Below are 57671 nucleotides of genomic sequence, written 5' to 3'. Positions count from 1 at the left end.
CTCGTTAACCCGCAATCACATATGACACTCGCAAGAGCGGCATATCGATTCGTGAAAATAGAAAAAGTGATGATCAAAAAGATGGCGAAGCTGTTCTTCGATCAAGATGGTGAACAATTCATTGCAGAAAATGCCACCGAATACGGCGTTGCCGAGTTAGGCAATTACAAAGAAATGCATTTTATGAATAAACTACTGTTAGATGATTTAAAAGCCCTGCTTAGAGCCATTGACGACACCAACTTAACCGCACTTGTTTCTTATTGGTTAGCTGCTTTACAAGTTGAAAACGATGAAATTGAAAAGCACTTACCTCAGGGTGAGTAATTGTACTCGCCCTTCTTTCTTTCACTTTGTTTAAACCACATCCCCAATCAACCTAGTAAAAGGTGCAGATAGAAAAAAGCCGCTGCATCTACGCAGCGACCTTAATAGCCTTTTTACGACGCACACCAAATCATCAAACAACACAGAAAAAGCGCCATGTAGAATACGAAGCAAATGGCGCGTTATCCGCGGATTATCTGTGTTAAAGCGAAGCTGATTTACGTCTCTGGCTTGGAACAAATACGTTCAATGACTTTGGACGCAGCTTGATTGCCAGTTGCTCATCAGAATACAGTTCACCATCAATCACATACTCAATCGGTTTATTCGCAGAAATAGTGACGCTCTGAGCCGTCGCGTATTGAAAATGTGTCGATTCTTCCTGTGCGCCTACGCTCGTTAATGTCAGATCCGACAATGCGATAAGACGTCCGCCTAAAGACTCGGTGTTATCTAAATATGTGATATGCAGCTTGCCATCATCAGGCTGCGGCGCATCACCACCTTGGGCAAGCAACGTACTAAATGGAGCGATATTCGCAACGACAAAACTATGGACTTCAAGCGTTTGTGTATTATTGTCGTGGTTTCCATCTCCAGTTGGAGCATCTAACGAAACGGTTAAAGCTTGCGTTTCTTCCGCCACTACAGCATTAAAAAAGCCGGTGAGGTAAGCGAGTTGTCCAAAAACATTTTTCTCTTCTCGCTGAGCGTGCTCGATCATTTTCTGTTCTAGCCCAATGCCTAAGACCAATAAAATAAGCCGCTGATTACATTCCGCAGTATCAATACGTTGGCAGTGTCCGCCAAGCAACGCTTCACACGCTTTTTCGACCGGTGAGAATTTTGCGCCAACGCCATAGAGCACATGACATAACGCATTGGCAGTTCCGAGCGGAACAATACCGAGTTTGAGGTCGGTATCCACCAATTGGCTCGCCACCTCTGTTACTGTGCCATCGCCACCAGCTACGATGATTTGCTTAGCTCCACTTTCTTTTGCCTGTTGTGTTAGCTGCTCGGCGCTGAGGTTTGTGGTGGTTTGATGAATACTCAAGCGATATTTTTTGGTTAGTTCACGAATCAAGTGCTGTTCGTTTTCCTCCCATTTGCCGCCACCTGCAACAGGGTTAACCACCATCCAAGTGGATTGATCCAGCCCCAGTACGCCTTTTTCACTGATCGCTCGTAACGTCCTAATCTGTAATTTATTCAATCTCGCGGTACTGCGTACGTCATTGATTTTTTTCATCACGGATTCAACCGTCAGTGACGGGTCTTTGCTCAGTAAATACGCCGCCACAACAAACACTGAACGACCACGCCCTAACGCACAATGCACAACCACTGCCCGCGAGCACGAGATTTGAGTATCAATCCAGTTAATCGCATGGCGAAGGCGCTCTAGCGTCGGGGCTTTGTGGTCGAGTACCGGAATCGAAAGGTAATGAAACTGCTTGTCGGTCATCGCACTTTCAAGGCCTGCAAATTCTGCGGTGACATCGACAATACAAGAGATTTCATTGGATTCGAGAAAATCTAAGTCACTCTGAAACAAACGGCGAGATAGGTATAAATTGTCGCTGACTTTTTGGATTGGAGGCACTGTATCACGCCGTCTTTCCCAGGCGTTATACGCTCTAGCCCCCAATAGAAATGGGATGAATGCCCAGCGAATCCACCTGACAATCTTGCCATCTTGGTTTTTTCTAAAAATAGAGGGAATGTCGAATACGTAGGCTACGCTGACCAACGCTAAAGAAAGAGATATCCACAAGAACAGCAAACTAACGATAATTTGAGGCGTATATATAGCGGCCAATAAACTGATCAGAGCGCCAAGAATATAATATTTGATGATAAACATTCGCTCTCCTTGCCTTCAGCGAGTGCACTTTTTAGTGGAAGTTAGAATACGCGGGGGATTGAGCTTGGATACATGAACTTGAGTAAACGCCTTGATTGAGTGCCTTCCCGTGCCGAAATGGCACGAAAAGGTCCAACACTCTACCTAGCTTGCCATCTCTTCAACATAACCATCCGCTAGTTTCATTTTCTGCTTATCGGTCATTACCTTGCCGGCTAACTGGAAGAAACGCTGCTCTTCTTCCTCAAGATGGTGCAACACTTTGTGACGCAAGGTTTTCATTAGGTTGAGCCACGCTGGCGAGCTCATATCGGTTGCATCAAGCTGTGCAATCACTTTATCAATTTCATGATGCTCTGCGATGCCATGGCGAGTGAGATCAATGGTCTTATCGCTATCTATTAAAGGCGCGTAGAAAAATCGCTCTTCTGCCGCTGCGTGCTGTTCGAGTTCCTCTTTAAGGTTGTGGTAAAACTCTTCACGAGCGGGGGAATCTCCAGACGTTTCCATCAGAGCATCGAGTAAAAGGCGCTGCTTTTCATGACTCTCTTTCAGTACATCAAATATGTTTTTCATCTTTGACTCCTTATCTGATTGTAAACAATTGGGACAAAAGGAAGGGCGGTGATTGACCGCCCCTCTCTTACATAGCTATGCGTAAAAAACCTAACCTGATTCGGCTAACAGTCTTGGTCTTCAGCGTTTAGATTTTCTTTAATGTTTTCACATTCATCTTCAATCGCATTTTGGGTTTCTTCGGCGGCTTCATCTATCTTTTTGCCGGCCTGTTCCATTGGCCCTTCTTCACTACAAGCTGCCAACGCAAACACCAAACCGAATACTGCGGCGATACGGTAAATAAATGACGTAAGTTGCATGGAATCTCCTATCTATTTACGTTTTTTCTTCCTAGCAGAACAATCACTATTGATACAATTAATGACAATAGGAATAGGTAAAATATCACTTGCGCGATAGAGGCAGCAGCTCCTGCAATACCGGTAAAGCCTAATAGTGCAGAAATTAGTGCCAGTGCCAGAAAAATAAACATCCAACGAACCATAGTGTTACCTCCTAATAAAAGTGGGTTAAATCACTCGGCTCGCTATTATTGAACCACTTCTAGCTTATCAATCACCTTATTTACGTCATTGGTGTTATTTGCAATTGAAATTGCAAGATCATGCTCCGCATCTGAATTAACTTTACCTGCCAACGTTACCGTTTTGCGTTCTGTCGTTACATCAATATCCGTACCACTCACATTGGTATCCATTAGTAGGCGCGTTTTAACTATAGTCGTGATTTTAGAATCGGTCAGTGTAGCTAAAGCTTCTGAATCAGTTTCTTTCTTGCCTTCATTCACTACTGACAATTCGTTGTTTACTTTTTTCACACCATCAAGACCAGTAACAAGCTCTTCGGCAAGTGATTTTTCAAGATCATTGTTTACCGAACCAGAAAGGGTAACGACCTGATTCTCTACATCGGTATTGATATCAAAAGAGTTGAGATTGCTGTTTAGCAGTAGTGTGGTTTCAGCTTTACCATCTAGCCAAGCGTCCATGGATTCTTTTTCCCATTTATCACTCGCTAAGACTGCTGTAGATGAAGTAGCAAGAACTGACGTAAGTACAATTTTAGCTGCGATGTTATTCATGGTAATTCTCCTTTATTGACGTTGCACTTCCCTAGGAGCAAACCATGTGCCAACTTTATAACTCATTGTTTTTAAGTGACTAATAAAGGAAAGAGGTAAAAATGAGATGAGCAATAAAGTATAAGCATGAATTATTTACACGTAAAAAATGTAATTTTTAATCGGTGATAAAGCCTCCGTCACTTGTGCCTAAATAACCTGATAAAACAGAAAGGCTATTTCCCCAGAATCAATTAATAGCAAACTTATTATTTTAAAAATAAAAATCTGAACAAAAGGAAATATCTACTGATGGCTCTCACCGATATATATCAAAAAGGGGCTAACAACATAAAAATACCGAACAAATCCTTAAATCTATGCTGACAATATTTTGTCTTGTGAAGTGAGAATAATCCACGTACATTGTTTCTGTCATAGTAAAGAGGACATTTCTATGTCGATGCCAAGCCTGTTTCTAAGAATACAAGATCCATCACTTAAAAATGCCATCGCTTCTTGCCAGGAACTGAACAAATTTCGTCTGCATGACATCGATGCCGCAGACCAATGGATTGAAGATTTCCTACAACTCAAACCGGAAGTTGCGATTGTTGAAGTCGCCCACTTTACTAGTGCAGATTATCAACGTCTTTCTAATATCGAAGACATCTACGATATGGACTTGATCATCATTAGCTCAGGCGCTCCAAACGAGAACTTGGATAAGCTGATGAACTTGGGTGCTATTTTTCACTACAGAAAGCCCGTTGATATTGCCATTCTGACGGACACCCTGAGCGAAGTCAGCCAGTACTATCAACACAAACAAGATCAAGGGCGTAAAGTGTCCACCAGCGATCTTGACCAATTTGGTCTTTTGGTCGGCTCTTCCTCTCCGATGCATCAGCTCTATCGTATGATCAGGCGCGTTGCTAAAACAGAAGCCAACGTCCTTATTGTCGGTGAAAGTGGATCAGGCAAAGAACTGGTGGCGCAGACCATCCACTTAGCGAGTGAGCGTAAACAACAGCCCTTTATAGCGATTAACTGTGGTGCCATTAGCCCTGAATTGGTTGATAGTGAACTGTTTGGCCATGAGAAAGGCGCTTTTACCGGAGCAAATAAAACTCACCAAGGTGTATTTAAGCAGGCAGAGGGCGGCACCCTATTTTTAGATGAAATCACCGAGATGCCTATCGAGCATCAAGTGAAGCTATTGCGGGTGCTAGAAACCGGAGAGTATCGCCCAGTTGGCAGTAATACGGTTCATATCGCTAATACTCGCATCATTGCTGCTACAAACCGTGATCCTAAAATCGCCATTGAGGAGCAGTTCCTGCGTGAAGATCTGTTTTTCCGCTTATCGCATTTCCCATTAACGATACCGCCACTGCGAGAACGAGGCGGTGATATCGTAGGTCTGGCCAAGCACTTTATTGCGCACCGCAACGCCAATGAGGCAAAAACCAAAACGATTCTTGACTCTGCGATCCAAAAAATCGCTGCACACGACTGGCCAGGTAATGTCCGTGAGCTCAAACACACGATCGAGCGTGCATTCATTTTGGCTGATGACACCATCCGAGATGAACACCTTATCTTCGACACACCACCATTGGAAACAGGCACCAGCATCGAAGACCTTGTTCCGGCGGGCGTTTCGCTAGAAGAGCTAGAAAAAGCCGCCATTCTCAATACCCTTGAAGAGAATCAAGGAAATAAAACGGAATCAGCGCAGGAGTTAGGCATTAGCGTGAAAACGCTCTATAACAAACTCGAAAAGTATCAAGACGAGTAACTCGCTATGGGAATACAAAAAGAGCACTGACTTTTATTCAGTGCTCTTTTTGTATCTTATCTTTTATGCAGTTAGGCTGCGTTTGGTGTTTGATTAAACCCACTGCCCCGCAACAAAGCCGCTCGACCAGCACCACTGAAAATTGTAGCCCCCTAGCCAACCAGTCACATCCATCACTTCACCAATAAAATAAAGCCCTTTAATGTCTTTGCATTCCATGGTTTTCGAGGATAAGTGATCAGTATCGACACCGCCGAGTGTCACTTCCGCAGTTCGGTAGCCTTCGGTGCCATTCGGGGCGATATCCCAATGCTCTAGACGCTCCACAATCGCCGCAAGCTCCTTTTGATTGAACTGTTTTAGCGGTTTATCGACTAGCTCTTTACGTTCAATTAAGACTTCAACCAGACGCTTAGGCAGCACTTTGGCAAGCGTATTCTTGAGTGACTGATTTGGATGCTTCTCACGACTACGTTCTAATAACTCAGCAACATCATCGTTTGGCACAAGATTGATCAACACCTTTTGTCCGGCCCGCCAGAATGAAGAAATCTGTAACACTGCTGGACCAGATAACCCACGATGTGTGAACAACAGGGCTTCTTTGAACATGGTGCCATCTTCAGCCGTAATTTCCACAGGTACCGCGATACCAGATAACTCAGCAAAGTCTTCTTTGTCTTCTTTATGCAGAGTAAATGGTACAAGCCCTGCCGTGGTTGGGATAACTCGAAGACCAAATTGTTCCGCGACTTTATAACCAAATGGTGTCGCTCCCAGTTTTGGCATCGACAAGCCACCTGTTGCGATAACTAAAGACTCACATTCGACAATCTCAGTGCCAGCATGCAAACGAAAGCCTTCATCAATTTTTTCAATCGAATGAACATCGCATTGGTAACGCTGCTCGATGTTCGGCATGTCACACTCAGCTAACAACATCTTCACGATATCTTTGGCCGTAAATGCATCGACACAAAACAACTGGCCGTGATCACGCTCTTCGAACTCAATGCCATGTTTACACACCATCGAGATGAAATCCCAGTTAGTGTATTGGGAGAGCGCCGACTTAACAAAGTGCGGGTTTTGACACAAATAGTGATTAGCTGAAACGTCGTAGTTAGTGAAGTTACAACGACCACCGCCCGAGATAAGGATTTTACGTCCTGGCTTTTTAGCATGGTCGAGCACCAAAACACGGCGGCCTCGCTTGCCTGCTTCTGCAGCACACATTAAACCTGCTGCGCCTGCGCCAATTACAACAACATCAAATTTCTTACTCATCGGTAGCTCTTAGACTGATTGGTATCGAATCAAAATAAAAAAGGATGTGCACATTGCACATCCTTGCTTTCTAGGCGCGACATTCTACCGACAAATACCGAAAGGGAAAAGCGCTTAAACTCTAAGCGCTCTGTATGTCCGTAAAATCTCAGACAGAACAACTATCTAGATTATTGACTCTTAGAGAATGAAGGCTGCAAGTAGCGTCACGCCGAGCAACGCGGTCGATAGAACAAACAGTTCACGCACTCTTTCACACTTACCAGTAAAAATTTCATCGTGGTGATGATGATATTCTTTACTTTTAATGTAGTGATACAACCGCACCTGCTTGGTGACATTTCCATGAGTGGTAAAAAAACCATTACCATCAACTTGCTGATATAACAGCGGGTGCGCTTCACGCATGATATAAATTAGAGAACGAAGAGCGGTGAGATACCGGACCATATTAACTCCAGTTACCACCATTAGCGCAAATAAGATTGTGTCTCCACTGATCATCTTTTCCTCCCTACATCTTCAACAATGCTCAAGAGAAAAAGACGACCAAGACTTCGTCTTTACCCGCTACTTACAACGTCCCAAAACGCGTTTACGCAGCTGGAGCATCCATGATTGAAGATGAACCTTCTTTCGCCATTTGTGCTAGATCTTTGTCGATGAAGAACAACGCTTTACCGTCTTCACCTACCAGTTCGATCTTATCTAAAATCCCTTTAAACAACTTCTCTTCTTCGTGCTGTTCTGACACGTACCACTGTAGGAAGTTAAACGTTGAGTAGTCTTGGCTAGTAAATGCAACGTGCGCCAGTTTGTTGATTTTTTCCGTGATCATTTGCTCATGTTCAAATGTCTCGCGGAAAACGTCACCTAGGCTCGCAAAGTCATGCTTAGGCGCATCAATAGCGCCTAAGATTGGCATTGAGCCAGTTTCACTCACGTAAGTGAATAGGCGTTGCATGTGCTCCATTTCTTCTACGGCGTGAGCGCGTAAAAATTCAGCCGCACCTTCAAAACCTTTGTCTTCACACCAAGCACTCATTTGTAAGTATAGATTGGATGAGAAAAATTCTAGGTTAATTTGCTCATTCAATTGTTCGACCATAGTTTGAGACAGCATGTTAACTCCTATTATTGTGCATGCAATATACCCAAGTAACCTCGAAATAAGTGACGCTGCGAGAATAGCTTGGTCTGGCAGACACGGCGAAGTTTCACTTCAACTCTAGTCAGTAACACTACGCTTATTTCAGCATATCAAAGTCACTTGGGTATAACGCCACTATAACATGATTACTGAGACAAGACTTTGTACCTACGGCACCGATATGAGATCACTTCAGCAAATTTTTTTTGGGGTTGGTGCTAATCTAAAACTATGACCTTACAAGGAGATAGCAATATGAGTTACAAACACATACTTGTGGCAGTCGACCTTTCAGACGACAGTAAAGTGTTGATTAAGAAAGCCGTATCACTGGCTAAACCTCTGGATGCGAAAGTCTCTTTTATTCACATCGACGTGAACTACGCAGAACTCTACACCGGGCTTATCGATATCAATATGGCAGAAGCGCAACATCAAGCAATGGAAGCATCGCGCGCACAATTGGCAAACTTCGCAGAATATGCGCAATACCCAATTGCCCATACTTTAGTCGGTAGTGGCGATTTGAGTAATGAGCTGTGCGATACCATTCAAGACTACAGCATTGATTTGGTGGTTTGTGGTCATCACCAAGATTTCTGGAGCAAGATTCTATCTTCGACTCGACAGCTGATTAACTGCTCACCAGTCGATATGCTGGTCGTACCGCTAAAAGACTGATTGGCGCAACGATAAAACTTGGTTAGACTGCGGGCACATTTGTTGTTGATAAAGATTCTCATCCATGGCTTATCTATCCGCAGTTACCCTACTTTGGGCATTCTCATTTAGCCTGATCGGCGTTTACCTCGCCGGTCAGGTTGATTCTTGGTTCTCGGTGTTCATGCGCGTGGCACTGGCGAGTTTGGTTTTCATTCCCTTTTTGAAATTCCGTGGCGTTAGCAAACCCCTGATCGCGAAACTGATGACTGTCGGTGGCTTCCAGCTCGGTTTGATGTATTGCTTCTACTACCAATCTTTTTTGCTCCTTTCCGTGCCAGAAGTATTGCTGTTCACCGTATTCACACCCATTTACGTCACGCTAATCTATGACTTCTTGAAAGGTCGCTTTTCACCTTGGTACTTAGTTACCGCAGCAATAGCCGTATTTGGTGCCGCCTGGATTAAATTTGCAGGCATTAATGAAGATTTCCTACTGGGCTTTTTGGTCGTACAAGGAGCAAACCTCTGCTTTGCCATCGGTCAGGTGGGCTACAAATATATCATGGAGAGTGAACCCGTCGATTTGCCACAACACACCGTGTTTGGCTACTTCTACTTAGGTGCACTTTGTGTAGCAACCGTGGCTTTCGCGCTCATGGGTAACCTCGACAAACTACCAACCACTACAACGCAATGGGGCATTCTGACATACCTTGGGTTGATTGCTTCTGGTTTTGGTTACTTTGCTTGGAACAAAGGCGCGACTATGGTGAACGCAGGTGCACTGGCAGTAATGAACAATGCATTGGTTCCGGCGGGCTTGATTGTAAACATTGTGATTTGGAACCGCGATGTTGATGTCATGCGACTCGCCATTGGCGGTGCGATCATCATGCTATCCCTATGGATTAACGAAACCTGGGTGAAAAAGCGCGTAGAGATGAGTTACGCCAATAAGTAACGCAGCTAATCCTATAAACATTTCGACAATAAAAAACTCTCTCCGACTGGAGAGCGTTTTTTGTTTGATTAATGCACTTTGGCTTGTGAGATTGCGTTCATCAAAGCATTAGGTGGCGTTGGCAGCAGCACTTCTAGTTTCGCATTGCGCGCTTCAAGCTTGCGCTGACGCTTAAGTAACTTTTGTTGTTTTTTCGCCACTTTTAGCAACTTCTTTTGCTGCTTATAGTGCTTTTTCAGTGCTTTTTTCGCTTTCTTGAGCGATTTTTTATCCGCTAAATCAAACCATACTGGTGCGTCGGCTCTTACTGGCTCCGGAGATTTTTCGGCTTGTTTTTTCTCTTTCACACGCTCAACAACACGCTTCACAATCGCGGCTTTTTCGTTGCTTTGTTTCGTGGTCACTGGAATCGCTTGTGATGGCAGAGCTTCAACCAATAAGCCACATGCTTGTTGCTCACTCAATGGCTTGTCTTGGCATTTTTGTGGAGGAATTGCGGCTGGCTTACAAAGGGTATCTTTGGCCGATGAAGAGCGTGCGCAAGAACGACAAACGAATTTTGGTGCGACAACTAAACGATGGATATCACCAAGTTCTGCCGCGATCTGTTTGCGACTCATTTTACATAAACGTTTAGCCATTCTACTACTCCAGCTTCCCAGTTATCGACCGCATCACAACAAGTGAAATAATAATAATTCTTAGTTAGATATACAGTCAGGGAAGGGAATTAGCAAGAGAAAACTATCAATAGAGACGAGGAAAGAGAGGCTGAGTCACAGCACGACACACCGTACTGTGACAAGAAAAGTTGAGCCGTCAGGAAGTTATGCCATCGATGCTTTAACGTAGACATCGAAGCGATTTTTTTTCGTTTCAATCGCCATGGTCGGTTTTTTCTCGTTCAGCCAGTTAGCATAGTCTGGGCGTTTAACTACTACACGCTTTGTGGCTAACGCCATGGCTGGTTCTAGTAGGCCATCGGCGTCCAAATCGGCGCCAACCAACGATTGGAAAACGCGCATTTCTTTTTTCACGAGCGCCGACTTCTTTTTATTTTCTGGGTGCGGATACATCGGGTCAAGATACACCACATCTGGCTGGACAAAGTCTTTATCTTGCGCCAATTGTTCCAGCGCATCATGGCTAGAAGCATGGATTAGCGACATGCGCTCAGATACCCAGGTGCCGATTTCTGGGTCTTGTTTCGCTCGATCCAAGCCATCATCTAACAAAGCCGCTACGACTGGATGACGCTCGACCATCTGCACTTTACAACCTAGCGAGGCGAGCACAAACGCATCACGACCAAGACCTGCCGTGCCGTCTAACACGGTTGGCGTTGCCCCTTTGTTCAACCCCGCCGCTTTCGCAATTGCTTGGCCTTTACCACCACCGAACTTGCGACGATGACCTACCGCACCACCAATCAAATCCACAAAGATTGCACCCAGCTTTGGCTCATCCACTTTACGTAGCTCCAAACGCTCGGTGGTTAGCACCAAAGCAAAATCGCTATCGTCAGTGTGAGAAAGCTGCCAACGCGCAGCGAGTTCATCAAGATGAGATTGTTGAGACGGGTTTTCACAGATCAATTGCAGTTGCAAAAGGAGGCTCCAATAAAAATCGAGGTAACTGGCGCTGAGTGTATACCTAAGTTACCTATTAATGCTAGGTTGAGCTTGCTACGCAGAGGTTATACAACCGTCAGTTGCTCCACTAGCTCAGAAAGCGGCTTAGGATGACCAATACCGTAGCCTTGACCGTAGTCCACACCGAGGTCTATCAAATGCTGCATAACCTGGTCATTTTCGACAAACTCCGCCACCGTCACTTTACCTAGTTGCTTCGCCAAGTCATTGATTGAACGAACCATCACGCGGTCCATTTCATTTACGTTGATATCTTGCACGAAAAGACCATCAATTTTCACGATATCGACAGGAAGTTTCTTTAAGTAGCCAAATGAAGACAATCCAGATCCGAAATCATCCAATGCAATCATACAACCCAAAGCCTTTAGCTTGGTAAACAGCTCAATGGCTTGATCCAGATTGCTCATCGCCGCTGTCTCGGTGATTTCTAAGCAGATTTTTTCACACGGCAGAGTCGAACTTTCCAATCGCTCCAATAAGAAGTCAATAAACTCTTGATTCCCCATAGATTGACCTGAAAGGTTTATCGAACAGCGACCAAGCTGTTCAACCACCTCAGGACGCTGTTCAAACCACTCTAGTGTTTGAGTAATAACCTGCTTATCAATCCAATGGGCAATGTTGTAACGCTCGGAAGCAGGGATAAACAGCGCAGGAGAAACATAATCACCGTACCCATTGCGAATACGCACCAAAATCTCAAAATACATTTGAGTCTCGTGCTTTTGTAAGCTTTTTATCGGTTGAGCAAACAGTTCTAAACGTTGATTCGACAATGCCTCATGCACCAAATTGACGCTCTGCATTTCCATCTGACGACGCTGCAACTCTTCGTTATCTAAGCTGAATAGATTATAGCGGTTACGGCCTTGCTCTTTAGCGGCGTGACAAGCAGAGTCTGCTTGAGCGTGCACCATTTGTGGCGTATCAGCGGTATGATCGATGATACGGATACCAATTGAGCAACTGATGAACAGGCGTGTGTCTTCCCAAATAAAGAGATGTTCGCTTAGTGTCGAGATGATCAGTTTGGCAATATTGATGGCGCCATATTCGTCACAGTCTTTGAGTAACACCGCAAACTCATCGCCTCCCATTCGAGCCAAGATGGAATTGTACGGCAGAACGCCTTCCAGCATACTGGCGCAGAATTGAATCGCCGCATCACCTGCATCATGCCCAACCGTATCATTGAGGACTTTTAGTTGATCTAAGTCGAGGTACAACATGGCGTGGACTCGACGATGGCTGTCCACTTCGCACAGTGCGGTCTTAAGCTCTAGTTCAAAATGGTTTCTGTTGTAAGTCCCCGTCAGTAAGTCATAGCGAGCTTGGTATTCCAATTTCTCGGAAAGCAGTTTGGTTTCGGTAATATCTTCGCCCACAATCAGTAGTTGCTCAGATTCACTCAGCGGACGAATATTCTCGCGCACCCAAACACGATGACCATTTGCATGACGATACTCGACTTCACGTCGCCAAACACCATGCACTTGCTGGTTGGGTTGCAATAACACTTGGCGAGGGAACAGCACTTTGTCATCAAAATAGAACTCCCTCAGGCGATGTCCGAGCATGTCCATCGGTTTGTAGCCAAGAAGTAGTTGAGCAAATCGATTCACTTCTTGAATTCGGTTATTACTATCAAGCGTCACCATCATCACGGGCTGCTGCTCATAATAGTTGCGTAGGGTTGACTCACGTTGGTAGAGCTTGTCCTCCATCAATTTACGACTGGTAATATCGCGCGCTTCAAACAAGTATTGCTTATGATTCCCTACTTGCTGAGAAAAAGGCTTGAGCGAAACTTCTAATACCAAGGCGCCGTGTTCTTTACTCCAAATTTCAGCTTCAAACGTCGACACTTGATGGTGAGGCGCATGGAAATACTCCTCTAGCAGCGCTTGGGCTTTCTCACTCCAGTTGGGGTGAAACCAAAGTGGTCGGTCTAAACGCAGTCCTTGGTGATAAAGTAAGGATTGAAGGTGATCGTTGCCCGATTTAAGCACACCGTTGGCATCCAAAATGCCCATATACTGCATGCTCTGATCGAAAATCGACTCTAGAATAGCCTGGCTTTCTCGCGCAGCGCTCTCACTGCGACGCATCCGCTGTAAATAATAACCCATCAGCAAAATGACCACCGACATCACCACAAACAGACTACCAAACAGGCGAATTTCCTTGGCAAAACGTTCAGAAAGCTTCATTGGCTTATTAAAAAATACCGCAGAAACCTCTTGTTCAGCCCCCAATCCCCAACGCGCTACCGCTTGGTAATCGAGCTTTATTTCAGAATCACTTTTTTTCACGGCAGGCAGAGGCTGATCAGGGTTATCCAAAACGAACTCAAGCATCTCTGCGCTCTCAATACCATGCCGATAACCACTTTGAATAACCCCTCCAACTGCGCCATGACCCAAACCAATGTCATGCACCATAAACAGCGGCGCGTTTGAGACTTTGTTGACACCAACCCAGTCACGCTCGCTGCCAACCATACCTTGTTTATCTCGGTAATAGGTCCAGAACAAGACGACTTTATCGGAACTCAGTTTTGCGACTTGTTGTTTTAGATCGATGATGCTGTCTGGGACAAGTTGTACGATTTTGTCTCGATATTGCGGGAACTTGAGGACAAAATTGTCGATTTGATAACGCAACACCTCACCGGTCACCGAGTGGTCACTGACGATGAGAACTTGTGTGTAGTTCGGATGTAAGCGCTCAATAAGAGCGAGATTCGCTTCCAAATCGACATCTTCCATGACTCCGGTTGCATTCAGAGAACGATGTAAAGAAGGATGGTAGTTATTAATGCCGTTAAATATAACTGGGGTGTCTTTGAGGATTGGGGCTAAACGCTGCATGAGTTCAAGCGCATTGTTATCGCTCACTAAAATGGCATCGAATCGCTCTTTGCGTAATTTCGTAAGATATAAGGATTTTAGTTGTGCAAAAAACTGCTCACTCTGGTTACGTTTCGAGTCTAGATAGAGCACACGCATGTCCAGCGCTCGATCGCCCAGCTGTTGCTCGATGCCTCGCTGTATGGAGTCCGTCCAGAAAAAACCCTGATGATAGGAGTGCACGACCAACACCTTCGGATCTGAGGCCGTAGCAAACGCGCTCCAACATAGCGCGGCAATAACCAGAAAACGCTGCACATTCTCTCCATAGCATCGGAGTTAACCCGCAGTTACCCCTGCCAAACCTTGTGAATCGTGTCCGCTGTGAGTATAAAAGAGACGTAACTCTCATACCCAACGGAAATAATAGTATGAATGCGAGCCTGCCGAAACTCGACGACCTTGACCGCGCAATCTTAAAAACACTTATGGCAGACGCCAGAACGCCTTACGCCGAAATGGCTAAGCAGTTCGATGTCAGCCCTGCCACCATTCATGTGCGTATCGAGAAAATGAAATCGGCTGACATAATCGAGGGTACGGAGGTGATCGTAAATACCAAGAAGCTCGGCTACGATGTGTGTTGCTTTATTGGTATTAACCTTAACGCGGCGCGTGACTACCATTCCGCGTTAGAAAAACTCAATGCTCTCGATGAGGTAGTGGAAGCTTACTACACCACAGGCGCGTATAACATATTCGTCAAATTGATGTGCAAATCGATTGAAGAACTGCAATTTGTGCTGATTGATAAGCTGCAAGCCATTGATGAGGTTCAGTCCACGGAGACATTGATATCGTTGCAAAACCCGATCAACCGCAACGTGAATCCGTAAAATTTTTATAAAAAATGTACAAAAAAGGCCAACCGAACGGTTGGCCTTTGTGTTTTTTGCTCAATTTACGCCGCAATACCCGAATGGCGCAGCAGTGCATCGATTTGTGGTTCACGACCACGGAAGCGCTTAAACAGCTCCATTGGCTCTTCACTGCCACCCATTTCTAGAATGTTGTTCAGGAAGCTTTGACCCGTCTCTTTGTTGAAGATACCTTCTTCTTCAAAACGAGAGAATGCGTCTGACGACAACACTTCTGCCCATAGGTAGCTGTAGTAACCCGCGCTGTAACCACCAGCGAAGATGTGACCGAAGCTGTGTGAGAAACGCGCCCACTCAACCGCTGGAACAACCGCCACTTTCTCTTTCACTTCTGCCAAGGTTTCCAGCACACGTGCACCCACTTCTGGGTCATATTCAGTATGAAGCGTGAAGTCGAACAAGCCGAATTCTAGCTGACGCAAAATACCCATCGCAGATTGGAAGTTTTTCGCCGCGAGCATTTTGTCTAGCATCACTTTTGGTAGCGGCTCGCCCGTTTCGTAGTGACCAGAAATGAACGCCAGCGCGTCTTCTTCCCAACACCAGTTTTCTAGGAACTGACTTGGTAGCTCAACCGCATCCCAAGGTACGCCATTAATGCCTGATACCGCGCCAGTTTCTACCTGCGTCAGCATGTGGTGGATGCCGTGACCAAATTCATGGAAAAGTGTCACAACTTCATCGTGCGTAAACAGTGCTGGCTTGTCGCCTACTGGACGGTTGAAGTTACAGGTTAGGTACGCAACCGGCGTTTGCAGTTCGCCAGATAGCGTAATACGACGACCACGACAGTCATCCATCCACGCGCCGCCGCGTTTGTGTTCACGAGCGTAGAGATCTAGGTAGAAGCTGCCACGTAGTGTGCCTTCAGTGTCAAAGATGTCGAAGAAACGCACAGATTCGTGCCAAGTGTCTACGCCTTCACGCTCAGTAACGGTCATGCCAAACACGCGGTTTAGCACTTCAAACAGACCGCTCACGACTTTTGACTCTGGGAAGTATGGGCGCAGCTCTTCGTCCGAGATTTGGAACAAGTGCTGTTTTTGCTTCTCGCTGTAGTAAGCGATATCCCACACGTTCAGCTCTTCAACGCCAAATTCGCTCTTAGTAAACTGACGCAACTCTTCAATTTCGCGCTCACCCTGCGGTTTCGCGCGTGTCGCTAAGTCATTTAGGAAACCAAGCACTTGAGCCGGAGTTTCTGCCATTTTGGTCGCCAACGACTTCTCACTGAAGGTGTTGAAGCCCAGCATACGTGCGATTTCATGACGCAGTTTTAGCTGCTCAGTAATGATTTCTGAGTTGTCCCATTTGCCTGCGTTTGGACCACGATCAGAAGCGCGCGTCACGTACGCTTCGTACACTTCTTTACGCAACTCTTGGTTGTCGCAGTACGTCATGACTGGTAGGTAAGATGGGATATCTAGCGTGATCAGGTAGCCATTGAGCTCTTTTGCTTCTGCAGCGGCTTTCGCTGCTGCCAACGCCGATTCTGGCATACCCGCGAGGTCTTTCTCATCCGTGATGTGCTTGGTCCAACCCATGGTGGCATCCAGCACATTGTTGGAGAATTTAGAGCTCAGCTCAGACATGCGTTTGCTGATCTCGCCGTAACGGTGCTGCTCGTCTGATGGCAAGCCAATGCCCGACAATTCGAAGTCACGTAGCGCATCGGTGATGGTTTTCTGCTGGGCACGCGTTAGCGTTGCAAATTCTTCGCTCGCTTTGATGGTTTTGTACGCTTCGTACAGGCCTTTGTGCTGACCAACCCAAGTGCCGTATTCCGACAAAATTGGTAGGCAGCTTTCGTACGCTTCACGCAGAGCTTCGCTGTTCACCACAGAGTTCATGTGACCAACTGGCGACCAAATGCGGCTTAAGCGATCATCCGCTTCTTCAATTGGCGCAATCACACTGTCCCAAGTTGGGTGAGCGTTGTCTTGTAGAACTTCATCGATTTTTGCTCGGCAGTCAGCAATCGCTTCCTCAACGGCAGGCTTGATGTGTTCTGGTTTAATTTGAGAAAACGGAGGTAGGTCCGTAAACGTCAGTAGAGGATTAGACATGAATAATTCCTTTTGTGTTTTGACTCTGTGATTGCCTGTCTATTTTGTGTAGATAGGCCAACTCAATGTACAGACGAGCCAGCAACATGGATTGGGGGAGCTCCGTTCCCTTTCTCTATGCCGCGATGACCATCATATAGTCAACCAGCGCTACTCTGTCCTTGAGTCTTGTTATACCTAAATGAAATTTCACACCCTTTTGAGTGCGAGAAACTCACCTAGTTCAATTCGATTACCAATAGTAAGTGTGGGTGACTTAAAGAAATTTCAATAGCGTCCCCTTATCAGAGGAACAGATTTGATTGGAAGTTCTACATCTTTAAGTTACTTGAGTATAATACCGCCATAGAGTGAAAATCACAGACCACACTCAACCAAAGAGTGTTTCGAGAGTTTAATTTGTTAAGTTACCGCCACAGCTTCCACGCTGGCAACCATGCCGACGTGGTCAAACACATCGTTCAAAGCCTCATTCTTGATGCGCTGAAACAAAAAGATAAGCCATTCGTTTATCACGATACCCACTCGGGTGTGGGCCGTTACGATCTGACTCACGAATGGTCTGAAAAAACGGGCGAATACAAACAAGGCATCGCACGTATTTGGGATAACCCAAGCATTCCCGAAGACATCAAAAGCTACATCGATGCCATTAAAGTGCTCAACAATGGCGAGAAGCTGCGTTACTACCCAGGCTCACCACGTGTGGCGCGCGCGCAAATCCGCCCACAAGATCGCATGGTGCTGACCGAGTTGCACCCGGCCGATCACCCATTGTTAGAGCAAGAATTCCATCGTGATCGCCAAGTGAGCATCTTCAAAGAAGACGGATTCCAACGCCTCAAAGCAAGCTTACCGCCACAAGAACGTCGTGGTTTGGTGCTGATTGACCCACCATACGAACTCGCGAAAGAGTACCGCGATGTGGTGCGAGCGATTCATCAGAGCCATAAACGTTGGGCAACCGGTATCTACGCGATTTGGTACCCAGTGGTAAACCGTCACGACATCGAAGATATGATCGAAGGCTTGGAAGCACTGGGCATTCGTAAAATTCTGCAAATCGAGTTAGGTGTTGCACCAGATACCAACGAGCGCGGCATGACGGCATCCGGCATGATTGTGATTAACCCGCCATGGAAACTGGAAAGCCAGATGAAAGAGATTCTGCCATTCCTGCAAGACGCGATCGCACCAGCAACTGGCCACTGGAAAGTGGACTGGATTGTGCCAGAGTAAGCACTTCAGTACTGATATCTTCAAGCGCAACGATATTCTCGTTGCGCTTTTTTATGCTCTCACCTTCTCCCTCCAATCGTGCTTATTCTTCTTTTTGTGCCTCTCATCGCTATTTGTCATAAGTATTGTCGCTTTTTCCCATTTAGGAATTAGTCGAATTCGATTTATGATAGTGGGATAACGGTGGCATTGAGTTCGGGCAAGGTCATCCCAATCTATCTATGTACCAGATAAAATTTATAAGCTCTTGGAGAAAGTAATGGCGACTCATTTTGACTATATCTGTATCGGTGGCGGCAGTGGCGGCATCGCATCTGCAAACCGTGCGGCGATGTACGGCGCGAAAGTTGCGCTAATCGAAGCTCAAGACCTTGGCGGTACCTGTGTCAACGTAGGTTGTGTACCGAAAAAAGTGATGTGGCATGGCGCGCAAATCGCAGAAGCAATGAACCTGTACGCAGAAGATTACGGTTTTGATGTCGACGTGAAAGGTTTCGACTGGAGCAAACTGGTTGAGAGCCGTCAGGCGTACATTGGTCGTATTCACCAATCTTACGATCGCGTTCTTGGCAACAATAAAGTAAACGTGATTAAAGGCTTTGCTAAGTTTGTTGACGAAAAAACTGTCGAAGTAAACGGTGAACACTACACAGCAGATCACATCCTGATCGCGGTTGGTGGTCGTCCTACTATTCCAAACATTCCAGGCGCTGAATACGGCATCGATTCAAACGGCTTCTTCGACCTAGCAGAGCAACCAAAACGCGTTGCGGTTGTGGGCGCAGGCTACATCGCAGTTGAAATTGCTGGCGTACTGCACGCGCTAGGTACAGAAACGCACCTGTTCGTACGTAAAGAGTCACCACTGCGTAGCTTCGATCCAATGATCATCGATACGTTGGTTGAAGTGATGGACGCAGAAGGTCCAAAACTGCACACCCACTCTGTACCAAAAGAAGTGGTAAAAGAAGCCGATGGCAGCCTAACTCTGCACCTAGAAAACGGTGAAAGCCAAAACGTTGATCAACTGATTTGGGCAATCGGTCGTCACCCTGCGACAGACGCAATCAACCTAGCGTCAACCGGTGTGGCAACGAACGAAAAAGGCTACATCAAGGTAGACGAATACCAAGAAACCAACGTGAAAGGCATCTACTGTGTGGGTGACATCATGGAAGGCGGTATCGAGCTAACGCCAGTAGCAGTGAAAGCGGGTCGTCAACTTTCTGAGCGTTTGTTCAACAACAAACCAAACGCGAAGATGGACTACGATTTGGTACCAACTGTGGTATTTAGCCACCCACCAATCGGCACTATCGGTCTAACGACGCAAGAAGCGGAAGAGAAGTACGGCAAAGACAATATCAAAGTCTACACGTCTGGCTTTACGGCGATGTACACCGCCGTTACTAAGCACCGTCAACCATGTAAGATGAAGCTTGTATGTGCGGGCGAAGAAGAAACGGTTGTTGGTCTGCACGGCATCGGTTTCACGGTAGATGAAATGATCCAAGGCTTCGGCGTAGCAATGAAGATGGGCGCAACCAAAGCAGACTTCGACTCTGTTGTGGCTATCCACCCAACGGGCTCTGAAGAGTTCGTAACGATGCGTTAATTACGCGCTAATCGCATTGCTGATTTCAGCGAATCATTTGAAAAGGTCATCTTAGGATGACCTTTTTTTGTTATCCCATGCTTAACTCGCATTCTCTAATAATGTGCGAATAAACTCGGCTTTAATAGCACTCTCCTGCTTACCATCATGAATCAGACACAAGTCTGCACACAGTGACTCTTTCAGCTTGATAAAACGAATCCCATGCCAATGATGCTGAGAAAACGTCGACGGAACCAACGTCACGGTATTGCTGTTTGCTACATATGCCATCAAGGTGCTTGGCTCCACCACTTGTTTGCCAATATGGGGTGAAAAGCCTTCTTGCAGACAGGCATTGATGATGAAGTTTGCCGAGGCAGAATTCGCCAAACTCATAAACGCAAACTCACACGCCTTTAAATCTTGGAGCCGCAGCAAAGATTTGCTGGCTAACTCATGTTGCTCCGACACCGCCACCACAAACACATCTTTGCCCAAAGATACCGACTGATACGGATAAATGTTGAGTGCATCAGCAAAACGCACAATGCCCACATCGATTTTCTTCTCGCTCAGATGCTTCTTTTGCGTCTCTGGGTTAAGGTCAAAAATGTCGGCGTGATAAGTGTCATGCTCAGCATGGAAGCGCTGTAACAGACGATCAAATCCGCCCCAAAATGCGCTACTTACCACACCAACTCGCAAGATGTTTCTCTGGTTCAAACCCACTTGCTGCACTTGATTGAGTGAGACATCCAAGGTCTGAAAAATCAGTTGGCATTTGGACTCCAACAATCGCCCGGCCTCCGTCAGCATGACGTTTCTTGAATCACGCTCAAACAGTTTGACGTTAAGCACCTCTTCCAACTCTTTGATGCGATTGCTCAACGGCGAATTGGTGATATTGAGGTTCTCGGCCGCCTTAGTGAAATGCTTGGTTTGTGCGACCTCGTAAAAGTAACGCAGCATCTTCAGCGTCACGCGCTCAAATGGTTCTGACTTCATGCATTGAGTCCTAGCGAATTTCATCATCCTCTTTTTGAGGATGATAGTAGCGAATAAAGCAAAGATAACCAGCGCAGAAAGTCACACAATGGAATCAACACACAACCAGAAGGTGACTAACATGAATCACGATCCAGTAATCGGCGCGCTACAAACCATTCGCGAACGCAAACCAAACTTCCAACCTAAAGCGGCGTTTATTTTAGGCTCTGGCTTAGGCGTATTGGCAGACGAGCTACAAGACAAAGTGGTCATTCCATACGAAGAGCTCGAAGGCTTTCCGATTAGCACCGTGCAAGGCCACTCTGGTGAGTTGGTGCTTGGTACCATGGGCGGCGTAGACGTAGTGTGCATGAAAGGTCGCGGTCACTACTACGAACACGGTTCAATGAAGGTCATGACAACGCCCGTGCGCACCTTTAAAAAGCTGGGCTGTGAGTTTCTGCTCGTCACCAACGCGGCAGGCTCACTTCGCCCTGAACGCATCGACGTCGGTTCTCTGGTGGTATTTCATGACCACATCAATACCATGCCTGAATCGCCAATGATCGGTCCGAATGATGAAGAGTACGGCCCGAGGTTCTTCAGCCTCGCCAATGCGTACGACAAAGACCTGCGCGCAGAAGCGTTTGAAGTCGGCAAAGCCAATGGCATTCACCTGAATGAAGGTGTGTTTGTCTCTTACACAGGCCCCAACTTTGAGACCGCAGCCGAAATCCGCATGATGCAGATCATCGGTGGTGATGTAGTGGGCATGTCGGTCGTGCCAGAAGTGATTTCTGCGGCGCATTGCGGCTTACCCGTATTGGCAGTGTGTGCGATCACCAACATGGCAGAAGGTTTGGGTGATGTAGAACTGTCTCACGCCCAAACATTGAAGTGCGCGAAGCTAGCCGAAGCCGATTTCATTCGCTTTATTAAGCGCTTTATGAAGCATCACTTCTAAAGCTGTTTCATTCCCAAAAGCAAAAGGGTCATCAAGTAACTTGATGACCCTTTTTTGTGTCACGTTTTCTAACGTTCGGGGGTATTTCGGAGCCGTTTGTGCGTTTTACTTAACTGCACGAACCAATTCAGCAATGCCTTCCCAATCGCCGTTGTCCATCATTGCGGTTGGCACCATCCAAGTACCGCCACAAGCTACAACCGATTTCAGCGCTAGGTAATCTTCCACGTTGGATGGGCTTACGCCACCTGTTGGCATGAATTCCACTGGGTAAACCGCCGTCAGTGCTTTCAGCATGTTTACGCCGCCTGATGGCTCAGCAGGGAAGAACTTCAACGTACGCAAACCCATTTCCATCGCTTGCTCAACCAAGCTTGGGTTGTTTACACCCGGTACGATAGTCACGCCACGTTGCTGACAGTATTTCACTGTGGTTGGGTTGAAGCCTGGGCTAACGATAAAGTCCACGCCCGCTTCGATTGCGATATCCACTTGTTCTGTGGTCAGAACGGTGCCCGCGCCAATCAACAGCTCTGGGTACGATTCACGCATGATGCGAATCGACTCCGCCGCAGCTTCGGTGCGGAATGTCACTTCCGCACATGGTAAACCGTTCTCTACCAACACTTTTGCCAGTGGCAGAGCGTGTGCTACGTCGTTGATTGCGATAACTGGGACGATTTTGATTTCTCTTAATCGTTGTTCAAGTGTTGTCATGGGGAACCTCTAAAGAATAAAGCTTAATGTTGCGACGATAATAAACGCGATACCGCCAAGTAACGTTTCCATTACCGTCCAAGTTTTTAATGTGGTTTTCTCATCCATCTCAAGCAAACGAGATACCAACCAGAAACCAGAGTCATTGAAGTGAGACAGTACCGTTGCACCACCCGCAATCGCGATTACGATAAAGCAAAGGTCGAGTTCACTCAAACCTGTTGATGCAGCCACAACTGGCGCGATAAGAGCTGCCGTAGTGGTTAGCGCTACCGTTGCCGAGCCTTGAGCAACACGCAGACAGGTTGAAATAACAAACGCCGCCACAATCACAGGCATACCTGTATCTGTAAGAACGTCAGCCAGTGCATCACCGATACCACTTGAACGCAGTACGCCGCCAAACATGCCACCTGCACCCGTTACTAGGATAACACCACAGATAGGAGCCAATGACTCACCACATAATTTTTCTAGTTTTGCCATGCCGTAGTCTTTGGCAAACACAGCCAGACAGACAATCAAAGTGATCAGCAACGCAACTGGGGTTTTACCTAGCATGCGTAGGAACTCAACCAGTGCCGTTTTGCCATCAATCAAACCTGCAACCGCCAGTGTGTTCAATACCGTATCCAAACAGATTAGCAGGACTGGCAGCACAAGGATGGTCATAACCGTGCCAAATTTTGGTGCGTTGCGCTCATCCACCATCGCTTCGCCATTAAAGAAGGCTTTAGATAGTGGGATATCGAATTTTTTGCCCGCGTACAAACCAAATAGGTAAGCGCCAAGGTACCAAGTTGGAATAGCAACCAAAATACCCACCACCAATAGCAGACCGATGTTTGCGCCAAGGAATTCTGCCGCTGCAACCGGACCTGGGTGTGGTGGAACAAACGCGTGCATAACCGCAAAAGCACCGGCTGCTGGCAACGCGTATTTAATTGGTGAGCCACCAAAACGAGCCGCCACACTTAGGATGATTGGCATCATCACTACAAGGCCAGCATCGAAGAAGATTGGGAAGCCAAACAGTAATGAAGCGACGCCCAAAGCAAATGGTGCGCGCTCTTTACCAAAGCGACCAATCAAAGTGTCTGCCAGCACTTTCGCACCGCCAGTCACTTCAAGAATTTTACCGATCATCGCACCAAGACCAACCAGCAATGCCACGGAAGCCAGTGTGCCGCCGAAGCCGCCCATCATGGTCGATACGACTTTCTCAGAAGGAACGCCAGTGGCGATTGCTGTGCCTAAACTCACCATAGTAAGGGAAGCAAAAGCATGGACTTTCAGTTTAATGATCAGAACGAGTAACGCTGCAATGGCAAGGCCTGCAATCGTCAGTAGGAACGTAGGATCTGGGGCTTGGGTTAATTGCTCCATAGGTTCACCTTTAAGAATTATTGTTTGTGTTATGGTTCACATTTATTTCAGTTACCGGTAACATGTTACCGATAACATGAATAAGATAAACCCATATTTTAAAGTGAATTCAAAAATTGAGATCACGCGCAAATTTGGTTATGAGGATAAGTTATGGCTGGTAGTAGTGTCATCGTTATGGGCGTTTGTGCTAGTGGTAAAAGCACAATTGGTGAGCATCTAGCGAAAAAGCTAGGGCGTAAATTCATTGATGGTGATGATCTTCATCCACGAGCGAACATTCAGAAAATGGCATCGGGCCAGCCTCTGAACGATGATGATCGCAAGCCATGGCTAGAACGCATTCGTGATGCGGCGTACAGCCTAGAAAGCAAAAACGAACACGGCATTATTGTCTGTTCAGCACTGAAAAAGATTTACCGCGATCAGATCCGCGAAGGCAACGACAACGTGACCTTCCTGTTCCTTGATGGCGATATGGAGTTGATCCTTAATCGCATGCGTATGCGCAAAGGCCACTTCATGAAAGAAAACATGGTGAAGAGCCAATTCGAGACGCTAGAGCGCCCAGACAACGAGCCTCAAACTCTGATCATCAGTATCGACGGAGACATCAGCGACGTGGTGGAACGCTCTGCCGCTGAGCTAATCAAAATGCAAGCGATCGAGGTGGCGTAATGACTCACTCTGTTGTTCTTGAGGTCACACAACGTTTGACCGAGCGCAGCCGTGAAGCGCGCGCTGCCTTTCTTACTCGCACCGAAGTGCAAGCCGAAGCGGGCAAAGGCCGCGTTGGTTTATCTTGTGGTAACTTAGCCCATGCAGTCGCCGCTTCTTGCTCTTCTGAAAAGAAAAATATTCTCGATTTTACTCATGCCAATGTCGCGCTGATCAGCGCCTACAACGACATGTTGAGCGCCCACCAGCCGTACCAAGATTACCCAGTGCAAATCAAACAAGTGCTGGCGGACTACGGCCATACGGCGCAAGTCGCAGGTTGTGTGCCAGCGATGTGCGATGGGGTGACTCAAGGTCAAGCAGGCATGGATATGTCGCTGTTTTCACGTGACTTAATTGCGCAATCAACGGCGTTGTCTTTGAGTCACAATGTCTTTGATGCCACATTACTGCTTGGTATCTGTGACAAAATCGCCCCGGGGCAACTGATGGGCGCGCTGTCTTACGCGCATCTACCGACTGCGTTTGTACCAGCGGGTCTGATGGCAACAGGCATCAGCAATGAAGAGAAAGTCGACGTGCGCCAAAAATACGCAGCGGGTGAAGTCGGCAAAGACGCTCTGCTGGATATGGAGTGTCGCGCTTACCACTCTGCGGGGACGTGTACGTTTTACGGCACAGCCAACACCAACCAGTTGGTGTTCGAAGCCATGGGCTTGATGCTGCCAGGTTCGGCATTCATCCATCCCCATACCCAACTGCGTAAAGCGTTAACCGATCACGCGGCTCTGAAAATCGCCTCAATGACGGCGGGTTCTGCACACTTCCGTCCGTTGGCAGAAGTGGTCACAGAAAAGAGCTTGGTCAACGGCATCATCGCTCTACTCGCATCTGGCGGCAGTACCAATCACACCATTCATATGATCGCCGTGGCGCGTGCTGCTGGCATCTTGCTCACGTGGCAAGACATCAGCGATCTGTCGGATGTGGTTCCTTTGTTAGCTCGCGTTTACCCGAACGGCCCAGCCGATATGAACGCGTTCCAAGACGCGGGGGGCGTGCCCGCGTTATTGCACCGCTTGAACCAATCCGAGCTTTTGCATCGCGATGTGAAACCCGTGTTTGGTGAATTTGAAGACCAAATGACGCTGCCGAGCCTTGTCGATGGCCAACTGACTTGGAGGCCGTGCCAAGGCAGCCAAGACGGTGACGTGATCGCCAAACCAGACGCCACTTTCCAAAATACTGGCGGCACTCGCGTATTGACTGGCAACTTGGGCAAAGCCGTGGTGAAAGTGTCTGCGGTGAAAGAAGAGCAACGCGTGATTGTGGCACCAGCGATCGTATTCCAATGCCAACACGAAGTGGAGGCCGCGTACAAACGTGGCGAGCTGAACAAAGACTGCATCGTTGTGGTCACACACAACGGCCCAGCGGCAAACGGCATGCCTGAACTGCACAAACTGATGCCAATTTTAGGGAACGTGCAAAAAGCGGGCTTTAAAGTGGCGCTGGTGACGGACGGTCGTTTATCTGGTGCATCCGGTAAAATTCCGTCTGCGATTCACGTTTCTCCAGAAGCCATTCGTGGTGGCGCGATTGGTTTAGTGCGCAACGGTGATTTGATTCGCCTTGATTGTCAAACGGGCGAACTGAACAACTTAAGCGATACCACTGGTCGCGAGTTGATTCATTTCGACACCGAATCTACCCAACAAACCTGGGGACGAGGTCTGTTTAGCGTGATCCGCCAAAACGTCTCTAGCGCAGAAGAAGGCGCAAGCTTCATTGTGTAAGCCAGACAAACAAAAAGAGCGGAGTTTGATACTCCGCTCTTTGTATTTGTCTTCGTTGTTTTTGTTTGGCTTGATTAAGCGGTCTTCATCACCACGACGGCAGCAATCACCACAAAGATACCAAACCAGCCGATTGGCTTGAGTTTCTGCTTAAACAGCAAGGCTCCACCCACTGCGGTACCCAAGATACCGATCGCACCCCAAGAGGCATAAGCAATGGCTAAGTCGATCTCTTTCACCGCTTGTGCCAACAGCGTGAATGCTGTCAGTACCAACACAATCGCCGCAATGCCCCAGCCTTTATATTTAAAACCTTTTGAGCGTGTCAGCGCCATATTGGCCATGATATCGACCAAGGCAGCCATCACGACAAATCCAAATGACATCGTAAAAAATTGACTCATGATTCGCACCTTGTACTAGTAGAAAATGAACGTTCTTTTGCCGGTTTATCGGCATTTTTCTTGGCGTTAGGTTGACCATGTGATTCCCCTAAGGTCACACACACAATGCCAACAACGGCTAACATCAAACCAAACAACTCTTGATGGTTTAAGTTGGCATCAAAGGCGATGATCGACACCACGGTGATCAACGAGATACCTAACCCTTCCCAGACAGCGTATGCCACACCGATAGATATTTTCTTCGCGGCAAACGCGAGAAAGTAGTAAGAGATTGCGATCAGCACATACATTACGATGTAGCCCCACCACCCGTGCCCTTGTCCGATAAGAGACATAGTGCTGGTGCCAGCCACTTCGGCAACGATGGCGAGCAATAAAAATAGACGTGCAACTAGCATGATTAATCCTCCATCAGAAATTAAAAAAATGCATAACGGAGAATGGTGAATGCCACGTACCTGTATCGACATTCAAAAAGTTAAAAAGATAAAAATGAGCCACTTCTCCTGACTATTTGAGATAAGGTTAGCGCTGGGTAGGAAAAAGAGACAGGTAATTGAGATATTCATTTTTGAATATCTTAAGAAATAAGTTGTCTATGTAATCACACAACATTGATAAGGTTAAAGCATCTGCTCTCTCATTCAGCTGATGCCATCAGGTGACGTCACTGCGTAAAAATCAGCGGCGTATTGAGGGTTTGTCGCACCACTTTATGTAGGTGTCTGTGCAAAGGATGGTTGCGGTTGGTTTGAAGGAAACCGCCAGAGACCACAAACTGACTGAACTCACGATTAACGGGTGGCATTGCGTAAGAGGCGAGTTCTGGCATCAACAATGCCGAGCTTTGACTGGCATACATAATCGCGTCGGTTTCTTGCAACATTTGGCAAGCCAAACGCAAATTATAGGACTTCAGTAACACTACTGGCTCATAACCCATACGTCGATACTCGGACTCCACGGTACAAAGCGGTTTATATGATGCAGGCGCAGGCAAAGAGACGAGTGGTAGTTTGGACACCGTGTCCCAATCATTGCTGACTTTCGACAACGTTGGGTGGTTTTTGCGCGCCAAAATCACTCGTTTTTCAACGAATAACGGGCGCATGTAAATGTCTTTCGACAGCTCGGTCTCTTGGTCAAGAATGCAGTAATCGTGCTCGCCTTCTAACATTTCATCGTGCGAGTAAGTATTCCAGCTGGAAAAGGCAAAGTGCGCTTTGGGAAAGGCTCGATGACAGCCAGTGAGCAGTCGCTGCCCTTGTTCATCCATCAAATAAGGGTCAGTTACAATCGCAATCTGCCCTTGGTATTGCAGTGGGTCGAACACTTCAAATTCTTGCACCACTTTTTCCAGTGGTGCAACCATATTGTCGAACTCGGCGGCGAGACGAATCGCCATGGGTGATGGCTCTACCCCATGTGCTTTACGCACAAAAAGCGGGTCATCAAACACTTGCTTCAACTTCATCACGCCGCGGCTGGCGCTCGGTTGAGAAATGCCAAGCTGCATTGCGGCCAGCTTGATGCTGCGGTTTTCCACCACGGCTTTTAATAAACGCATTAAGTTGAGATCCAATGCATCCAGCTGATGTGCCATACCCTAACCTACCAATACCATTGATGAGCGAATACAAAGAGCAGTTAACAATTAGTTAAACACTCTCTCCCGACGTGATCTGATACCCCATATCGAAGACTTTTTCTTCTTGCGTTTCGCCTTTCAGGCGCGCAATTAATAGCTCTGCGCTCTTTACACCAATTTGGAAACGCGGCGTATCAACGCTGATCAGTTTCGGGCTGATGGTTTGACCGATATCCAGCGCGTTATAGCCCGCCACTGCCAATTGCTGTGGAACTTGAATGCCACGTTGCTGCGCACTCAGCATGGTGCCAATTGCGATGTCATCGTTGGTACAGAACACCCCATCGAGCGTTGGGTGCGTTTCCAGTGCGCGTTCGAGCAAATCATGCGCTAAAGAAAAACTAGAATGATCACCAGTTAATACATGTTTGGGTTCTAGCCCTGCTTCTGTCATCGCGCGATCGTAACCTTGCATCCGCAATTTGGTTCGCGTATCCAGACGCGCGCCAAAATAGACGATTGTACGCTTCCCCGTATCTAGCATCTGCTTAACCACGGTGTACGACGCATCTTCATGATCGAGTCCAACCGCCATATCAATCGGCTCCGATGGCAGTTCCATGGTTTCGACCACCGGAATGCCCGCATTTTTGATCATCTGTAATGTACGCGGCGTGTGATGGCTTTCAGTTAGAATAAGCCCATCGACTTGATAAGAGAGTAATGACGCGATCTTGCGCTCTTCTTCAAGCTCATCGTAGCTAAAATGCGCTAAAAGCGTCTCATAGCCATTGGCTTTGGTCACCATCTCTATGCCCTGAACAAAGGAAGCAAAAATTTGGTTGGACAAAGACGGCAGTAAAATACCAATGGCTTTACTGGAGGACTTTGACAACATCGCCGGTGCACGGTTTTCGATGTAACCCATCTCTTCAATCGCAGTCGCAATCTTGGCCCGAGTCTTTTCCGCCACCGATTCAGGGTTACGCATGTAGCGTGAAACGGTCATCTTCGTGACGCCAACCTGGTCTGCGACATCCTGCAATGTCGTACGAGTTTTCTTATTCTGTTGAGCCATAAATATGTGATTTATCAGTAATGTTACAAGTAACATTATGACGAATAGACTCTCTGCCGACAAGCTCAGTAAAAATAATTCGCAAAATCATGACGTTATTACTCCACTAGCCATCAAATTGCGTTTCATGGATTGTGAATCAAAACCGAATAAATAAATGACATTTATATCAAAGTTCTTATAAAATGCCGTACCTAAAAGAATAAGACATTAGTCACAGTGCAGTTAGGCTCTAGCGAAACCCAGATTTACTACCACCTGCTTGATCTGGACGACTCCCAAAAGCAGCAATACCTCCAAGCATTGCAACGAAGTCAACCTGAGCTGTATCGACAACTCGTTCCTCTTTTAGCCGACGAGACACCGGAAGAACAACTAACGCAGTTACTTTATTTTGGTGCTCATCAGGCTACGAACCAAGACGTCGATCTAAGCGGAGAAATCATCAGTAAGTACCGCCTAACTCATGAGTTGGGGCGTGGTGGCATGGGTGTCGTATACGCAGCTCTACGTGCAGATGAAACGTTCGAGCAAGATCTGGCTATCAAGTTTATTCAAAGCAATTTGAGCAATGTGTTAGGGCAACGCGCACTCTTCGATGAAGCTCAACTTCTCGCGCGTCTAAACCATCCTTACATCGCGAAAGTGTTTGACGGCGGTCTCCATCAAGATTCGGTTTACATCGTGATGGAGCGGGTGTTTGGTCAAACTTTGGATGAGTATCTATCTGAAAATAAGCTAGAAAAAACGGAGAAGCTGCTGTTGTTTAAGCAGATCTGCCAGGCGATGGAGCACGCCCACCAGCACCAGGTTTTGCATGCCGATCTAAAACCAGAAAATATACTGATTGATCGTAGCAAGCGTCCCAAGCTGCTTGACTTCAACTTGACTCAAAAAGCGCACTCCAACCGAGAAGATTCACCCTCAGCGCTGATTGCGTTTAGCCAAAATTTTGCCAGCCCAGAGCAGCAAGCAGGACTGGTTCTAACAGAGCAAAGCGACGTGTACTCCTTGGGCAAAATTCTCGCTTTGATGTTTCCATCACCAACAATTTGGTCTGATGCTTACTGGGTGATAAGACGCGCAACGCGTCCTGCCACTCAAATGCGATATACCAATGTTAGAGCATTGCGCATTGATATCGAACGAATTATCGAACGCCGTCCAATCGAGCAGAAAAAAAACTGGCCATTGTATAGCGCCTTTCGCTTGGTACAGCGACGTCCCCTTGCTTCGGTATTGTCAGGCATCATTGTGCTCTCTGGTGTGTTATTTGGCAGCGCCATGATGCAAAAGAATATCCAGCTGCAACAAGAGAAGAAGATTGCAGAAGATATGATGTACGAAATGACTCGCCTCATCTTCCACGCGAAGGGGCAAAATGTCGAACATCTCTCAGTGAACTCCATGATGGAGTTAACACGAAGGCGGATACTCTCTAACCCAGATATCCCCAAACATATAAAACAAAAAATGTTGTTGGCGATGATGACACCGGTGCCAGAGAAGCACCTAACTACACCAATGAGTTGTCAGCCAAATTGTGCGTCTAAGAACAGCACCAACCAATAAGGCTTAAAACAAGATGTATACACGTTCAGTGGTATTTTGGCTGTCTGCATTGACGGCTACGTCCACGTTGGCAGCAGACGTTTCAGTTGCCACTTCACACCCACCAGCTTCAACCTTGAAGCAAGGCTACTTTATCGACGCCCCAGTGACTGGCCTGTATTACAAAACCAGTTCCAATATCACTGGCGTCACTCAGCAAGGAGCATTTCATTACCAACCCGGTGATGTAATTAGCTTCTTCCTTGGTAACGATGATAAAGGTTATCTGCTGACGACCTTATCAAGCCAAGAAGTGCTGACGCCGACGATGGCGACAACCAAACCTAGCCGCAGCATCAATATGACGCGTCTGCTGCTTTCTCTCGACAGCACGCCTGAGAATCGTGAGGAAATTGTCCTAGCAAACCGTGTGCTGTCTGATCCTCACTTTCAAAGCCAGCTCAAAGGCCTTGATCTCAATTACCTGGATGACGCTAAACGCTACCTCAATCTCGATTGGGTATCTGTCAATGAGGCGATTGAGCACCTAAACGAAAGCCAGCAGTACATTGAAAAAAACTTTTCCTCTGATGAGATCATTTTTGAACCTCGCGACGTGACGTTCAAAAACATCGTCATCAAAAAGAAGGATTGGCAAGGCCGCGCTTGTTCTTACGATCTACGCTATCAGCATCATCCCAAATATCGTCCTCCTATTGGTGAAACTCGATTCACCATCACCAAAGACTCATTGATTGAACACCCAAGCATTGGCGACCATTTTCAAGGCTGCTTCCTCTCGATGAAGCGCCCTATCACGGAAGATGTCGTCGAACCGATAAGCAAGTTTGCGGATTGGTTTAATATTGTTGGTTGTTCAATCACAGGGTGCACCCGCAACGACTTGAATGGCTTCTCTCTCGAAGACTTCGATGATGAAGGCGACTGGAAGTACCGCTCCGTTGCCCTCAATTTTGATCCGAGCACCGAGTTATTGATGGAAAAAGTACAAGGTCTCGGGCGTAAAAAAAACATCCAACACAATAACCGCACAGAAATGCTCTGGTTTACGTATCCCAATACTAGCGAACACGACATTGACTACCTCGGCGTGTGGCAGCAAACCGAATACCACCAACAGTCCATGACACAATCGTGCCTATTGATGCGCCATCAACAAGTCATGCGACTGCCGCAAAATACGGACACCTGCCCAACCGATACAAGCCTGTACACCCAAGATGTTACCCGCGAATTTGCCGACATGTGGTGGGTCAACAATAGCGCCCCCAAAGCCGAACTCGCGCAAATGAACGTCATGGTACGTTGGTCAACAACCCCATCTGAAATCAATTACACCACCTGGGAATACTTGCCAGCTGGTGCAACTTGGGAGCAAGGCATTTTATATCGCTATCAACAAAATGTTCTGCGCAACCAAGACGGTTCCGATCGCATTGAAACCCACACCATTTCTGAATTTGTCAAAGTGAGCGAGGATGTATAACCATGACAACAGCAGTAGCACTGACACAAATCATTCAACAATGGCAATCTGGTGATAAACGAGCTGAGAGCGAGCTCTATCAGTTTGCTTATTTACAGTTGCGTAAGATCGCCCAACATGAGCGTGAACGAAATGCAGAAAAGTACGGCACCGACAACAAAGTACTGGCAGACAGCGTCAACAGCACCACGGCATTAATTCATGATGCTTACCTGAAAATGTCCAACTGCGACATGAGTGAAATTGAAACAAAGCGCGATTTCTTTTTGATGGCCGCCAAAGTGATGCGTCAAATTTTGATCGACAACGCACGCTCGCACCAAGCACAAAAGCGTCAACACATTACATTGATGAGAGATGAAGAAGATCGTTTCGAGCAATTGATTATCATGGATAAAGCTCTGGATAGTTTCAGTAGCCGCTATCCACGCCAATCGAGCGCACTCAAACTCAAGTATTTAATGGGCATGAAAAACCAAGAAATCAGTGAGCTACTCGAATGCAGCGCAAGCCTGATAGAGAAAGACCTCAAATTCTCTCGCAGTTGGCTACAATCACGAATGGCGCACACGTAATCATGAACAAAAAGCTTTGGATAATCGGCGCAGTATGTGTCGGTTTGTTCGGTATTTACTTCATTTCAAACAAACACAATTTGGCATCTGTGGAAGGCTCGTCAGACAACGCCGACAAGTCAACCCAGCAAGCACATCGTCAATATGAGCGCACATCTTTAGTTGAAGTAAAGCAAGCGTTGACAGGTTCTGCGTTGGATCGCACTCATAAAAAAGCGGGAGATGACGCATTTAACTCCGCCCTTTTAGGACAACCAGGCCCTGTTACGAATCCATTTCATACCACAGAAGACAACACGTTTTACGAGTCAGCATTGGGTGATAAGAACAGCCGACCACAAGAGGACCCATCAGAGAATAATAAACCCATCATCAACCTCACTGTGGAACAGCAGCTACAAACCATTATTTATGCTTGGGAGCTGAAACAAAACTCTCCGGTGAGTTATTCGCTCAACCTTAACCAGCTTTTTGAAGACCCAGATGGCGATCTCCTCACCACTCAGATTTGGCTTGAAAACGCCAATGGGTTAAGAGTCCTCAACCAAGGACAAATGATGGTGCAAGGAGCGCCTGAGGAAATAAAAACCACCACATATTTGGCGGTAGCAGCGCGCGATGATTATCACGGTAATAACGATCATGCATGGGTCACAACGCGCTTTGAGTTACCCGTTATCACACCCGATCAAAATGACACAGAACACTCGTTAGTTGGCGATGTAGTTTATCGCCTAGAGACGACACAAAATCTTGCAGGTATCGCGTACGCGTATGAAGTGGTGTATTGCGAGGCCTTTCAGTTTGAGGGGAGCGAAGTAAGTTATGCCGCCTCACACAACAAACGCCAGTGTCCTGAAAAGGGAGACTTGAAAAAAGTGGGCAAGTACAAAATCAGTGATGACTCGTTGATCGTTTATGTCCAAGGTGTACGCCAAATTTGGACCATCAAAAAAGAATACCCATCTCAGGTTCATGAAGATACTCGGAACTACTTCACCACCGTGTTTGATGGTAAACAATTCGAAAGCTATACCATGCAAAAGAACAAGCAGTCCATGGAAAAGCGCATCAATGTCCACACTGGCGAGTACGAATATCAAGGAACGTCGTTTGACTACCTCTTCCCAATTTCAGGAGGAGGTTACATAAACGGGACTGCTAGCAACTACATATTTGATAGAAGTGTTCAGGGTAACGAACCAGTGCACAAACTGGACTCTGATCTCAATATGAAATCAAATCAACATGACCTCTTTTGTCATGATTATTTATTTTACTGGTACAGCTCTATCGTAGCTGGGCGAGGCGAGTTTGCCGATATTATCTCTAGTTCAATGGATTTTGACGGCGTAACTCCAATACATTGTGCTGAATGGCCAGATGATTACTGGCAACGAACATTTATGTTTTACAACCTTGAATACACAGATTACGACATATTCATTCCAGGCGAAGTCTACAGTTATGTGCTTAAACCTCACCCTCAATTTGCTGATCGCGTTGAGGAGTTTAAGATCAACATGATTTATCACGCCCCAGCCCTTACCAAAACCCAATAAACCTTTATTTACAGATGGTTATTTTGACAAAACAATCATCCCAAAAACAAAACTGGAACCGTGATCAAATTATCAATTTTCCACCATAGACAAAAAATAGAAATAAATTTTACGGGTTTTGTGCGGATTTTCGTGTCTTGAACCTAAGCTCAATAGTCATTAAAAAGACACCACTCTCTTATATCTCACTAGTGAGATATAAAGAAAAAAATAATAAAAAAAGCGACTTTCTCATTCGGAAACGAAACAAGGACAAATAAATAATGAATAAGGTGAGTTTACTAGCAGCGTCAGTGGCTATCGCTCTTACAGGCTGTGGCGGTTCAGATGGTGGTTCAAACAGTGCTAACGACGGCGTTGTGATCACAGGTTTTGACGGCTACTTCAAGCATGCCGTTGTTTTTGAAGATACGAACAACAACGGCCAATGGGACACTCAAGAAACATTCCTTGGTCTGACCGATGAGAAAGGTCAACTGAAATTGGATGCAAAACCAGAAAGCACTCTAGCGCTACAGACCATCACACCAAACGGTTCAAAGCAGAAACAGCTCATCGCCTTGGATGCGAAAGAGTACGCTGGCAAATACACGGTTGATATGGATCATCCAGGCCAAGCTATGGCGCACGAAATCGTATTCCGTGCACCAACATCGTCAAACGTGATTTCACCTATCACGGATCTTGTGGCGATTGAAATGGCAAAAGATCCAGCCATTAGTGAAGAAGATGCGAAAGCGAAAGTAAACCAAGCGCTAGGAGGCTCAGAAGAAGCACCAATTGATCTGTACAGTGATTTTGTTGAAGGTGCGACAAAAAACGCCGAACTACATAAAACCGCTCAGATTCTGACCGACTCGAAAGCACAAAACCCAACGAACTACGAGAAAAAAGCCACGGAGTTTGCTCAAGCGGCAAACCAAGAAGTGGAACGTCTTGTTGCATCTGGCGAAAACATCAATGACCCAAATCTACGTCCAATCATCACTGACGCGACCCCAGACAGCGACACCTTAGCACCTGAAACGGTAGTTAATAACAAGCTAACCATAAACAAAATCGTCGAAAAGGCAGCTAAAGATAAGCTAGAAAAACTACCAAAAATCGTACAAGGCGTGGACTTTGATGGCTTAGAGCTAGACATTGAAGGTCTATTTGCAGACAAAGACCAAAACCTTGTGACAACCAAACTGACGCACAGCTTTGCAGGCACAGGCATTGAAGTTGTGCAAACTGGCAACCTGATTGTTCTACATCCAACTGCAATCGTAGAGAAAGCTGGTGATTTTGAGATTGTTCTAACGGCGCAAGACATTGATTCGTCAGGTAAGGTTTTGGGTACGGTAAGCACCGTATTTCAGTTCGAAATCGAATCGGCAAACTTACCACCAATGGTTGTAGAAACAGAACAAGCGCGTCTGCAGTCCATCGTTGATGGTTGGTACCTACAACAAGGTGAAGTGTTTGAACAAACACTCGATATTTCTGGTTTGTTCCAAGATAAAGACGGTCAAATTACCGACTACTCAGCGGACTATGTAGACATTGAAGGTTTAACAGTATCTGAGGATGGTAATGCAATTATCACCATTAAAGGCACACCAACAAAAGCAGGTGAAGCTGGAGCAGTACTGGCGATTAGCGCAACAGATGGCCATACCGCGGTACAAATTGCGCTCAGCATGCCAACGGTTATCGAAGGCGTCACGCCACCACCAGTAGTACCGACTTTGGGCTTCACTCACGAGCACTTCAACGGTCAAGAATGGAAAATGGGTAGCTTCGCTCAAAAAGACGGTGAAATCGGCTACGCCATGCTGATGCAAGATTCTGAAGGCCTACTATTCTGCTGGGGTTCAAACCACGATGAGATGAATCAAGAGTACAAAGCGAACATCAGTGACTTCCTAAAAGACACATGGGAACACGATGCTTACGCCATTCTTGCCGATCTGGACCAACAAACTGGTTACACGGAATACAACAATAAAGACTGTAACGACGTTGAGCTGAAAGACGGTAAGCTATACAACAGCTACGGCGACGAGTATGAAATGTTGTACCAGCACAAAACCGAGCATAACGGCACTCAAATGATCGTTAAAATCTCAGATGATGAGCTGTTCTGGATGGACTCAAGCAATACCCCATTTGCAGAATCACTTTCGGTTGCAGAACACATCAAACACGGCACGTTAGAGCATGACTTGATGGTAGAAAGTAATGGCACAGGCGACGACACAGTCCTGAAATACTCGTCAGGTGCGTACGAATACGACACTGATACTTACAACTACACTTCGTTCATGCCAACAGGATTCCAAACTCCAGGTAATTGGGAAATCCAGAATGATGAAGACCGTGAACTGCTGATTCTAGAAGAAACAGGCTCAGAGTCAGATTACAAAACTCGTCATCGTTACATCAACCGCGATTTTGGTGACTTTTATATTGGTATTCGTTGGAGTAAAGAACAAAACGGTCATGAATCCGCACCGGAATATGGTCTGTACTCTAACAGCAAAGAAGCCATGACAAGCATCGCGAGTTCACTACCGATTTTGGAGCCTGGTGATGATGACTAAAGCAACCATCGTTAACCCTTGCTGTGATAGCGTGCATTTGCGTAGAAGACGCAGAACATTTTGGGAACGATTGGTCGGCATCAAAGAAGTGTATATCTGCTCTAACTGTCACAAAGAAACGCCACTCAAATAGCGATAATATTTGAGACCGCAAAAAAGCCCCGAACTCGGGGCTTTCTTCTATATTTTGACCGCAATATCTGAGTCGTTATTTCACGCACACCACGTTCAATAATGAGGTTCCGGTGAGCTGATTGGGCTCACGATCGGCGAACAAACCTTTCTTATCTTTGCCCCAATACGGCAGTTGCAGTGGCCATTGATTTTTTTCCATCACCCCAGACGCCCTCAGCGCTTTAAACTCTGCAGGGTTAGCTAAGTTCATACCCAGTTGCTGACATACTTTGTGCGAGTTTTCGTAGTTGAGGCGGTTCCACGGCTTACCATGTTCCATGTAAAACTGATTATGGTGATCGAGTAAATATGGGACCACGTACGTTTTGCCCTGTACTGAAGTTCTCAACCGAACTTCAATGTCATCATTTCCAGTGACAATTGGCTTCGCTTTGGTCTTAGCAACAGGCGTAGACGAAGAGCTATCACGTGAACTTTTTGCCTTGGTATCTGGCTTCTCTGCCCGCGCTTTAAAGGCGTCGGTATCAGATCGCACTGCAGGAACTGGTGCGGGTTTCGGGGTCACCATCGGTGTTGGCTTAACCGAAGATGCGGCTGATTTCGACGATACAGTAGATTTAGGTGTAGGTGGTGTTACTGGTTGCTTCGTCCCTTTCCCAACTACTCGGATGAACGCCTCTTTGTAATTCGACAAGGTTTTGACTCCTCGTAAGTCATCCCTCGCATCAGACAATGCTTTGTAAGGTCCAATCAAACAGCGATAGCCTCTGGATTCAGGCTTCATCCATACGTCGGTCGTGATTTTACTATAGAGAGGCTTAGCTTTCGCGAGAGACATAGGCTTGGGTAGCAATCCGCATTGAATCCAGTAAAGGTAGTTGCCCCCCTGCGGCACTTTCTTTCCCCATACTCCGTTACCAATTGGGCACGTTTTCTCAAGCATCGGTAATTCTTTCTCGCTGGCTTGAGTGGCTTGGCAAAGGAACTCCTCCGCCTCAACTGGATTAGAAAACTGGGCGCATACCAGCAACAAACCCAAAGCCAGGCTTGCTTGGAAGACGTTAGATGGGCGTTGGGCCTTCTTCATTTCCATACACTTCACTCTAAATTAGTGGGTAAGGTCATCATGGCGGAAAAGCGCCAAAAAAATGTGAACAAAGAATAACTAGCAAAAAAAGAGCCGGAATTTGCATCCGGCTCTCAGTTTAGGAAGGAATTAAGTGAATTTACAACGCTTGGTGGGAAAATTCTTATCCTTTGTACAGTTTCGGGTTGAATACATCACGTAGCCAGTCGCCCAACAGGTTGATAACCAAAACCAATGTTACTAGCACGATGCCAGGGAAAGCAGTAATCCACCATGCACCAGAGAAGATGTAGTTAAAGCCGATGCTGATTAGCGCACCCAGTGACGGCTGATCGACTGGCAGACCCAAACCTAGGAATGACAGCGCCGCTTCCGACATGATCGCGTTCGCTACCTGTACCGTCGAGATAACCAAGATTGGCGATAGACAGTTTGGCAGAATGTGACGGAACATGATTCGCGGAGCTTTAAAGCCCATCACACGCGCCGCTTCGACGTATTCTTTCTTCTTCTCTGCCAATACCGAGGCACGAATAGTCCGTGCGTATTGCGGCCATTCTGCCACACCGATGATCACCACCAGCATGACCACCGCATATTGGCTGTAAAAATCACTGCCAAAGCTGGCTTTAAAGATTGCAGAGACGATGATCGCCACCATCATGGTCGAGAACGATAGTTGAACATCCGCAAAGCGCATCAAGAAGCTATCGATACGACCACCGAAGTAACCCGCCGACAAACCAATGATGATACCCAGAATCAACTGAAGACCGACGGCTAAAAAGCCGATCGTCAAAGACAAACGAGAACCGTAAAGAATGGTCGATAAAATATCACGGCCTTGCTCATCAGTACCAAGAACAAAACGCTCATCGCCATCTTCCATCCACGAAGGTGGCAACTCAGAATCCATGATGTCGATAGACGTCAGATCGTACGGGTCTGTTGGCGCAAGAATCGGTGCAGCCAATGCCAATACTAAGAACATCATAAAGACGGTAAAACTCGCCATCGCCACTTTGTCGCGTTTGAAGTAATACAGAAAATCTGACTCTTTGAAACGCTGCCACGCTGATGGAGCAGGAGCTGGTGTTAAATTTGATTGGCTCATGATTAAGCTCCTTTTCCAGTTAGGTTCACAGTTGGGTTGATGATGCCGTACAGCAAGTCAACGATGGTATTGGTTACCACGAAGATCAGACCAACAAAGATAACGTAGGCAGTGATCAGCGGTGTATCTACACGGTTGATTGCCTCTAGGAAAAGGAAGCCAGTGCCCGGCCATTGGAACACGGTTTCAGTAAGAATGGTGTAGGCCACCATGGTACCAATCTGCACACCACCTACTGTCAATACTGGTAGCATGGTGTTCTTAAGTGCATGTTGGTAATAAATCTTTTGTAAGTTCAAACCTTTTGCTTTGGCGAACTTAATGTATTCCGAACTCAGAACTTCCAGCATTTCTGAACGCACCAAGCGGATGAACAACGGCAACATGATAGACGCTAGCGCAATACAAGGTAGGATGAGGTGCTTGATACCATCAATGGTAAAGAAGCCAGATTCCCAACCGAGCACATTAGCGGTCTCGCCCCGCCCGTAGGAAGGCAGCCAACCGAGTTCTATGGAGAAGACATACATCAGCATGATTGCGGTTAAGAACACCGGAATCGAGATACCGACACTGCTCATCGCCATGACAAATTTGGTAAAAACACTCTTAGGATGAATCGCAGAGTACACCCCAAGCGGAATAGAGAAAACAATGATGATAAGCGTCGCGCCAAACACGAGCTCTAATGTAGCCACCAGCTTGTCGAGAATCACCTCAACCGCAGGTCGCTTGAAAAAATATGAGGTACCCAAATCACCTTGCAGTGCATTACCCACAAAGCGCGTATACTTTGTGATAAAGGGATCGTTCAGGCCTAAGTCGTCGCGTAGCGCTTGACGCTCCGATTCCGAAACCGACTGACCTACAAGCTCACGCAGCGGATCACCCAGGTTGTCCTGAATGGCAAACGCCACCAAACTGATCACAAACATCACTATCAGTGCCTGAAACAGGCGCTTGACCAGAAACGAAAACATTCCTTGCCCCTTAACTATCCATAGATCTCTAAATTAGAGAGAAAATTCAGTCTAAATAACCAACTCAATCCGACTGAAACAAAATTGAGTCGAGTGCTTTAAGTTGAGGAGGGAAATCCATCCCTCCTCAAAGTAGACTAACCGTGATTATTCAACCACTAGGTCACCGAAGTAAGGCATTACCATTGGGTTAACGATATCTGCCGCTTTCACGTTAGACTTCGCGCCCCATGCTTCACTTTGCCAGTGTAGCGGTACGAATGCTGCGTCGTTGTATAGTGTCGCTTCTACGCCCTTCAGCATTTCTGCACGTTTCGCAGGGTCCGTCTCTACGTTCGCAGCTTCAACCACTTTGTCCATTTCTGGGTTTGAGTAGTAACCACAGTTGTACTGACCACGACCGGTTTCTTCGTTACGAGTCATAGTTAGGAACTCGTTGAAGTTCGCTGAGTCTTCTGTATCTGAGTGCCAACCGATCATCAGCATGTCTGCCGCACACTTGTCGAACTCAGGCCAGTACTGCGCTTTTGGCATGGTCTTCAGATCAACCTTGATACCGATCTTAGACAACATTGCCGCCGCCGCTTGTGCTACTTTCGCATCATTCACGTAACGGTTGTTTGGTGCGATCATCGTTAGCGTCAGGCCATTTTCGTAACCCGCTTCTTTCATCAGCTCTTTCGCTTTCTTCAGATCGTAGCGAGGAACCAGTTTGTCATCGTGACCCACGTAACCTGCCGGGCTTTGCTGACCAGCGGCCGTTGCGAAGCCTTTCATGATTTTCTTCACGATACCTTCGTTATTGATTGCGTGAACAATCGCTTGGCGAACGCGAACGTCTTTCAATGCTTCGTTGCTGTTTTGGTTTAGTTGGAACGTGATGATACGAGTACCAGGTAGCGTAACTAGGTCGATGCCGTCAGCATCTTCAACGCGTTTGTGGTCGTTTGGCGCTACAGGGTGAATCATGTCAACACCGCCAGAAAGCAGCGCTGCTACACGAGTCGCGTCTTCTTTGATTGGAACAAGTGTTAGCTTATCAACGTTACCTTTCGACTCTTTGTCCCAGTAATCTTTAAAGCGTTCAAATTCCACTTTTACGCCCTGCTCACGTGATGTCACGATGAACGGACCCGTGCCAGATACGTTAGTCGATGCAAATGAGTTACCGTGCTTCACTAGTTCAGACTTGTCTTTGCCGTCTGCGGTTTTACCCGTGTAGAACTTGCTGTCCATAGGGAAGATGTACGTCGCCGTTTGCAGAATAAGTGGGTATGGACCTTTAGTAACCAAATCGAACGTGTTGTCGTCAATTTTGACGATTTTTTCGTACGGGTCGAAGATGTTTTTAAAGTCAGGAGAGCTTTGTAAACGCTGGAACGTCCACACGACGTCGTCAGCCGTTAGAGTATTGCCAGAATGGAATTTCACACCTTCACGCAGTTTGAAACGAACAGTCGTATCGTTAATACGTTCCCAGCTTTCTGCTAGGCGAGGCTCGAAATCCATTTTTTGAGTAAAGCGAACCAACGGATCAAATACCATGTGTGACATTTGCAGTGTGCCACCTGATAGCTGCTCATGTGGGTCAAGCGATACTGGGTCAGCTGCATAGCCAACTTTGATATCTGCTGCCATTGCGTTAAAGCTTAGGCCCGCAGCCATTAGCGCCACTGCTAATTTGCTTTTCATGGTTTTCATTTGCATAACTCCTTCATGCGGGGATACGGATCCCTTGTTGTTGTGTTTGCGTCTTTGTTATGACTAAAGGTTAGCCAAGCGAATTGCTTGGTTTATGCCGTTTCGATCTCTTCTCGCAAGCCAGTAAACTCCGGCATCAGAGAAATCAATTTTTTGCTGTATTCGTGTTGAGGTGCCGTGAATAACTGTTCTGTTGGTGCCACTTCTAAAAGTGTACCCATTTGCATCACACCTACTCGGTCACACATCTGACGAATAACAGGTAAATCGTGGCTGATAAACAACATAGTCAAGTTCAGCTCACTTTGCAGATCTTTCAGCAAGTTTAGAATTTGTGCCTGTACCGATACGTCCAGTGCTGAGGTCGGTTCATCACAAATCAAAAGTCGAGGACGAGTCGCCAACGCACGCGCAATAGAAATACGCTGACGCTGACCACCGGAGAATTCATGAGGGTACTTAAGCCCAGCCATTCGACCCAAACCAACATGATCCAATAGGTCATTTACGATTTGGCGAGTTTCCGACTCGTTTTTCGTCAATTTATGGAAACGGATTGGCTCAGCAATAATATCGAATACCTTCATACGAGGGTTCATTGAAGTATATGGGTTTTGGAACACCATCTGCATTTGACGACGCATCGGGCGGCGCTCTTTCTCAGAGGTTAAAGCGGTCAGGTCAATGCCCTCGAATTTCACCTGACCAGAGTTAGGTTGGTATAAACCAGCAATCACACGTGCAATGGTCGATTTACCTGAACCAGACTCGCCCACCAAACCAAAGGTTTCGCCTTCGTGCACTTCAAAGCTCACATTATTAGATGCTTGCACGTATTCTCGGCGGCTCTCGAACAAAGAGTCTTTGGTCACAAAGCGAAGATTGACGTTCTTCACGTCCAAAAGCGGGCCAGTGTACTCACGCTCATCTTGGCTTTGTCCTAACCAGTGGTTCTTGATATCGAGTGGCTCCATTTCCGCCGCTTCTTCGATATAGCTTACTAACGGGAAACGATCTAGCTTTCTGTCTGAACGTGGTACCGCTGAAATTAGACTGCGAGTATAAGAGTGATCAGGATCGCCCAATACTTTGGCTGTTGGTCCAAACTCCACCAAGTCACCACGATACATTACCGCCACGCGATCGGTGACGTTGGAGACGACACCCATATCGTGAGTAACCAACATACAGCCGACATTGTTCTTGATACACAGCTCGCGGATCAAGTTGAGGATTTGGTCTTGGATAGAAACGTCTAACGCCGTAGTTGGTTCGTCCGCAATGATGAGATCAGGCTCACCAGCCAAAGCAATGGCAATGACAACACGCTGACGCATACCACCAGAGAATTGGTGCGGGTACTGCTTTAAGCGGTTTTCTGGTTGAGGAATACCAACCTGCTGCATAAGAGAAAGCGCGCGCTGATACGCCTCTTCATCAGAGACCTTCATGTTGGCGTGGATCGTCTCTTTCAGCTGTTGCTCAACAGTAAAAAGTGGATTGAGCGAGGTCATCGGATCTTGGAAAATAAAACCTATTTTCGAGCCGCGAACCTTACGCATCGCTTCTGGTGATAGGCCAGAAATTTTTTCTCCATCCAAGAAAACATCGCCGCTAGCAACGCGACCTGGAGGGCTAAGCAAATCAATAACGGCGTTACCAACGGTGGATTTACCCGCACCTGATTCGCCAACAACACCCACGATTTCACCACGTTCAATATGAAAAGAAAGTGACTTCACGGCAGCGTGAACGCCGTGTCGGGATGGGTATTCAATACGAAGGTTTTTCACTTCTAATAGTGACATTTCAGACCTCTACTGCCTTGTCTGTGGTATCGAATCATGCCAAAAGCACCATTCATCACCTGAATGAATCCGTTCAAATTCAGAATAATACTCTGAAATCTTAATGCGGAAATAATTTGGCAAAAATCACACAAAAAAGCAACAATTAAAGTATATTCCGCCGAAAAAACATTAAATAAACGCACAATTAGCGAATAAAAATGCATTAACAAGTATTTAACCATTTTCATATCACACTATTTTTGTGCGTCATGCACCAATAAAACTAGAAAAATGCTCTAAAAGTAAACATGAGCTAAACAAGATCATTAACCATATTATTCATGTGCATTTATTAACATTTAACAAACAATATCATATGCAAAAAGTGTTTTTTCAACATAAAAAACTATTAATAAAATAGTCGGCAAATACAAAAAGCCAAACTTAGGAAGAGAAAGGATAGGTCAAAACGTGAACAAAACAGCAAAACCACACAAATCCTGCTCCAATGCAGATTATGCGCCACTTAAGCGGTTTATTGACTAAGCAAAGGAAAGTACCGCTATCTTCATTCGTACGTCATAAGAAAACTCGCCGGTTTTAACCCTTTACGACACAATTGAGAGTGGGATAATAGATGAACAGTGTCAAAGCCAAGCCGTAAATAAAAGGAGCCCCTGTGCTTAAAGCGATTTTTTTTGATATGGACGAGACTTTATGTGCAACGTCACAAGCCGATAAAGTTGCAGGACAAGCGTTTACAACTTGGATTCATAAAACCTACCCACAAGTGACTGAGCCAAAAGCTTTTTTGCAGCGCTACTTACAGGGTGTATACAAAAAGCTGAATGCTGAGTTCCCTCACCTTGTTGCTCTGCTACCCGATGAAAATGCCTTCCGTTGTGGCCTGATCCAAAACATCTTGGCGGAGCAAGGCGTCAGCATCACTGCAAAAGAGGCTCAACAAGCTCAAGACTACTTTGACTCTGCACGTATGGGCGCGTTCACTTTCTTCCCTGGTGTAAAAGAAATGCTCAGCGACCTTCGTCAACATTACAAACTCGTCGTGATCACTAACGGCCCGATTTTTTCTCAACACCCTAAATTAAACGCGACACAAATGAGCAACTGGGTGGACCATATTATTGTGGGAGGAGAAGAGCCAGAAGAGAAACCTGCTACAAGTATTTTCCAAAAAGCGCTCGACTTGGTCGAAGTAAAACCAGAAGAGGCTCTACACGTGGGCGACTCTTTACCTGCTGACATTGCTGGCGCTAACAATATGGGCATTTTGAGTGTGTGGGTGAATGCGACAGGCGCAAGCAACTCAACGGATATAACGCCAAGTTTTGAAATCCAAGAAACGGTAGAACTGAAAGAAATCCTTAAAACACTCGCCCAATAAAAGCAGCGGATTAGAAAACTACAAAACCCCAGACACTGCTCTGGGGTTTATTTTGTCAGCTCGAAAAGCATTTGGATCATAGGTGGTCAAAAGCCCCTAGAGCTGTACACTTTTGGGAAAAATTGAAATGGAATGCCGATTCTTTTCAGGAGAGATGCAAAAAAGCCCCAGTCTTTCGACTGAGGCTTTAAATAGTGGTCGGTGAAGAGGGATTCGAACCCCCGACCCTCTGGTCCCAAACCAGATGCGCTACCAAGCTGCGCTATTCACCGAACTGTATTTGCTGATTTTCTCAAATCAGACAGGACACTTCAACTAAGAAGTCACCTTAATTAATGGGGTGGCTAACGAGATTCGAACTCGCGACCACCGGAATCACAATCCAGGGCTCTACCAACTGAGCTATAGCCACCATCAATTTTTGCTGTTTACCGCTCTATTAGAGCCATAAACTAAATAGTGGTCGGTGAAGAGGGATTCGAACCCCCGACCCTCTGGTCCCAAACCAGATGCGCTACCAAGCTGCGCTATTCACCGACGATGTTTTATCTTGATTGAATCAAGATTGGGAGCAATGCTACCGCATTCAATCTAAAAAAGAAAGAATGGGGTGGCTAACGAGACTTGAACTCGCGACCACCGGAATCACAATCCGGGGCTCTACCAACTGAGCTATAGCCACCACTGATTTTTACCGATGTATCCTCCGAGGCAATGGTACGCCCGAAAGGATTCGAACCTTCGACCTTTGGCTCCGGAGGCCAACGCTCTATCCAACTGAGCTACGGGCGCATGCCCTATCGGCGGAGTGGAATAATACGGATATCACACTATGCCGTCTAGTACTTTTTTTACTTTTTTTATCGTTTGGTCTCTTTTTCGACAGTTATCTTCCGTTAAAGTGGATTTTTGATGTGATTCACGCCCTGTCATGGATAACTTGTTGTTTATTGCAACAAGTTATCGGGATATAATCACCCATTATTTACATTGATTTAACAGCTGCAACCAAGTTGTCTAATCATTCTATGCCATTCAGTGGAATTTAATGATTTCTCTGCTCGGCATTAATACTCTAACTATATAAATAGGTAAGTCACTTACCTCGGGAATGTGAAGTGGGTTTAATGGATATGTCTCGACAAATGATTAGCGTTTTGTTCGCTGCCTTAACGTTTTCTACGGCAGCTTTAGCTTCTGACATCAGCCAAACTGAATACGATGCGATCGCAGAACGCATCCAACCTGTCGGTGATGTTTATCTAGCGGGTTCTGAGCCAGTGAAAGAAGAGCCAACCGGTCCACGTGATGGCGCCACAGTTTATGGTACTTTTTGTATTGCTTGTCACGCATCTGGTGTAAACGGCGCACCTAAAACAGGTAATGCCGATGATTGGGCACCACGTATTGCACAAGGCAAAGATACGTTAGTAAAGCACGCATTAGAAGGCTTCAATGCGATGCCAGCCAAAGGAACCTGTATGGACTGTTCTGACGATGAAATCATCGCAGCAATTGACCACATGATTGAAGGTCTATAAGTAAAGACATCAACGAAAAAGGCTTGCCAGTTGGCAAGCCTTTTTGTTTTTAGTCAGTGAGAACAGGGTTACTTTACTTCTTAAACATTGCTCGAATATTGGCAATGTGTGCTTGACCTTTCGCCATACGCTCTTCTGCTGATACTGGCTTTTTGTTTACTTCCCATTCAACGTCATCAAATGGCAACTCATCCAAAAAGCGGCTTTGAGTCGGTTTGATCAACTCGCCGAACTGCCGACGCTCTTTGCACATAGTGAAAGTCAGTTCACGTTGCGCGCGAGTAATACCAACGTACATCAGGCGACGCTCTTCTTCCACGTTATCTTCATCAATACTGGTTTGGTGCGGTAAAATACCTTCTTCGGACCCAATTAAGTATACATATGGGAACTCAAGGCCTTTTGATGCGTGCAAGGTCATCAGTTGTACTGCATCACTGTCTTCATCTTCTTCACCGCGCTCCATCATGTCACGCAAGGTCAAACGTTGAACGACTTCTTTTAACGTTTTCTCTTCTTGATCGTAGTTGTCACCCTCTAGGTCCGCCACTATCCATGAATAAAGATCAGAAACGTTCTTCATTCGCATTTCAGCGGCTTTCGGACTTGCTGAAGTTTCGTATAGCCAATCTTCATAATGGATATCACGAACTAGCGAACGAACCGCTTCGACGGTATCACCACGCTCAGCTTGATCAGCAATCGCCACTAGCCATTGGGTGAAACGACGCAGGTTTTCTAGGCCACGTCCCGTTAGGTGCTGTTCGAGCCCCATTTCAAAGCTCGACTCAAACAGGCTCTTCCCTCGCATATTGGCATAACTGCCTAACTTCTCTAACGTTACTGGGCCAATTTCACGTCGTGGAGTATTCACAATGCGCAAAAATGCATTGTCGTCATCCGGATTAACCAAAACGCGCAAATACGCCATGATGTCTTTAATCTCTGCGCGCGCAAAAAACGAGGTGCCGCCAGAAATTTTATACGGTACACGGTTTTGCATCAGAGACTTTTCAATCAAACGTGATTGGTGGTTACCACGGTATAGAATCGCATAATCTTTATATTCGGTACGGTTTAGGAACTTATGCGCAATTAGTTCACCCGTTACGCGCTCTGCTTCATGCTCTTCATTTTTAGCCAACAACACTTTGAGTTTTTCACCGTCAGGAATTTCAGAGAACAAGGACTTCTCATAGACGTGAGGGTTGTTAGCTATCAAAATGTTGGCCGCACGCAGGATTCGACTCGTTGAACGGTAGTTTTGCTCTAGCTTAATCAAACGCAAATTTGGATAATCTTCACCCAGCAACACGAGGTTCTGAGGTTTCGCACCACGCCATGAATAAATAGACTGATCGTCATCCCCTACAACCGTCAATCGCCCACGTTCTCCGACAATTAATTTGACCAGCTCATACTGACTCGTGTTGGTATCTTGATACTCGTCAACCAGTAGGTAACGGATACGATTCTGCCAACGCTGACGAACATCTTCATGATTACGTAAGAGTAAAACGGGCATCAAAATTAGGTCATCAAAATCGAGCGCGTTATAGGCTTTCATTTGCTTTTGGTACATATCAAAACAGAACGCAAACAATTGTTGCTGTTCACCTTGCGCACGCGCTTTGGCTTGCTCTGGCGTCAACATGTCGTTTTTCCAGTTGGAAATACAACTCAGAAGCTGACGTAGCAGATCTTTATCACCATCAAGCTGCTTTTCGGTAAGTTCTTTGAGCAGCGCTAGCTGGTCTTGGTCATCAAACAGTGAGAAGCCCGCTTTCAACCCTAAATGCTTGTACTCACGCTTGATGATGTTCAATCCTAAAGTGTGGAATGTTGATACCATCAAACCTTTAGACTCACCTTTCCCTAACGTTTGACCTACACGCTCCTTCATTTCACGTGCTGCTTTGTTGGTAAACGTCACCGCAGCAATATTACGCGCTTTGTAACCACATTGCTGAACCAGATAAGCGATTTTATTGGTAATAACACGAGTTTTGCCCGAACCAGCACCTGCTAGCACTAGGCATGGGCCAGACACGTATTTCACGGCTTCATCTTGACTAGGGTTCAGCTTCATAGAAATTCTCTGCGGGTGATGAATGTGGCGCCTATGATAAAGGGGTGGCCTCGTGAAAGCTATGCTGATTTCTTGTAATTTTTACACCAATTAAGTGCGATATTCTGTTGCATAAATGGCGGGTATTTAAGCTATAATGAATGAACGTTCATTCACTAAAGGGTGACATTATGAAGGATAACCCTGCTGTAGATAAACGAGAACAAATCTTAGTCGCTGCTGAACAACTCATTGCTGAATCTGGTTTTCAAGGGCTTTCCATGCAAAAGCTCGCCAATGAGGCAGGTGTCGCAGCAGGGACGATTTACCGTTATTTCTCAGATAAAGAACATCTTTTAGAGGAACTACGCCTTAACGTTGCTAAGCGTGTTGCTACTGCGGTGCAACTAGGTGTTAGTGAAGAGATGCCTTTAAAACAGCGTTATCGAACCATGTGGCTCAATATTTGGAATCTAGCGAGCTCGAACTTAAGTGCGATCAGCAACCGAGTCCAATATGAATCTTTACCCTGTTCAAATAGTAGCAAAGCTCGGGAACTTGAGAGACAAATGTTTGCCCAAGTAGATCTTCTTTTTAATCAGGGTAAAGACGAGGGAGTATTCAAGCTTCTCGATAACGAAGTACTTTCTGGATTAAGTTTTGAGGCAAGTGTTGCACTTGCTCGGAAACACGCTTTGGGATTTTATCAACTGGATAAGACGGCATTAGAGGCCGCTATTGAAGCCAGTTGGGATGCAATTATTAAACACTAACTTGGAGTTCTTAATAGAATGAAAAAGTGGACTTTCTTTATGTTACTTATCGCCGTTCTCTTGTTCGGCAGCGTGATAGGTTTCAATTTATTTAAGCAACAAAAGATCGCTGAATACATGGCAAACCGTCCTGAACCTGAGTTCCCAGTAACCGTGACAGAAGTGCAAGCGGTGGATTGGGTACCAGTCATCGAAGCAATTGGTTTTATCGAGCCAAACCAAGGCGTGACGGTAGCAAATGAGACCAGCGGTGTTATCGATAAAATCGCATTTGATTCCGGTACTCAAGTTAAATCGGGTCAGCCATTAGTGCTGCTTGATTCTGAAGTCGAAAAAGCAAATTTGAAGAGCTCGCAAGCTAAGTTGCCAGCGGCAGAAGCGAAATACAAACGCTACCAAGGCCTATTCAAAAAAGGCTCTATTTCTAAAGAAGCGTATGACGAAGCAGAAGCAAACTACTTCTCCTTAAAAGCAGACATTGAAAGCCTGAAAGCGACCATCGACCGACGCGAAATCAAAGCGCCATTTGATGGTGTGGTAGGTATTCGTAACGTGTACCTCGGTCAGTACCTACAGGCGGGCACCGACATTGTTCGCCTTGAAGATACCAGCGTGATGCGCTTGCGCTTCACCGTGCCACAAACCGATATTTCACGTATCAATATCGATCAAGAAGTGGATATCTTTGTTGACGCTTATCCAGACCAACCTTTCAAAGGGTCTATTTCTGCGATTGAACCAGCTGTAAACGTACAAAGTGGTTTGATTCAAGTTCAAGCGGATATCCCTAACAGTGACGGCAAACTGCGTAGTGGTATGTTCGCGCGTGCAAACATCATTCTGCCTAAATTAGAAAATCAGGTCACTCTACCTCAAACCGCGATCACATTTACGCTGTATGGCGACAATGTTTACATCGTAACAGAAGAAGATGGCGAAAAACGCGTTAAGCAGCATGTGGTAAAAGTTGGCGAACGCTCTAAAGATATCGCACACATTCTAGAAGGCGTGAAGCCAGGTGATGTAGTGGTGACATCGGGTCAAGTCCGTTTGAGTAACCATGCGAAAGTAAGCATTGTCGAAAGCGATGCAACTACCCCACCTGCTGAAACACCAATGCTTTAAGTTGGAGGCATCATGCGCTTTACAGATGTTTTTATAAAACGTCCAGTTTTAGCGGTATCGATCAGCTTTTTGATTGCATTGCTTGGTTTGCAAGCGGTGTTCAAAATGCAGGTTCGTGAATACCCTGAAATGACGAATACGGTGGTCACCGTGACCACCAGTTACTACGGTGCAAGTGCCAACTTGATCCAAGGCTTTATTACTCAGCCATTGGAGCAAGCGGTAGCGCAAGCCGATAATATTGATTACATGACTTCGCAATCGGTACTAGGTAAATCGACCATTACTGTCAACATGAAGTTGAATACTGATCCAAATGCGGCGTTGTCTGACATTCTGGCGAAAACCAACTCGGTACGTTCACAGCTACCAAAAGAAGCCGAAGACCCAACCGTAACCATGTCGACAGGTTCGACAACGGCGGTACTGTACATCGGCTTTACGAGTGACGAGTTATCTTCAAGCCAGATCACTGACTACCTTGAGCGTGTAATCAACCCACAGTTGTTCACCGTAAACGGTGTGTCTAAAGTTGACCTGTATGGTGGTATGAAGTACGCACTGCGCGTATGGTTAGATCCTGCCAAAATGGGCGCTTTGAAGCTTACCGCAACCGATGTGATGAGCGTTCTTAACGCCAACAACTACCAATCTGCAACCGGTCAAGCGACGGGTGAGTTCGTGCTTTATAACGGTAGCGCAGATACTCAGGTATCAAACGTTGCTGAACTTGAAGCATTGGTCGTGAAAACTGGTGAAGGGGATGTCATCCGCCTAGGTGATATCGCTAAAGTAACGCTAGAGAAGAGTCACGACGTTTATCGCGCAAGTGCAAACGGTCAAGAAGCTGTGGTTGCGGCGATCAACGCAGCGCCAAGTGCTAACCCAATCAACATTGCAGCAGACGTACTTGAACTGTTGCCTCAGCTTGAGCGCAACCTACCAAGTAACATCAAAATGAACGTAATGTACGACTCAACTATCGCCATCAACGAATCGATTCACGAAGTAGTGAAAACGATTCTTGAAGCAGCAGTAATCGTACTTGTGGTTATCACACTGTTCCTAGGTTCATTCCGCGCGGTAATCATTCCTATCGTGACCATTCCACTTTCATTGATTGGTGTGGCAATGGTGATGCAGGCAATGGGTTTCTCTTGGAACTTGATGACGCTACTGGCGATGGTGCTTGCCATCGGTCTGGTGGTGGATGACGCGATCGTTGTACTAGAAAACGTTGACCGTCACATCAAAGAAGGGGAATCACCATTCCGAGCTGCAATCATTGGTACACGTGAAATTGCGGTTCCAGTTATCGCGATGACATTGACGCTAGGTGCAGTGTACGCACCGATCGCATTGATGGGTGGTATCACCGGTTCATTGTTCAAAGAGTTCGCTTTGACACTGGCAGGTTCAGTATTCGTATCCGGCATCATCGCTTTGACACTATCACCAATGATGTGTTCGAAGATGCTGAAGGCGAACGAGAAGCCAAGCAAGTTTGAGCAAAAAGTTCACCATATCCTTGATGGCATGACCACTCGTTACGAAGGCATGTTGAAAGCGGTAATGGCTCATCGTCCGGTTGTTATTGCGTTTGCAATCATTGTATTTGCAAGCTTACCGGTCTTGTTCAAGTTTATTCCTAGCGAACTAGCACCATCTGAAGATAAAGGTGTGGTCATGCTGATGGGTACCGCCCCATCAAACGCGAACTTGGACTATATCCAAAATACCATGGATGACGTAAACCAAATACTCTCAGATCAACCGGAGGTGGAATACGCGCAGGTCTTTAATGGTGTACCAAACTCAAACCAAGCGTTTGGCCTAGCAACATTGAAGCCTTGGAGTGAACGAGAGGCAAGCCAATCTGAAATCACGAAACGTGTGGGTGGCCTAGTATCAAGTGTACCTGGTATGTCTGTCACTGCATTCCAAATGCCAGAGCTTCCAGGTGCAGGCTCAGGTCTACCTGTTCAGTTTGTAATTACAACACCAAATAGCTTCGAGAGCTTGTTTACTATCGCTAGCGATATTCTAACCGATGTTGCAAGTAGCCCAATGTTTGTCTATTCCGACCTGGATTTGAACTACGATTCAGCAACGATGAAGATCAAGATCGATAAAGACAAAGCGGGTGCCTACGGTGTGACTATGCAAGACATTGGCATCACTCTCAGCACCATGATGGCAGATGGTTATGTAAACCGAATCGACCTGAATGGCCGCTCGTATGAGGTGATCCCTCAAGTTGAGCGTAAATGGCGTCTAAACCCAGAATCGATGAAGAACTACTATGTACGCTCTGTGGATGGTAAAGCGGTTCCATTAGGCAGTCTGATTACTATCGATGTGGTGGCTGAGCCTCGCTCTTTGCCACACTTCAACCAGCTAAACTCAGCGACTGTGGGTGCAGTACCATCGCCTAGTGTTGCTATGGGTGACGCAATCGACTGGTTTGAAAATATTGCACAAACCAAACTGCCTGCAGGGTATAACCATGATTACATGGGCGAATCTCGTCAGTTTGTAACGGAAGGTAGTGCCTTGTATGCAACCTTCGGTCTTGCACTTGCGATCATCTTCCTCGTTCTGGCGATTCAATTTGAATCACTCCGCGATCCTATTGTCATCATGGTATCTGTACCTCTGGCAATATGTGGTGCCTTGATCGCATTGGCCTGGGGTACGGCCTCGATGAACATCTACTCGCAGGTTGGTTTGATCACGCTGGTCGGCCTAATAACCAAGCACGGTATCTTGATCTGTGAAGTCGCCAAGGAAGAGCAGTTACATAATAAACTGTCTCGTATTGATGCGGTGATGGAAGCTGCGAAAGTGCGTCTTCGCCCTATCCTAATGACCACTGCAGCGATGATCGCAGGTCTGATCCCGCTGATGTACGCAACAGGTGCAGGTGCCGCGCAACGTTTCAGTATCGGTATCGTCATCGTTGCTGGCCTTGCAATCGGTACACTGTTCACACTATTCGTGCTACCTGTGATTTACAGCTACCTAGCTGAAAAACACAAACCTCTGCCAGTATTTGTTGAAGACAAAGACTTGGAGAAGTTAGCGCGAGTTGACGAAGCGAAAGCAGCTCATCGTGAATTAGCGGATAACAGATAAGCTATTAAGGCATTCAAAAAGGTCACTTCGGTGGCCTTTTTTATTGCCGCTCTCTTTTTTGCCATCTAAATGGCGACTTTCACGTATCATTTACTTAAAATGAGGACAAATCAAAAGGAGTTTTAGCCACTATGTTTGACCCAAAGAAATTAGAGCAAATTGCTAAACAGATTCACGACTCAATGCCTCAACCTGTAAAAGAGTTGGGCTCTGATGTCGATCAGAAAGTTCGTCAAGTAATCCAAGGCCAGCTAAACAAGCTAGATGTTGTAAGTCGCGAAGAGTTTGATGTTCAAACTCAAGTTTTACTACGTACACGTCAAAAGCTAACAGAAATGGAACAGAAGTTGGCACAACTTGAAGAAAAGCTTGCTGAAAAATAAGTATCAAAGCGCTCCTCACAAAGGAGCGTTTTTCTTATCGGCGCGCAGATAAATCGGCTAAAAACAAAAAGGCTTGGTCAACGGCGACCAAGCCTTTTGATTAGATGTTGTGTTTTATTTTGTATTTATCACTCCAGTCTGCCTGGAGTTTATCTACTGCGTTACTTGAGACTAAGTAAATTACGCTGTATTAAGGTTTCATTTCTAGGAGAAGGCGCGGACTTTACGATAGTAAACGAGCACCTTAGACACCGAAATGGAGCCTTAAGGCCAGTCATTTAGCCGCCCACCGCGATACGCTTCATATCAGTCATGTAACCACGTAGCTCTTCACCGATGTACTCTACAGGGTGGTTACGGATTGTTTCATTCACAGCGATAAGAGTCGCGTTATCCACTTGGTTAGACGTTTCACCTAAACCTTTACCAATTACGTCAGTATTTACGGCTGGCATAAACTTCTCACGTAGAAGCGGCGTTGCTACGTTAGCGAACAGGTAGTTACCGTATTCCGCAGTGTCTGAGATAACCACGTTCATCTCGTATAAACGCTTACGTGCGATAGTGTTTGCGATAAGTGGCAGCTCGTGTAGAGACTCGTAGTAAGCAGACTCATCGATGATGCCAGAAGCGGTCATCGCTTCAAATGCTAGCTCAACACCCGCACGAACCATAGCAACCATCAGGATACCGTTATCGAAGTACTCCTGCTCAGAAATTTCTACGTCAGTTTCTGGGTAGTTTTCGAAAGCAGTTTCACCCGTTTCTGCACGCCAGCCTAGTAGGTTTGCATCGTCGTTTGCCCAGTCAGCCATCATAGTGCTAGAGAAGTGACCTGTGATGATGTCATCCATGTGCTTGTTGTATAGCGGACGCATCAGCTCTTTTAGCTCTTCAGAAAGTTCAAATGCTTTTACTTTCGCAGGGTTAGTTAGGCGATCCATCATATGAGTGATACCACCAAACTTCAGAGCTTCCGTGATCGTTTCCCAGCCGTATTGAAGAAGCTTGCCTGCGTAGCCAGGATCGATACCATCAGCAATCATCTTCTCGTAACACACGATAGAGCCAGCCTGTAGCATGCCACAAAGGATAGTTTGCTCACCCATTAGGTCAGATTTCACCTCAGCAACGAAAGAAGACTCTAGACAGCCTGCACGGTGACCACCGGTTGCTGCAGCCCAAGCTTTCGCGATATCCCAACCTTCACCTTTTGGGTCGTTCTCTGGGTGAACAGCGATAAGAGTCGGTACACCGAAACCGCGCTTGTATTCTTCACGAACTTCCGTACCTGGACATTTAGGTGCAACCATTACTACCGTTAGGTCTTTACGAATTTGCATGCCTTCTTCAACAACGTTGAAACCGTGAGAGTAACCTAGTGCTGCGCCTTCTTTCATTAACGGCATTACCGTCTCAACAACGTTTGTGTGCTGCTTATCTGGAGTAAGGTTTACTACTAGATCAGCTTGTGGAATTAGCGTTTCGTAGCTACCTACCTCAAAACCGTTGTCTTTTGCGTTTTTGAATGACTGGCGTTGCTCATCAATCGCGGCTTGGCGAAGCGCATAAGCAACGTCTAGACCAGAGTCGCGCATGTTCAGACCTTGGTTAAGACCTTGAGCACCACAACCTACAATGACTACTTTCTTACCTTTCAGATAATCCGCTTCTGAAGCGAACTCACTGCGGTCCATAAAACGACAACGACCTAATTGGTCCAACTGCTCGCGCAAGTTTAGGGTATTGAAATAATTAGCCATCTGGGTGCTCCTTTGAGATTCTTCCATTGAGGTCAGTAATTGCCTTACCGAATAACTTCATACTAAAACAGACATGAGATTGCTTAAAGTGATATATTCACAATTAGTTATTGCAATTTATGCAACATGGAAATGAAAATTTAATGAATATCAAAAGCCTGCAACTTTTCATTCATCTCTGTGAGAGTAAAAGTTTCGCCAAGACCGCAGCGGCAATGCATATTAGCCCTTCAGCCTTAAGCCGACAGATACAAAAATTAGAGGAGGAAACCAGCCAACAATTGTTTTTACGCGACAACCGTAGCGTTGATTTAACTATCCAAGGTAAAAAGCTAGTCCCAGTCGCCTTAAAGATTCTTGGCGAATGGCAGCAGTATCAGAGTCACCTGAAGGGAACCGAGGATGAATTGAAAGGAGAAATCCGTCTCTTTTGTTCTGTTACTGCAAGCTACAGCCATCTTCCGGAGCTAATATCTGACTTTCGTATTCAGAACCCTTTCATTGAATTCAAACTATCAACCGGCGATCCAGCTCAAGCGATCGACAAAATACTAGCAGATGAAGCCGATATTGCCATATCAGCCAAGTCAGAACAGATGCCAAATAAAATCGCATTTGAAACGATCAGTGAAATCCCACTTTCTGTCATCGTACCTGTTGGGGTTAGTGCGTTTGCTGAAGAGCTACAAAAAGAAAAACCAGACTGGTCGGTCATTCCATTCATACTCCCAGAAGCAGGAACGGCAAGGGACAGGGCCAATACTTGGCTCAAACAAATGAAAATAAAGCCAAAGATCTACGCACAAACCTCCGGACATGAAGCCATCGTAAGTATGGTTGCATTGGGGTGTGGAGTAGGTATCGCACCTGATGTTGTAATCAACAACAGTCCGGTAAGAGAAAAGATAAATCGTTTAAAAGTCTTACCAATTAAACCTTTTAAACTTGGTGTTTGCTGCAACAAAACTCAGCTGGAAAATCCGCTTGTTAAAGCCTTTTGGAAGGTTGCAGAGAGCAAGTATATCGCACCTTAGATGAACACTTTTTAGGTATAAAGTGAGCTAATTTTAAAACTCTATAGATGAAAAAAAGCCCGCTCTTTCGAGCGGGCTTCTTAAATTTAAAGCCTGGCGATGTCCTACTCTCACATGGGGAAGCCCCACACTACCATCGGCGCTATTTCGTTTCACTTCTGAGTTCGGCATGGAAATCAGGTGGGTCCAAAACGCTATGGTCGCCAAGCAAATTCTT

48 protein-coding genes, 5 tRNA genes and 1 rRNA gene (1 of these 54 running past the window's edge) are annotated in these 57671 nt (G+C 46.2%); 22 read left to right on the top strand and 32 right to left on the bottom strand.

The genetic code is table 11. The features are described from left to right. A protein-coding gene (locus R7H07_RS17865; protein WP_005379193.1) for a hypothetical protein crosses the window boundary here: on the top strand, positions 1-327 show its 3' portion. 72 nt of this gene lie to the left of the window's left edge; the window shows 327 of its 399 coding nt (coding positions 73-399); the start codon falls outside the window, past its left edge; the stop codon is at positions 325-327. 202 nt (positions 328-529) lie between these two features. Here R7H07_RS17865 and R7H07_RS17860 read toward each other — a convergent pair whose 3' ends face one another. The 5 genes from R7H07_RS17860 to R7H07_RS17840 all read right to left on the bottom strand — a co-directional run bounded on the left by R7H07_RS17860 (position 530) and on the right by R7H07_RS17840 (position 3854). After that, positions 530-2194, bottom strand: a complete 1665-nt coding sequence (locus R7H07_RS17860) for a diacylglycerol kinase family protein (protein WP_047103710.1) — start codon at positions 2192-2194, stop codon at positions 530-532. Positions 2195-2338: 144 nt separating this feature from the next. Further along, complete coding sequence (locus R7H07_RS17855; RefSeq protein WP_005379185.1) at positions 2339-2770, bottom strand: hemerythrin domain-containing protein; 432 nt, start codon at positions 2768-2770, stop codon at positions 2339-2341. Between the two features lie 104 nt (positions 2771-2874). Then, positions 2875-3072 carry a hypothetical protein gene (locus tag R7H07_RS17850; RefSeq protein ID WP_005394413.1) on the bottom strand — a complete coding sequence of 66 codons (198 nt, stop codon included), beginning with the start codon at positions 3070-3072 and terminating at the stop codon, positions 2875-2877. 8 nt (positions 3073-3080) lie between these two features. Then, on the bottom strand, positions 3081-3257 hold the full coding sequence (locus R7H07_RS17845) for a DUF1328 family protein (RefSeq protein ID WP_005379177.1): 177 nt from the start codon (positions 3255-3257) through the stop codon (positions 3081-3083). Positions 3258-3302: 45 nt separating this feature from the next. After that, positions 3303-3854, bottom strand: coding sequence for a BON domain-containing protein (locus tag R7H07_RS17840; RefSeq protein ID WP_005379174.1), 552 nt, complete (start codon positions 3852-3854; stop codon positions 3303-3305). Between the two features lie 436 nt (positions 3855-4290). On the opposite strand from R7H07_RS17840, the gene R7H07_RS17835 reads away from it, so the two are divergent. Continuing rightward, positions 4291-5634, top strand: a complete 1344-nt coding sequence (locus R7H07_RS17835) for a sigma-54 interaction domain-containing protein (protein ID WP_005382945.1) — start codon at positions 4291-4293, stop codon at positions 5632-5634. Between the two features lie 93 nt (positions 5635-5727). On the opposite strand, the gene R7H07_RS17830 is transcribed toward R7H07_RS17835, so the two are convergent. The 3 genes from R7H07_RS17830 to ftnA all read right to left on the bottom strand — a co-directional run bounded on the left by R7H07_RS17830 (position 5728) and on the right by ftnA (position 8044). Further along, positions 5728-6921, bottom strand: a complete 1194-nt coding sequence (locus tag R7H07_RS17830; protein ID WP_149192280.1) for an NAD(P)/FAD-dependent oxidoreductase — start codon at positions 6919-6921, stop codon at positions 5728-5730. Positions 6922-7101: 180 nt separating this feature from the next. Beyond that, positions 7102-7425: a universal stress protein UspB gene (uspB, locus tag R7H07_RS17825; protein ID WP_005379169.1), complete on the bottom strand. Its 324-nt coding sequence runs from the start codon at positions 7423-7425 to the stop codon at positions 7102-7104. A 91-nt stretch (positions 7426-7516) separates the two neighbouring features. Then, entirely contained in the window at positions 7517-8044 is a 528-nt protein-coding gene (ftnA, locus tag R7H07_RS17820; RefSeq protein WP_005379167.1) for a non-heme ferritin, read from the bottom strand. A gap of 282 nt (positions 8045-8326) precedes the next feature. On the opposite strand from ftnA, the gene uspA reads away from it, so the two are divergent. Together uspA and R7H07_RS17810 are read left to right on the top strand one after the other, a co-directional pair. Further along, positions 8327-8752: a universal stress protein UspA gene (gene uspA / locus R7H07_RS17815; protein WP_149192279.1), complete on the top strand. Its 426-nt coding sequence runs from the start codon at positions 8327-8329 to the stop codon at positions 8750-8752. A gap of 64 nt (positions 8753-8816) precedes the next feature. Then, complete coding sequence (locus R7H07_RS17810; RefSeq protein WP_065274996.1) at positions 8817-9695, top strand: carboxylate/amino acid/amine transporter; 879 nt, start codon at positions 8817-8819, stop codon at positions 9693-9695. Between the two features lie 68 nt (positions 9696-9763). Here the strand turns inward: R7H07_RS17810 and R7H07_RS17805 are convergent, their stop codons facing one another. The 3 genes from R7H07_RS17805 to R7H07_RS17795 all read right to left on the bottom strand — a co-directional run bounded on the left by R7H07_RS17805 (position 9764) and on the right by R7H07_RS17795 (position 14517). Continuing rightward, a complete protein-coding gene (locus R7H07_RS17805) occupies positions 9764-10336 on the bottom strand; it encodes a hypothetical protein (RefSeq protein WP_053349764.1) in 573 nt (190 codons plus the stop codon). A gap of 186 nt (positions 10337-10522) precedes the next feature. Beyond that, a complete protein-coding gene (locus R7H07_RS17800) occupies positions 10523-11302 on the bottom strand; it encodes a class I SAM-dependent methyltransferase (RefSeq protein ID WP_005379162.1) in 780 nt (259 codons plus the stop codon). Between the two features lie 89 nt (positions 11303-11391). Continuing rightward, on the bottom strand, positions 11392-14517 hold the full coding sequence (locus R7H07_RS17795) for an EAL domain-containing protein (protein WP_206959434.1): 3126 nt from the start codon (positions 14515-14517) through the stop codon (positions 11392-11394). A 113-nt stretch (positions 14518-14630) separates the two neighbouring features. On the opposite strand from R7H07_RS17795, the gene asnC reads away from it, so the two are divergent. Then, positions 14631-15095, top strand: a complete 465-nt coding sequence (gene asnC / locus R7H07_RS17790; RefSeq protein ID WP_005465258.1) for a transcriptional regulator AsnC — start codon at positions 14631-14633, stop codon at positions 15093-15095. A 65-nt stretch (positions 15096-15160) separates the two neighbouring features. Here asnC and prlC read toward each other — a convergent pair whose 3' ends face one another. Beyond that, a complete protein-coding gene (gene prlC / locus R7H07_RS17785) occupies positions 15161-17203 on the bottom strand; it encodes an oligopeptidase A (protein WP_206959436.1) in 2043 nt (680 codons plus the stop codon). Between the two features lie 399 nt (positions 17204-17602). Here prlC and R7H07_RS17780 point away from each other — a divergent pair, with 399 nt between their 5' ends. Continuing rightward, complete coding sequence (locus tag R7H07_RS17780) at positions 17603-18442, top strand: 23S rRNA (adenine(2030)-N(6))-methyltransferase RlmJ (protein WP_005379158.1); 840 nt, start codon at positions 17603-17605, stop codon at positions 18440-18442. 259 nt (positions 18443-18701) lie between these two features. Next, complete coding sequence (gorA, locus tag R7H07_RS17775; RefSeq protein WP_005379157.1) at positions 18702-20057, top strand: glutathione-disulfide reductase; 1356 nt, start codon at positions 18702-18704, stop codon at positions 20055-20057. Positions 20058-20138: 81 nt separating this feature from the next. On the opposite strand, the gene R7H07_RS17770 is transcribed toward gorA, so the two are convergent. Then, entirely contained in the window at positions 20139-21044 is a 906-nt protein-coding gene (locus R7H07_RS17770; protein ID WP_017635035.1) for a LysR family transcriptional regulator, read from the bottom strand. 121 nt (positions 21045-21165) lie between these two features. Between R7H07_RS17770 and xapA the strand changes: the two genes are divergently transcribed. After that, positions 21166-21990 (top strand): xanthosine phosphorylase, encoded by an 825-nt coding sequence (gene xapA, locus R7H07_RS17765; protein WP_017635036.1) that lies wholly within the window; start codon positions 21166-21168, stop codon positions 21988-21990. A 105-nt stretch (positions 21991-22095) separates the two neighbouring features. Here xapA and R7H07_RS17760 read toward each other — a convergent pair whose 3' ends face one another. Together R7H07_RS17760 and R7H07_RS17755 are read right to left on the bottom strand one after the other, a co-directional pair. Beyond that, positions 22096-22707 (bottom strand): bifunctional 4-hydroxy-2-oxoglutarate aldolase/2-dehydro-3-deoxy-phosphogluconate aldolase, encoded by a 612-nt coding sequence (locus R7H07_RS17760; protein ID WP_053307267.1) that lies wholly within the window; start codon positions 22705-22707, stop codon positions 22096-22098. A gap of 9 nt (positions 22708-22716) precedes the next feature. Beyond that, entirely contained in the window at positions 22717-24093 is a 1377-nt protein-coding gene (locus tag R7H07_RS17755) for a GntP family permease (RefSeq protein ID WP_005478622.1), read from the bottom strand. Between the two features lie 153 nt (positions 24094-24246). Here R7H07_RS17755 and R7H07_RS17750 point away from each other — a divergent pair, with 153 nt between their 5' ends. Next, positions 24247-24771, top strand: coding sequence for a gluconokinase (locus R7H07_RS17750; RefSeq protein ID WP_005478642.1), 525 nt, complete (start codon positions 24247-24249; stop codon positions 24769-24771). Continuing rightward, positions 24771-26567, top strand: coding sequence for a phosphogluconate dehydratase (edd, locus tag R7H07_RS17745; protein ID WP_206959438.1), 1797 nt, complete (start codon positions 24771-24773; stop codon positions 26565-26567). Before R7H07_RS17750 ends, edd begins: the two co-directional genes overlap by 1 nt. Before the next feature lie 74 nt (positions 26568-26641). Here edd and R7H07_RS17740 read toward each other — a convergent pair whose 3' ends face one another. From R7H07_RS17740 to R7H07_RS17725, 4 genes are all read right to left on the bottom strand, one after another. Continuing rightward, positions 26642-26971, bottom strand: coding sequence for an SMR family transporter (locus R7H07_RS17740; RefSeq protein WP_005478614.1), 330 nt, complete (start codon positions 26969-26971; stop codon positions 26642-26644). Next, positions 26968-27372 (bottom strand): SMR family transporter, encoded by a 405-nt coding sequence (locus R7H07_RS17735; RefSeq protein ID WP_005379135.1) that lies wholly within the window; start codon positions 27370-27372, stop codon positions 26968-26970. The genes R7H07_RS17740 and R7H07_RS17735 overlap by 4 nt, the downstream gene beginning before the upstream one ends. Positions 27373-27641: 269 nt before the next feature. Beyond that, positions 27642-28577: a LysR family transcriptional regulator gene (locus R7H07_RS17730; RefSeq protein ID WP_005379132.1), complete on the bottom strand. Its 936-nt coding sequence runs from the start codon at positions 28575-28577 to the stop codon at positions 27642-27644. Between the two features lie 55 nt (positions 28578-28632). Further along, on the bottom strand, positions 28633-29640 hold the full coding sequence (locus R7H07_RS17725) for a substrate-binding domain-containing protein (RefSeq protein WP_047103689.1): 1008 nt from the start codon (positions 29638-29640) through the stop codon (positions 28633-28635). Positions 29641-29859: 219 nt separating this feature from the next. Between R7H07_RS17725 and R7H07_RS17720 the strand changes: the two genes are divergently transcribed. The 5 genes from R7H07_RS17720 to R7H07_RS17700 all read left to right on the top strand — a co-directional run bounded on the left by R7H07_RS17720 (position 29860) and on the right by R7H07_RS17700 (position 37420). Then, on the top strand, positions 29860-31212 hold the full coding sequence (locus tag R7H07_RS17720; protein ID WP_054575415.1) for a serine/threonine-protein kinase: 1353 nt from the start codon (positions 29860-29862) through the stop codon (positions 31210-31212). A 13-nt stretch (positions 31213-31225) separates the two neighbouring features. Then, positions 31226-32698, top strand: a complete 1473-nt coding sequence (locus R7H07_RS17715; RefSeq protein WP_065274991.1) for a chromosome partitioning protein ParA — start codon at positions 31226-31228, stop codon at positions 32696-32698. A 2-nt stretch (positions 32699-32700) separates the two neighbouring features. Beyond that, complete coding sequence (locus tag R7H07_RS17710) at positions 32701-33273, top strand: sigma-70 family RNA polymerase sigma factor (protein WP_065274990.1); 573 nt, start codon at positions 32701-32703, stop codon at positions 33271-33273. Positions 33274-33275: 2 nt separating this feature from the next. Further along, on the top strand, positions 33276-34835 hold the full coding sequence (locus R7H07_RS17705) for a hypothetical protein (protein ID WP_065274989.1): 1560 nt from the start codon (positions 33276-33278) through the stop codon (positions 34833-34835). Positions 34836-35098: 263 nt separating this feature from the next. Further along, entirely contained in the window at positions 35099-37420 is a 2322-nt protein-coding gene (locus tag R7H07_RS17700; RefSeq protein WP_065274988.1) for an acid phosphatase, read from the top strand. 208 nt (positions 37421-37628) lie between these two features. Here the strand turns inward: R7H07_RS17700 and R7H07_RS17695 are convergent, their stop codons facing one another. The 5 genes from R7H07_RS17695 to R7H07_RS17675 form a co-directional block, all read right to left on the bottom strand. Further along, the gene (locus R7H07_RS17695) at positions 37629-38648 is read right to left on the bottom strand and encodes an SPOR domain-containing protein (protein WP_065274987.1); all 1020 of its coding nucleotides are present in this window, start codon (positions 38646-38648) and stop codon (positions 37629-37631) included. Positions 38649-38805: 157 nt separating this feature from the next. Then, a complete protein-coding gene (locus R7H07_RS17690; RefSeq protein ID WP_005384239.1) occupies positions 38806-39756 on the bottom strand; it encodes an ABC transporter permease in 951 nt (316 codons plus the stop codon). 2 nt (positions 39757-39758) lie between these two features. Continuing rightward, positions 39759-40736 carry an ABC transporter permease gene (locus R7H07_RS17685; protein ID WP_005379110.1) on the bottom strand — a complete coding sequence of 326 codons (978 nt, stop codon included), beginning with the start codon at positions 40734-40736 and terminating at the stop codon, positions 39759-39761. Positions 40737-40883: 147 nt separating this feature from the next. After that, positions 40884-42437, bottom strand: a complete 1554-nt coding sequence (locus R7H07_RS17680; RefSeq protein ID WP_065274986.1) for an ABC transporter substrate-binding protein — start codon at positions 42435-42437, stop codon at positions 40884-40886. 92 nt (positions 42438-42529) lie between these two features. After that, positions 42530-44245 (bottom strand): dipeptide ABC transporter ATP-binding protein, encoded by a 1716-nt coding sequence (locus R7H07_RS17675; RefSeq protein ID WP_005379108.1) that lies wholly within the window; start codon positions 44243-44245, stop codon positions 42530-42532. A 661-nt stretch (positions 44246-44906) separates the two neighbouring features. Here R7H07_RS17675 and R7H07_RS17670 point away from each other — a divergent pair. After that, positions 44907-45632: an HAD family hydrolase gene (locus R7H07_RS17670; RefSeq protein ID WP_005379107.1), complete on the top strand. Its 726-nt coding sequence runs from the start codon at positions 44907-44909 to the stop codon at positions 45630-45632. A 195-nt stretch (positions 45633-45827) separates the two neighbouring features. On the opposite strand, the gene R7H07_RS17665 is transcribed toward R7H07_RS17670, so the two are convergent. The 5 genes from R7H07_RS17665 to R7H07_RS17645 all read right to left on the bottom strand — a co-directional run bounded on the left by R7H07_RS17665 (position 45828) and on the right by R7H07_RS17645 (position 46424). Further along, positions 45828-45904, bottom strand: a tRNA-Pro gene (locus R7H07_RS17665). A gap of 64 nt (positions 45905-45968) precedes the next feature. Then, a tRNA-His gene (locus R7H07_RS17660) sits at positions 45969-46044 on the bottom strand. A gap of 48 nt (positions 46045-46092) precedes the next feature. Continuing rightward, positions 46093-46169 (bottom strand) — tRNA-Pro (locus R7H07_RS17655). Between the two features lie 69 nt (positions 46170-46238). After that, positions 46239-46314 (bottom strand) — tRNA-His (locus R7H07_RS17650). A gap of 33 nt (positions 46315-46347) precedes the next feature. Next, positions 46348-46424: transfer RNA gene (locus R7H07_RS17645), tRNA-Arg, on the bottom strand. A gap of 335 nt (positions 46425-46759) precedes the next feature. Between R7H07_RS17645 and R7H07_RS17640 the strand changes: the two genes are divergently transcribed. After that, the gene (locus R7H07_RS17640) at positions 46760-47173 is read left to right on the top strand and encodes a c-type cytochrome (protein WP_005384252.1); all 414 of its coding nucleotides are present in this window, start codon (positions 46760-46762) and stop codon (positions 47171-47173) included. Positions 47174-47246: 73 nt separating this feature from the next. Here R7H07_RS17640 and rep read toward each other — a convergent pair whose 3' ends face one another. Beyond that, entirely contained in the window at positions 47247-49262 is a 2016-nt protein-coding gene (gene rep, locus R7H07_RS17635) for a DNA helicase Rep (RefSeq protein WP_005379104.1), read from the bottom strand. A 170-nt stretch (positions 49263-49432) separates the two neighbouring features. Here rep and R7H07_RS17630 point away from each other — a divergent pair, with 170 nt between their 5' ends. From R7H07_RS17630 to ubiK, 4 genes are all read left to right on the top strand, one after another. Then, positions 49433-50014 carry a TetR/AcrR family transcriptional regulator gene (locus R7H07_RS17630; RefSeq protein ID WP_005384254.1) on the top strand — a complete coding sequence of 194 codons (582 nt, stop codon included), beginning with the start codon at positions 49433-49435 and terminating at the stop codon, positions 50012-50014. 18 nt (positions 50015-50032) lie between these two features. Further along, positions 50033-51139, top strand: a complete 1107-nt coding sequence (gene vmeC / locus R7H07_RS17625; RefSeq protein ID WP_005379101.1) for a multidrug efflux RND transporter periplasmic adaptor subunit VmeC — start codon at positions 50033-50035, stop codon at positions 51137-51139. Positions 51140-51151: 12 nt separating this feature from the next. Continuing rightward, positions 51152-54274, top strand: coding sequence for a multidrug efflux RND transporter permease subunit VmeD (gene vmeD, locus R7H07_RS17620; protein ID WP_005379100.1), 3123 nt, complete (start codon positions 51152-51154; stop codon positions 54272-54274). A gap of 131 nt (positions 54275-54405) precedes the next feature. Beyond that, positions 54406-54657 carry a ubiquinone biosynthesis accessory factor UbiK gene (gene ubiK / locus R7H07_RS17615; protein ID WP_005379099.1) on the top strand — a complete coding sequence of 84 codons (252 nt, stop codon included), beginning with the start codon at positions 54406-54408 and terminating at the stop codon, positions 54655-54657. A gap of 278 nt (positions 54658-54935) precedes the next feature. Here the strand turns inward: ubiK and ilvC are convergent, their stop codons facing one another. Continuing rightward, positions 54936-56420, bottom strand: coding sequence for a ketol-acid reductoisomerase (ilvC, locus tag R7H07_RS17610; protein WP_005379098.1), 1485 nt, complete (start codon positions 56418-56420; stop codon positions 54936-54938). A 143-nt stretch (positions 56421-56563) separates the two neighbouring features. Between ilvC and ilvY the strand changes: the two genes are divergently transcribed. Further along, positions 56564-57454, top strand: coding sequence for an HTH-type transcriptional activator IlvY (gene ilvY / locus R7H07_RS17605; protein WP_005379097.1), 891 nt, complete (start codon positions 56564-56566; stop codon positions 57452-57454). A 91-nt stretch (positions 57455-57545) separates the two neighbouring features. On the opposite strand, the gene rrf is transcribed toward ilvY, so the two are convergent. Beyond that, positions 57546-57662, bottom strand: a 5S ribosomal RNA gene (rrf, locus tag R7H07_RS17600). Positions 57663-57671: the final 9 nt, after the last annotated feature.

Origin of the sequence: Vibrio sp. Vb1127 (assembly GCF_033338735.1) — a bacterium.
In the GTDB taxonomy this organism is placed as follows: Bacteria; Pseudomonadota; Gammaproteobacteria; order Enterobacterales; family Vibrionaceae; genus Vibrio; species Vibrio alginolyticus.
Note: the sequence above shows the minus strand (reverse complement) of the source record. Positions and strands in the feature narration are given on the sequence as shown.

Coding starts and splice junctions, on each gene's coding strand:
- R7H07_RS17860 (WP_047103710.1), bottom strand. CDS start 2,194: ATGTTTATCATCAAATATTATATTCTTGGCGCTCTGATCAGTTTATTG.
- R7H07_RS17855 (WP_005379185.1), bottom strand. CDS start 2,770: ATGAAAAACATATTTGATGTACTGAAAGAGAGTCATGAAAAGCAGCGC.
- R7H07_RS17850 (WP_005394413.1), bottom strand. CDS start 3,072: ATGCAACTTACGTCATTTATTTACCGTATCGCCGCAGTATTCGGTTTG.
- R7H07_RS17845 (WP_005379177.1), bottom strand. CDS start 3,257: ATGGTTCGTTGGATGTTTATTTTTCTGGCACTGGCACTAATTTCTGCA.
- R7H07_RS17840 (WP_005379174.1), bottom strand. CDS start 3,854: ATGAATAACATCGCAGCTAAAATTGTACTTACGTCAGTTCTTGCTACT.
- R7H07_RS17835 (WP_005382945.1), top strand. CDS start 4,291: ATGTCGATGCCAAGCCTGTTTCTAAGAATACAAGATCCATCACTTAAA.
- R7H07_RS17830 (WP_149192280.1), bottom strand. CDS start 6,921: ATGAGTAAGAAATTTGATGTTGTTGTAATTGGCGCAGGCGCAGCAGGT.
- uspB (WP_005379169.1), bottom strand. CDS start 7,425: ATGATCAGTGGAGACACAATCTTATTTGCGCTAATGGTGGTAACTGGA.
- ftnA (WP_005379167.1), bottom strand. CDS start 8,044: ATGCTGTCTCAAACTATGGTCGAACAATTGAATGAGCAAATTAACCTA.
- uspA (WP_149192279.1), top strand. CDS start 8,327: ATGAGTTACAAACACATACTTGTGGCAGTCGACCTTTCAGACGACAGT.
- R7H07_RS17810 (WP_065274996.1), top strand. CDS start 8,817: ATGGCTTATCTATCCGCAGTTACCCTACTTTGGGCATTCTCATTTAGC.
- R7H07_RS17805 (WP_053349764.1), bottom strand. CDS start 10,336: ATGGCTAAACGTTTATGTAAAATGAGTCGCAAACAGATCGCGGCAGAA.
- asnC (WP_005465258.1), top strand. CDS start 14,631: ATGAATGCGAGCCTGCCGAAACTCGACGACCTTGACCGCGCAATCTTA.
- prlC (WP_206959436.1), bottom strand. CDS start 17,203: ATGTCTAATCCTCTACTGACGTTTACGGACCTACCTCCGTTTTCTCAA.
- gorA (WP_005379157.1), top strand. CDS start 18,702: ATGGCGACTCATTTTGACTATATCTGTATCGGTGGCGGCAGTGGCGGC.
- R7H07_RS17770 (WP_017635035.1), bottom strand. CDS start 21,044: ATGAAGTCAGAACCATTTGAGCGCGTGACGCTGAAGATGCTGCGTTAC.
- xapA (WP_017635036.1), top strand. CDS start 21,166: ATGAATCACGATCCAGTAATCGGCGCGCTACAAACCATTCGCGAACGC.
- R7H07_RS17760 (WP_053307267.1), bottom strand. CDS start 22,707: ATGACAACACTTGAACAACGATTAAGAGAAATCAAAATCGTCCCAGTT.
- R7H07_RS17755 (WP_005478622.1), bottom strand. CDS start 24,093: ATGGAGCAATTAACCCAAGCCCCAGATCCTACGTTCCTACTGACGATT.
- R7H07_RS17750 (WP_005478642.1), top strand. CDS start 24,247: ATGGCTGGTAGTAGTGTCATCGTTATGGGCGTTTGTGCTAGTGGTAAA.
- edd (WP_206959438.1), top strand. CDS start 24,771: ATGACTCACTCTGTTGTTCTTGAGGTCACACAACGTTTGACCGAGCGC.
- R7H07_RS17740 (WP_005478614.1), bottom strand. CDS start 26,971: ATGAGTCAATTTTTTACGATGTCATTTGGATTTGTCGTGATGGCTGCC.
- R7H07_RS17735 (WP_005379135.1), bottom strand. CDS start 27,372: ATGCTAGTTGCACGTCTATTTTTATTGCTCGCCATCGTTGCCGAAGTG.
- R7H07_RS17730 (WP_005379132.1), bottom strand. CDS start 28,577: ATGGCACATCAGCTGGATGCATTGGATCTCAACTTAATGCGTTTATTA.
- R7H07_RS17725 (WP_047103689.1), bottom strand. CDS start 29,640: ATGGCTCAACAGAATAAGAAAACTCGTACGACATTGCAGGATGTCGCA.
- R7H07_RS17715 (WP_065274991.1), top strand. CDS start 31,226: ATGTATACACGTTCAGTGGTATTTTGGCTGTCTGCATTGACGGCTACG.
- R7H07_RS17710 (WP_065274990.1), top strand. CDS start 32,701: ATGACAACAGCAGTAGCACTGACACAAATCATTCAACAATGGCAATCT.
- R7H07_RS17705 (WP_065274989.1), top strand. CDS start 33,276: ATGAACAAAAAGCTTTGGATAATCGGCGCAGTATGTGTCGGTTTGTTC.
- R7H07_RS17700 (WP_065274988.1), top strand. CDS start 35,099: ATGAATAAGGTGAGTTTACTAGCAGCGTCAGTGGCTATCGCTCTTACA.
- R7H07_RS17695 (WP_065274987.1), bottom strand. CDS start 38,648: ATGGAAATGAAGAAGGCCCAACGCCCATCTAACGTCTTCCAAGCAAGC.
- R7H07_RS17690 (WP_005384239.1), bottom strand. CDS start 39,756: ATGAGCCAATCAAATTTAACACCAGCTCCTGCTCCATCAGCGTGGCAG.
- R7H07_RS17685 (WP_005379110.1), bottom strand. CDS start 40,736: ATGTTTTCGTTTCTGGTCAAGCGCCTGTTTCAGGCACTGATAGTGATG.
- R7H07_RS17680 (WP_065274986.1), bottom strand. CDS start 42,437: ATGAAAACCATGAAAAGCAAATTAGCAGTGGCGCTAATGGCTGCGGGC.
- R7H07_RS17675 (WP_005379108.1), bottom strand. CDS start 44,245: ATGTCACTATTAGAAGTGAAAAACCTTCGTATTGAATACCCATCCCGA.
- R7H07_RS17640 (WP_005384252.1), top strand. CDS start 46,760: ATGGATATGTCTCGACAAATGATTAGCGTTTTGTTCGCTGCCTTAACG.
- rep (WP_005379104.1), bottom strand. CDS start 49,262: ATGAAGCTGAACCCTAGTCAAGATGAAGCCGTGAAATACGTGTCTGGC.
- R7H07_RS17630 (WP_005384254.1), top strand. CDS start 49,433: ATGAAGGATAACCCTGCTGTAGATAAACGAGAACAAATCTTAGTCGCT.
- vmeC (WP_005379101.1), top strand. CDS start 50,033: ATGAAAAAGTGGACTTTCTTTATGTTACTTATCGCCGTTCTCTTGTTC.
- vmeD (WP_005379100.1), top strand. CDS start 51,152: ATGCGCTTTACAGATGTTTTTATAAAACGTCCAGTTTTAGCGGTATCG.
- ubiK (WP_005379099.1), top strand. CDS start 54,406: ATGTTTGACCCAAAGAAATTAGAGCAAATTGCTAAACAGATTCACGAC.
- ilvC (WP_005379098.1), bottom strand. CDS start 56,420: ATGGCTAATTATTTCAATACCCTAAACTTGCGCGAGCAGTTGGACCAA.
- ilvY (WP_005379097.1), top strand. CDS start 56,564: ATGAATATCAAAAGCCTGCAACTTTTCATTCATCTCTGTGAGAGTAAA.